The 53,583-nt window shown below is 61.0% G+C and carries 66 protein-coding genes, 1 tRNA gene and 2 pseudogenes (1 of these 69 only partly in view); 55 read left to right on the top strand and 14 right to left on the bottom strand.

Features of this window, described 5'->3' with window-relative positions; genetic code table 11:
• The first annotated feature begins 160 nt into the window (after positions 1-160).
• From rpsJ to bfr, 30 genes are all read left to right on the top strand, one after another.
• The gene (rpsJ, locus tag PM2_RS13120; RefSeq protein ID WP_003186070.1) at positions 161-472 is read left to right on the top strand and encodes a 30S ribosomal protein S10; all 312 of its coding nucleotides are present in this window, start codon (positions 161-163) and stop codon (positions 470-472) included.
• 80 nt (positions 473-552) lie between these two features.
• Positions 553-1,188 carry a 50S ribosomal protein L3 gene (rplC, locus tag PM2_RS13125; protein WP_003257089.1) on the top strand — a complete coding sequence of 212 codons (636 nt, stop codon included), beginning with the start codon at positions 553-555 and terminating at the stop codon, positions 1,186-1,188.
• A gap of 12 nt (positions 1,189-1,200) precedes the next feature.
• A complete protein-coding gene (gene rplD, locus PM2_RS13130) occupies positions 1,201-1,803 on the top strand; it encodes a 50S ribosomal protein L4 (protein WP_003255485.1) in 603 nt (200 codons plus the stop codon).
• Positions 1,800-2,099: a 50S ribosomal protein L23 gene (gene rplW, locus PM2_RS13135; protein ID WP_003255484.1), complete on the top strand. Its 300-nt coding sequence runs from the start codon at positions 1,800-1,802 to the stop codon at positions 2,097-2,099. The genes rplD and rplW overlap by 4 nt, the downstream gene beginning before the upstream one ends.
• Positions 2,100-2,113: 14 nt before the next feature.
• A complete protein-coding gene (rplB, locus tag PM2_RS13140; RefSeq protein ID WP_003255483.1) occupies positions 2,114-2,938 on the top strand; it encodes a 50S ribosomal protein L2 in 825 nt (274 codons plus the stop codon).
• 16 nt (positions 2,939-2,954) lie between these two features.
• On the top strand, positions 2,955-3,230 hold the full coding sequence (rpsS, locus tag PM2_RS13145; RefSeq protein WP_003255482.1) for a 30S ribosomal protein S19: 276 nt from the start codon (positions 2,955-2,957) through the stop codon (positions 3,228-3,230).
• Between the two features lie 11 nt (positions 3,231-3,241).
• Complete coding sequence (rplV, locus tag PM2_RS13150; protein ID WP_003103908.1) at positions 3,242-3,574, top strand: 50S ribosomal protein L22; 333 nt, start codon at positions 3,242-3,244, stop codon at positions 3,572-3,574.
• 13 nt (positions 3,575-3,587) lie between these two features.
• Positions 3,588-4,274: a 30S ribosomal protein S3 gene (gene rpsC, locus PM2_RS13155; protein ID WP_003255481.1), complete on the top strand. Its 687-nt coding sequence runs from the start codon at positions 3,588-3,590 to the stop codon at positions 4,272-4,274.
• 12 nt (positions 4,275-4,286) lie between these two features.
• Positions 4,287-4,700 carry a 50S ribosomal protein L16 gene (rplP, locus tag PM2_RS13160; RefSeq protein ID WP_003255479.1) on the top strand — a complete coding sequence of 138 codons (414 nt, stop codon included), beginning with the start codon at positions 4,287-4,289 and terminating at the stop codon, positions 4,698-4,700.
• Positions 4,700-4,891, top strand: a complete 192-nt coding sequence (gene rpmC, locus PM2_RS13165) for a 50S ribosomal protein L29 (protein ID WP_002555481.1) — start codon at positions 4,700-4,702, stop codon at positions 4,889-4,891. Before rplP ends, rpmC begins: the two co-directional genes overlap by 1 nt.
• A 2-nt stretch (positions 4,892-4,893) precedes the next feature.
• Positions 4,894-5,160 (top strand): 30S ribosomal protein S17, encoded by a 267-nt coding sequence (rpsQ, locus tag PM2_RS13170; RefSeq protein ID WP_003255478.1) that lies wholly within the window; start codon positions 4,894-4,896, stop codon positions 5,158-5,160.
• A 23-nt stretch (positions 5,161-5,183) separates the two neighbouring features.
• A complete protein-coding gene (gene rplN, locus PM2_RS13175) occupies positions 5,184-5,552 on the top strand; it encodes a 50S ribosomal protein L14 (RefSeq protein WP_002555479.1) in 369 nt (122 codons plus the stop codon).
• Positions 5,553-5,563: 11 nt separating this feature from the next.
• Positions 5,564-5,878, top strand: coding sequence for a 50S ribosomal protein L24 (gene rplX / locus PM2_RS13180; protein ID WP_016715319.1), 315 nt, complete (start codon positions 5,564-5,566; stop codon positions 5,876-5,878).
• A gap of 20 nt (positions 5,879-5,898) precedes the next feature.
• Positions 5,899-6,438 (top strand): 50S ribosomal protein L5, encoded by a 540-nt coding sequence (gene rplE, locus PM2_RS13185; protein ID WP_003255474.1) that lies wholly within the window; start codon positions 5,899-5,901, stop codon positions 6,436-6,438.
• Positions 6,439-6,451: 13 nt separating this feature from the next.
• Positions 6,452-6,757, top strand: a complete 306-nt coding sequence (gene rpsN, locus PM2_RS13190; RefSeq protein WP_009681970.1) for a 30S ribosomal protein S14 — start codon at positions 6,452-6,454, stop codon at positions 6,755-6,757.
• 209 nt (positions 6,758-6,966) lie between these two features.
• A complete protein-coding gene (rpsH, locus tag PM2_RS13195) occupies positions 6,967-7,359 on the top strand; it encodes a 30S ribosomal protein S8 (protein ID WP_009681971.1) in 393 nt (130 codons plus the stop codon).
• 12 nt (positions 7,360-7,371) lie between these two features.
• The gene (rplF, locus tag PM2_RS13200; RefSeq protein WP_009681972.1) at positions 7,372-7,905 is read left to right on the top strand and encodes a 50S ribosomal protein L6; all 534 of its coding nucleotides are present in this window, start codon (positions 7,372-7,374) and stop codon (positions 7,903-7,905) included.
• A 10-nt stretch (positions 7,906-7,915) separates the two neighbouring features.
• Complete coding sequence (rplR, locus tag PM2_RS13205; RefSeq protein WP_009681973.1) at positions 7,916-8,266, top strand: 50S ribosomal protein L18; 351 nt, start codon at positions 7,916-7,918, stop codon at positions 8,264-8,266.
• A 3-nt stretch (positions 8,267-8,269) separates the two neighbouring features.
• Positions 8,270-8,770: a 30S ribosomal protein S5 gene (gene rpsE, locus PM2_RS13210; RefSeq protein ID WP_003255465.1), complete on the top strand. Its 501-nt coding sequence runs from the start codon at positions 8,270-8,272 to the stop codon at positions 8,768-8,770.
• Between the two features lie 2 nt (positions 8,771-8,772).
• Positions 8,773-8,949: a 50S ribosomal protein L30 gene (rpmD, locus tag PM2_RS13215; protein WP_003255463.1), complete on the top strand. Its 177-nt coding sequence runs from the start codon at positions 8,773-8,775 to the stop codon at positions 8,947-8,949.
• Positions 8,950-8,952: 3 nt separating this feature from the next.
• Positions 8,953-9,387: a 50S ribosomal protein L15 gene (gene rplO, locus PM2_RS13220; protein WP_003255461.1), complete on the top strand. Its 435-nt coding sequence runs from the start codon at positions 8,953-8,955 to the stop codon at positions 9,385-9,387.
• Positions 9,388-10,719, top strand: a complete 1,332-nt coding sequence (secY, locus tag PM2_RS13225) for a preprotein translocase subunit SecY (protein WP_003257108.1) — start codon at positions 9,388-9,390, stop codon at positions 10,717-10,719.
• 28 nt (positions 10,720-10,747) lie between these two features.
• Positions 10,748-10,864, top strand: coding sequence for a 50S ribosomal protein L36 (rpmJ, locus tag PM2_RS13230; RefSeq protein WP_002555468.1), 117 nt, complete (start codon positions 10,748-10,750; stop codon positions 10,862-10,864).
• Positions 10,865-10,995: 131 nt separating this feature from the next.
• Entirely contained in the window at positions 10,996-11,352 is a 357-nt protein-coding gene (gene rpsM, locus PM2_RS13235) for a 30S ribosomal protein S13 (protein ID WP_003255457.1), read from the top strand.
• An 18-nt stretch (positions 11,353-11,370) separates the two neighbouring features.
• Entirely contained in the window at positions 11,371-11,760 is a 390-nt protein-coding gene (gene rpsK, locus PM2_RS13240) for a 30S ribosomal protein S11 (protein ID WP_003255454.1), read from the top strand.
• 15 nt (positions 11,761-11,775) lie between these two features.
• Positions 11,776-12,396 (top strand): 30S ribosomal protein S4, encoded by a 621-nt coding sequence (gene rpsD / locus PM2_RS13245; RefSeq protein WP_009681977.1) that lies wholly within the window; start codon positions 11,776-11,778, stop codon positions 12,394-12,396.
• A gap of 22 nt (positions 12,397-12,418) precedes the next feature.
• Complete coding sequence (locus PM2_RS13250) at positions 12,419-13,420, top strand: DNA-directed RNA polymerase subunit alpha (protein ID WP_003255452.1); 1,002 nt, start codon at positions 12,419-12,421, stop codon at positions 13,418-13,420.
• A gap of 42 nt (positions 13,421-13,462) precedes the next feature.
• The gene (rplQ, locus tag PM2_RS13255) at positions 13,463-13,849 is read left to right on the top strand and encodes a 50S ribosomal protein L17 (protein WP_003255451.1); all 387 of its coding nucleotides are present in this window, start codon (positions 13,463-13,465) and stop codon (positions 13,847-13,849) included.
• 172 nt (positions 13,850-14,021) lie between these two features.
• Positions 14,022-15,461, top strand: a complete 1,440-nt coding sequence (locus PM2_RS13260; RefSeq protein WP_016715321.1) for a catalase — start codon at positions 14,022-14,024, stop codon at positions 15,459-15,461.
• Between the two features lie 163 nt (positions 15,462-15,624).
• The gene (gene bfr, locus PM2_RS13265; RefSeq protein WP_016715322.1) at positions 15,625-16,089 is read left to right on the top strand and encodes a bacterioferritin; all 465 of its coding nucleotides are present in this window, start codon (positions 15,625-15,627) and stop codon (positions 16,087-16,089) included.
• A 69-nt stretch (positions 16,090-16,158) separates the two neighbouring features.
• On the opposite strand, the gene uvrA is transcribed toward bfr, so the two are convergent.
• Positions 16,159-18,993: an excinuclease ABC subunit UvrA gene (gene uvrA, locus PM2_RS13270; protein WP_028699112.1), complete on the bottom strand. Its 2,835-nt coding sequence runs from the start codon at positions 18,991-18,993 to the stop codon at positions 16,159-16,161.
• Positions 18,994-19,122: 129 nt separating this feature from the next.
• On the opposite strand from uvrA, the gene PM2_RS13275 reads away from it, so the two are divergent.
• Together PM2_RS13275 and PM2_RS13280 are read left to right on the top strand one after the other, a co-directional pair.
• On the top strand, positions 19,123-20,517 hold the full coding sequence (locus PM2_RS13275) for an MFS transporter (RefSeq protein WP_016715324.1): 1,395 nt from the start codon (positions 19,123-19,125) through the stop codon (positions 20,515-20,517).
• A 9-nt stretch (positions 20,518-20,526) separates the two neighbouring features.
• Positions 20,527-21,072 carry a single-stranded DNA-binding protein gene (locus PM2_RS13280; RefSeq protein ID WP_025754600.1) on the top strand — a complete coding sequence of 182 codons (546 nt, stop codon included), beginning with the start codon at positions 20,527-20,529 and terminating at the stop codon, positions 21,070-21,072.
• A 97-nt stretch (positions 21,073-21,169) separates the two neighbouring features.
• Here PM2_RS13280 and PM2_RS13285 read toward each other — a convergent pair whose 3' ends face one another.
• Positions 21,170-22,552 carry an aminotransferase-like domain-containing protein gene (locus PM2_RS13285; protein ID WP_028699113.1) on the bottom strand — a complete coding sequence of 461 codons (1,383 nt, stop codon included), beginning with the start codon at positions 22,550-22,552 and terminating at the stop codon, positions 21,170-21,172.
• A gap of 199 nt (positions 22,553-22,751) precedes the next feature.
• Between PM2_RS13285 and PM2_RS13290 the strand changes: the two genes are divergently transcribed.
• The 9 genes and pseudogenes from PM2_RS13290 to PM2_RS13335 all read left to right on the top strand — a co-directional run bounded on the left by PM2_RS13290 (position 22,752) and on the right by PM2_RS13335 (position 33,671).
• Complete coding sequence (locus PM2_RS13290; protein ID WP_027615782.1) at positions 22,752-23,537, top strand: sulfite exporter TauE/SafE family protein; 786 nt, start codon at positions 22,752-22,754, stop codon at positions 23,535-23,537.
• Between the two features lie 21 nt (positions 23,538-23,558).
• Positions 23,559-24,332, top strand: a complete 774-nt coding sequence (locus PM2_RS13295) for an SDR family NAD(P)-dependent oxidoreductase (protein WP_028699114.1) — start codon at positions 23,559-23,561, stop codon at positions 24,330-24,332.
• A gap of 135 nt (positions 24,333-24,467) precedes the next feature.
• Positions 24,468-27,536, top strand: a complete 3,069-nt coding sequence (gene fdnG, locus PM2_RS13305) for a formate dehydrogenase-N subunit alpha (protein WP_141745097.1) — start codon at positions 24,468-24,470, stop codon at positions 27,534-27,536.
• Entirely contained in the window at positions 27,536-28,486 is a 951-nt protein-coding gene (gene fdxH / locus PM2_RS13310; protein ID WP_019096689.1) for a formate dehydrogenase subunit beta, read from the top strand. Before fdnG ends, fdxH begins: the two co-directional genes overlap by 1 nt.
• Positions 28,483-29,139 (top strand): formate dehydrogenase subunit gamma, encoded by a 657-nt coding sequence (locus PM2_RS13315; protein ID WP_016715333.1) that lies wholly within the window; start codon positions 28,483-28,485, stop codon positions 29,137-29,139. The genes fdxH and PM2_RS13315 overlap by 4 nt, the downstream gene beginning before the upstream one ends.
• Positions 29,140-29,143: 4 nt before the next feature.
• A complete protein-coding gene (gene fdhE / locus PM2_RS13320; protein WP_028699115.1) occupies positions 29,144-30,064 on the top strand; it encodes a formate dehydrogenase accessory protein FdhE in 921 nt (306 codons plus the stop codon).
• Positions 30,065-30,223: 159 nt separating this feature from the next.
• Positions 30,224-31,651, top strand: coding sequence for an L-seryl-tRNA(Sec) selenium transferase (selA, locus tag PM2_RS13325; protein ID WP_016715335.1), 1,428 nt, complete (start codon positions 30,224-30,226; stop codon positions 31,649-31,651).
• A pseudogene (gene selB / locus PM2_RS13330) lies at positions 31,648-33,569 on the top strand (selenocysteine-specific translation elongation factor). The gene selA and the pseudogene selB overlap by 4 nt, the downstream one beginning before the upstream one ends.
• Positions 33,570-33,575: 6 nt before the next feature.
• Positions 33,576-33,671 (top strand) — tRNA-Sec (locus tag PM2_RS13335).
• 15 nt (positions 33,672-33,686) lie between these two features.
• On the opposite strand, the gene PM2_RS13340 is transcribed toward PM2_RS13335, so the two are convergent.
• Together PM2_RS13340 and PM2_RS13345 are read right to left on the bottom strand one after the other, a co-directional pair.
• Positions 33,687-34,685 (bottom strand): asparaginase, encoded by a 999-nt coding sequence (locus PM2_RS13340; protein WP_016715337.1) that lies wholly within the window; start codon positions 34,683-34,685, stop codon positions 33,687-33,689.
• Positions 34,686-34,748: 63 nt separating this feature from the next.
• Positions 34,749-36,191 (bottom strand): alanine/glycine:cation symporter family protein, encoded by a 1,443-nt coding sequence (locus tag PM2_RS13345; protein ID WP_016715338.1) that lies wholly within the window; start codon positions 36,189-36,191, stop codon positions 34,749-34,751.
• Positions 36,192-36,369: 178 nt separating this feature from the next.
• Here PM2_RS13345 and PM2_RS13350 point away from each other — a divergent pair, with 178 nt between their 5' ends.
• Positions 36,370-37,179 carry a helix-turn-helix domain-containing protein gene (locus PM2_RS13350; RefSeq protein ID WP_016715339.1) on the top strand — a complete coding sequence of 270 codons (810 nt, stop codon included), beginning with the start codon at positions 36,370-36,372 and terminating at the stop codon, positions 37,177-37,179.
• Positions 37,180-37,276: 97 nt separating this feature from the next.
• Here the strand turns inward: PM2_RS13350 and PM2_RS13355 are convergent, their stop codons facing one another.
• Together PM2_RS13355 and PM2_RS29525 are read right to left on the bottom strand one after the other, a co-directional pair.
• Entirely contained in the window at positions 37,277-38,062 is a 786-nt protein-coding gene (locus PM2_RS13355; protein ID WP_016715340.1) for a TSUP family transporter, read from the bottom strand.
• A 61-nt stretch (positions 38,063-38,123) separates the two neighbouring features.
• The gene (locus PM2_RS29525) at positions 38,124-38,525 is read right to left on the bottom strand and encodes a hypothetical protein (protein ID WP_141745098.1); all 402 of its coding nucleotides are present in this window, start codon (positions 38,523-38,525) and stop codon (positions 38,124-38,126) included.
• Positions 38,526-38,858: 333 nt separating this feature from the next.
• Between PM2_RS29525 and PM2_RS13365 the strand changes: the two genes are divergently transcribed.
• The 3 genes and pseudogenes from PM2_RS13365 to PM2_RS31545 all read left to right on the top strand — a co-directional run.
• On the top strand, positions 38,859-39,743 hold the full coding sequence (locus PM2_RS13365; RefSeq protein ID WP_016715343.1) for a sugar nucleotide-binding protein: 885 nt from the start codon (positions 38,859-38,861) through the stop codon (positions 39,741-39,743).
• A complete protein-coding gene (locus tag PM2_RS13370) occupies positions 39,736-40,668 on the top strand; it encodes an NAD-dependent epimerase/dehydratase family protein (RefSeq protein WP_016715344.1) in 933 nt (310 codons plus the stop codon). The genes PM2_RS13365 and PM2_RS13370 overlap by 8 nt, the downstream gene beginning before the upstream one ends.
• A gap of 31 nt (positions 40,669-40,699) precedes the next feature.
• A pseudogene (locus PM2_RS31545) lies at positions 40,700-40,966 on the top strand (MFS transporter); the annotation flags it as partial.
• Here PM2_RS31545 and PM2_RS13380 read toward each other — a convergent pair.
• From PM2_RS13380 to PM2_RS13400, 5 genes are all read right to left on the bottom strand, one after another.
• Positions 40,954-41,637 carry an OmpW/AlkL family protein gene (locus tag PM2_RS13380; RefSeq protein WP_014589498.1) on the bottom strand — a complete coding sequence of 228 codons (684 nt, stop codon included), beginning with the start codon at positions 41,635-41,637 and terminating at the stop codon, positions 40,954-40,956. The pseudogene PM2_RS31545 and the gene PM2_RS13380 overlap by 13 nt on opposite strands.
• A gap of 109 nt (positions 41,638-41,746) precedes the next feature.
• The gene (locus PM2_RS13385; RefSeq protein ID WP_028699117.1) at positions 41,747-42,259 is read right to left on the bottom strand and encodes a DUF3299 domain-containing protein; all 513 of its coding nucleotides are present in this window, start codon (positions 42,257-42,259) and stop codon (positions 41,747-41,749) included.
• Between the two features lie 63 nt (positions 42,260-42,322).
• Positions 42,323-43,588: an ABC transporter permease gene (locus tag PM2_RS13390; protein WP_016715347.1), complete on the bottom strand. Its 1,266-nt coding sequence runs from the start codon at positions 43,586-43,588 to the stop codon at positions 42,323-42,325.
• The gene (locus PM2_RS13395) at positions 43,588-44,298 is read right to left on the bottom strand and encodes an ABC transporter ATP-binding protein (protein WP_016715348.1); all 711 of its coding nucleotides are present in this window, start codon (positions 44,296-44,298) and stop codon (positions 43,588-43,590) included. Before PM2_RS13395 ends, PM2_RS13390 begins: the two co-directional genes overlap by 1 nt.
• Positions 44,299-44,874: a DUF2796 domain-containing protein gene (locus tag PM2_RS13400; RefSeq protein ID WP_028699118.1), complete on the bottom strand. Its 576-nt coding sequence runs from the start codon at positions 44,872-44,874 to the stop codon at positions 44,299-44,301.
• Between the two features lie 130 nt (positions 44,875-45,004).
• Here PM2_RS13400 and PM2_RS13405 point away from each other — a divergent pair, with 130 nt between their 5' ends.
• On the top strand, positions 45,005-45,349 hold the full coding sequence (locus PM2_RS13405) for a hypothetical protein (RefSeq protein WP_016715350.1): 345 nt from the start codon (positions 45,005-45,007) through the stop codon (positions 45,347-45,349).
• A 42-nt stretch (positions 45,350-45,391) separates the two neighbouring features.
• Here the strand turns inward: PM2_RS13405 and trxA are convergent, their stop codons facing one another.
• The 3 genes from trxA to PM2_RS13420 are packed head-to-tail and all read right to left on the bottom strand — an operon-like array spanning position 45,392 to position 47,408.
• Entirely contained in the window at positions 45,392-46,264 is an 873-nt protein-coding gene (trxA, locus tag PM2_RS13410; RefSeq protein ID WP_016715351.1) for a thioredoxin, read from the bottom strand.
• 31 nt (positions 46,265-46,295) lie between these two features.
• On the bottom strand, positions 46,296-46,955 hold the full coding sequence (locus PM2_RS13415) for a class I SAM-dependent methyltransferase (protein WP_016715352.1): 660 nt from the start codon (positions 46,953-46,955) through the stop codon (positions 46,296-46,298).
• On the bottom strand, positions 46,956-47,408 hold the full coding sequence (locus tag PM2_RS13420; protein ID WP_016715353.1) for a YbaY family lipoprotein: 453 nt from the start codon (positions 47,406-47,408) through the stop codon (positions 46,956-46,958).
• Between the two features lie 106 nt (positions 47,409-47,514).
• On the opposite strand from PM2_RS13420, the gene nrdR reads away from it, so the two are divergent.
• From nrdR to PM2_RS13465, 9 genes are all read left to right on the top strand, one after another.
• The gene (nrdR, locus tag PM2_RS13425) at positions 47,515-47,979 is read left to right on the top strand and encodes a transcriptional regulator NrdR (RefSeq protein ID WP_009685710.1); all 465 of its coding nucleotides are present in this window, start codon (positions 47,515-47,517) and stop codon (positions 47,977-47,979) included.
• Positions 47,980-47,981: 2 nt separating this feature from the next.
• Complete coding sequence (gene ribD / locus PM2_RS13430; RefSeq protein ID WP_016715355.1) at positions 47,982-49,112, top strand: bifunctional diaminohydroxyphosphoribosylaminopyrimidine deaminase/5-amino-6-(5-phosphoribosylamino)uracil reductase RibD; 1,131 nt, start codon at positions 47,982-47,984, stop codon at positions 49,110-49,112.
• Positions 49,113-49,154: 42 nt separating this feature from the next.
• Positions 49,155-49,820 carry a riboflavin synthase gene (locus tag PM2_RS13435; RefSeq protein ID WP_028699119.1) on the top strand — a complete coding sequence of 222 codons (666 nt, stop codon included), beginning with the start codon at positions 49,155-49,157 and terminating at the stop codon, positions 49,818-49,820.
• 18 nt (positions 49,821-49,838) lie between these two features.
• Entirely contained in the window at positions 49,839-50,930 is a 1,092-nt protein-coding gene (gene ribBA / locus PM2_RS13440; protein WP_016484697.1) for a bifunctional 3,4-dihydroxy-2-butanone-4-phosphate synthase/GTP cyclohydrolase II, read from the top strand.
• Positions 50,931-51,022: 92 nt separating this feature from the next.
• Positions 51,023-51,499 (top strand): 6,7-dimethyl-8-ribityllumazine synthase, encoded by a 477-nt coding sequence (ribH, locus tag PM2_RS13445; RefSeq protein ID WP_003255395.1) that lies wholly within the window; start codon positions 51,023-51,025, stop codon positions 51,497-51,499.
• Positions 51,496-51,996, top strand: a complete 501-nt coding sequence (gene nusB, locus PM2_RS13450; protein WP_003255393.1) for a transcription antitermination factor NusB — start codon at positions 51,496-51,498, stop codon at positions 51,994-51,996. Before ribH ends, nusB begins: the two co-directional genes overlap by 4 nt.
• A gap of 18 nt (positions 51,997-52,014) precedes the next feature.
• Positions 52,015-52,983 carry a thiamine-phosphate kinase gene (gene thiL, locus PM2_RS13455; protein ID WP_028699120.1) on the top strand — a complete coding sequence of 323 codons (969 nt, stop codon included), beginning with the start codon at positions 52,015-52,017 and terminating at the stop codon, positions 52,981-52,983.
• A complete protein-coding gene (locus tag PM2_RS13460) occupies positions 52,980-53,483 on the top strand; it encodes a phosphatidylglycerophosphatase A family protein (protein WP_028699121.1) in 504 nt (167 codons plus the stop codon). Before thiL ends, PM2_RS13460 begins: the two co-directional genes overlap by 4 nt.
• 16 nt (positions 53,484-53,499) lie before the next feature.
• Positions 53,500-53,583, top strand: partial view of a substrate-binding periplasmic protein gene (locus PM2_RS13465; protein WP_028699122.1) — the 5' end (the start) only. The gene runs 660 nt beyond the window's last position; the window shows 84 of its 744 coding nt (coding positions 1-84); the start codon lies at positions 53,500-53,502; its stop codon lies off the right edge, out of view.

A 53,583-nucleotide genomic window follows, 5' to 3' on the forward strand; every position in this document is an offset into this window, starting at 1 on the left:
GGCCAAAATCATCGAGTAATCACTCGACCGATTGAAAAAACCCCCGCTCAGCGGGGGTTTTTTTTATTGGGTTGACACTAAATTGGGGCGTCTATAGAATCACGCCTCCTTTTAGCGGGCGTAGTGCGTCCGTTGGGAACAGCCTGGAGTCTGAAATCCAATGCAAAATCAGCAAATCCGTATCAGGTTGAAGGCTTTCGACCATCGCCTGATCGACCAATCCACCCAGGAAATCGTGGAAACCGCGAAACGTACTGGTGCACAAGTGCGTGGTCCAATTCCACTGCCTACCCGCAAAGAGCGTTTCACCGTTCTGGTCTCCCCGCACGTCAACAAAGACGCGCGTGACCAGTACGAGATTCGCACTCATAAGCGTGTTCTGGACATCGTCCAGCCAACGGATAAAACCGTTGACGCGCTGATGAAGCTTGATCTGGCGGCAGGTGTGGAAGTACAGATCAGCCTCGGCTAAGACTTCGGTCTAGTCGTGTAACGCTCTGAAATGGGCGGCCATAGCGGGTGAAAGCCCCGTACACTCATGAGGTTTACAACATGACTATTGGTGTAATCGGTCGCAAGTGCGGTATGACCCGCATTTTCACCGAAGAAGGTGTCTCCATTCCGGTCACGGTCATTGAGATCGAGCCGAATCGTGTCACCCAGTTCAAAACTGAAGAAACCGATGGCTACCGTGCAGTGCAAGTCACTGTCGGCGAGCGTCGTGCTTCGCGTGTGACTGCCGCTCAGGCAGGTCACTTCGCCAAGGCTAACGTTGCCGCTGGTCGCGGTGTCTGGGAGTTCCGTCTTGAAGAAGGCGATTTCCAGGCTGGCGATCTGATCAAAGCTGAACTCTTCACTGCAGGCCAGCTGGTAGACGTTACTGGTCAGTCCAAAGGTAAAGGCTTCGCCGGTACCATCAAGCGCTGGAACTTCCGTGGTCAGGACAACACCCACGGTAACTCCGTGTCGCACCGTGTTCCTGGTTCCATCGGCCAGTGCCAGACTCCTGGTCGTGTGTTCAAGGGCAAGAAAATGTCCGGTCACATGGGCGCCGAGCGCGTGACTGTTCAGTCCCTGGAAGTAGTTCGCGTAGACGCTGAACGCAACCTGCTGCTGGTCAAGGGTGCCGTTCCTGGCGCTACTGGCGGCGACGTGGTTGTACGTCCAGCTGTCAAGGCTCGCGGTTAAGGGGAAACTGACATGCAACTCAATGTAAATGACGCTCAGGCGATCGAAGTTTCCGAACTGACTTTCGGTGGCGAATTCAACGAGACGCTGGTACACCAAGCAGTCGTGGCCTACATGGCCGGCGGCCGTCAGGGCACCAAGCAGCAAAAGACCCGTTCCGACGTGGCTGGTGGCGGTAAGCGCCCATGGCGTCAGAAGGGTACTGGCCGTGCTCGTGCTGGTACCACTCGTGGTCCGATCTGGCGTGGCGGTGGTGTAACCTTCGCAGCTCGCCCTCAAGATCACTCGCAGAAGCTCAACAAGAAGATGTACCGCGCTGCCCTGCGCTCCATCCTCGCTGAGCTGGTGCGTAGCGACCGTCTGGTCGTGGTTCAGGACTTCGCTGTCGAAGCACCGAAAACCAAAGATCTGCTGAACAAGCTGAACGGCATGGGTCTGAGCGATGTATTGATCGTTTCCGACGCTGTTGATCAGAACCTGTACCTGGCTGCTCGCAACCTGCCGCACGTCGACGTACGTGACGTTCAAGGTTCCGACCCGGTCAGTCTGATCGCATACGAGAAAGTGTTGATCACTGTCTCGGCCGTGAAGAAATTCGAGGAGCTGCTGGGATGAACCAGGAACGCGTATTCAAAGTCCTCCTTGGCCCGCACGTTTCCGAGAAGGCTACCGTTCTGGCTGAGAAAAAAGGCCAGTTCGTATTCAAGGTTGCTACTGACGCAACCAAGCTGGAAATCAAGAAAGCTGTCGAAGGCCTGTTCAACGTAAAAGTTGAAAACGTGTCGACTGTTAACGTTCTGGGTAAAACCAAGCGTACCGCACGTGGTCTGGGCAAGCGTAATGACTGGAAGAAGGCGATCGTCTCCCTTCAGCCAGGCCAAGATCTCGATTTCAGCAGCAGTGCTGAGTAAGGAAGGGGTGCATCATGGCAATCGTTAAATGCAAACCGACTTCCCCTGGCCGCCGTTTCGTGGTCAAGGTGGTCAACAAGGAGCTGCACAAAGGCGCTCCTCACGCACCGCTGATCGAGAAAAAATCGAAGTCTGGTGGTCGTAACAACAATGGCCGCATTACCACTCGTCACGTTGGTGGTGGTCATAAGCAGCATTACCGTCTGGTCGACTTCCGTCGCAACGACAAAGATGGCATCCCAGCCACTGTCGAGCGTATCGAATACGACCCGAACCGTACTGCTCACATCGCCCTGCTGTGCTACGCAGACGGTGAGCGTCGCTACATCATCGCCCCTAAAGGCGTGAGCGCTGGCGACCAGCTGATCGCAGGTGCCCTGGCCCCAATCAAGGCCGGTAACTCCCTGCAGCTGCGCAACATTCCAGTAGGTTCCACCATTCACGGCATCGAACTGAAGCCGGGTAAAGGTGCTCAGATCGCTCGTTCCGCTGGTGCTTCGGCTCAGCTGATCGCTCGCGAAGGTGTCTACGTGACCCTGCGTCTGCGCTCTGGTGAAATGCGTAAAGTCCTGGCTGAGTGCCGTGCGACCCTGGGCGAAGTCTCGAACTCCGAGCACAGCCTGCGTTCGCTGGGTAAAGCTGGTGCCAAACGCTGGCGCGGCGTTCGCCCAACCGTTCGTGGTGTTGCCATGAACCCGGTTGACCACCCACACGGTGGTGGTGAAGGTCGTACCTCCGGTGGTCGTCATCCGGTATCGCCATGGGGCTTCCCAACCAAGGGTGCTAAAACCCGTGGTAATAAGCGTACCGACAACATGATCGTCCGTCGTCGCAAGTAACTAGAGGGATACGACAGTGCCACGTTCTCTGAAAAAAGGTCCTTTTATCGATCTTCACCTGCTGAAGAAGGTCGAAGTGGCGGTGGAGAAGAACGATCGCAAGCCAGTTAAAACCTGGTCGCGCCGTTCGATGATCCTGCCACAAATGGTCGGTCTGACCATCGCGGTACACAACGGTCGTCAACATGTCCCAGTTCTGGTGAACGAAGACATGGTCGGCCACAAACTGGGCGAGTTCGCCGGTACCCGCACCTATCGCGGGCACGTGGCTGACAAGAAAGCCAAGCGTTAAGGGGTAAGGAAATGGAAGTAGCCGCTAAGTTGTCGGGCGCTCGAATCTCCGCCCAGAAAGCCCGCTTGGTCGCCGACCAGATCCGCGGGAAGAAGGTGGGCGAAGCGCTCAACCTGTTGGCCTTCAGCAGCAAAAAAGCCGCTGAAATCATGAAGAAAGTCCTCGAGTCGGCCGTAGCCAACGCCGAACACAACGAAGGCGCAGACGTTGATGACCTGAAGGTCTCCACCGTCTTCGTCAACGAAGGGCGTTCGCTGAAGCGCATCATGCCACGTGCCAAAGGCCGTGCTGATCGCATCGTCAAGCGGTCTTGCCATATCACTGTCAAGGTTGCGGACAAGTAACGGAGTCGATCAGATGGGTCAGAAAGTACATCCCACTGGCATTCGCCTGGGAATCGTCAAGGAGCACACCTCCGTCTGGTACGCAGACGGTGCTACTTACGCAGATTACCTGTTGAAGGATCTGAAAACGCGTGAGTACCTCCAAGACAAACTAAAAAGCGCGTCCGTAAGCCGTATCGATATTCATCGTCCGGCTCAAACTGCACGCATCACCATCCACACCGCTCGTCCAGGTATCGTTATCGGGAAGAAAGGTGAAGATGTCGAGAAGCTGCGTCAGGACCTGACCAAGCAGATGGGTGTGCCTGTGCACATCAACATCGAAGAGATCCGCAAGCCGGAACTCGACGCTATGCTGGTTGCGCAGAGCGTAGCTCAGCAGCTGGAACGCCGCGTAATGTTCCGTCGCGCCATGAAGCGCGCCGTACAGAACGCCATGCGTATTGGTGCCAAGGGCATCAAGATCCAGGTGAGCGGTCGTCTCGGCGGTGCTGAGATTGCTCGTACCGAGTGGTATCGCGAAGGTCGTGTGCCGCTGCACACCCTGCGTGCCGATATCGACTACAACACCTACGAAGCTCACACCACTTACGGTGTGATCGGTGTGAAGGTTTGGATCTTCAAAGGCGAAGTTATTGGTGGTCGCCAAGAAGAACTGAAACCACAAGCACCAGCGCCTCGTAAAAAAGCTGCTAAGTAAGGGGTACGCCAAATGTTGCAACCAAAGCGTACAAAATTCCGCAAGCAGATGACTGGCCACAACCGTGGTCTGGCACTGCGCGGTAGCAAAGTCAGCTTCGGCGAGTTCGCCCTGAAAGCTGTTGCTCGCGGTCGCCTCACCGCTCGCCAGATCGAGTCCGCACGTCGTGCGCTGACCCGTCACGTTAAACGTGGCGGTAAGATCTGGATCCGTGTGTTCCCGGACAAGCCGATCTCCAAGAAACCTCTTGAGGTTCGTATGGGTAAAGGTAAGGGTTCCGTGGAATACTGGGTTGCCCAGATCCAGCCAGGTAAAGTCCTGTACGAGATCGAGGGTGTTTCTGAAGAGCTGGCGCGCGAAGCATTCGCCCTGGCTGCTGCAAAGCTGCCTCTCGCCACCTCCTTTGTTAAGCGGACGGTGATGTGATGAAAGCGAATGAACTTCGTGAAAAATCGGCACAGCAACTGAACGAGCAACTGCTCGGCTTGCTGCGCGACCAGTTCAATCTGCGTATGCAGAAAGCAACTGGCCAGTTGGGGCAGTCGCACCTGCTCTCGCAAGTTAAGCGTGACATCGCTCGCGTGAAAACTGTGCTCAACCAGCAGGCAGGTAAGTGATCATGGCTGAAGCTGAAAAAACCGTCCGTACGCTGACTGGCCGTGTCGTCAGCGACAAAATGGACAAGACCATCACCGTTCTGATCGAGCGTCGCGTAAAGCACCCGATCTACGGTAAATACGTTAAGCGTTCGACTAAGCTGCACGCGCACGACGAAGCCAACCAGTGCAAGATCGGCGACAAGGTTTCCATCCGTGAAACCCGTCCGCTGGCCAAGACCAAGTCCTGGGCACTGGTTGAAGTCCTCGAACGCGCTGTTGAAGTCTAAGGGCTAGGGGTCGGAGAAATTTTATGATTCAGACTCAATCCATGCTCGATGTGGCCGATAACAGCGGCGCTCGTCGCGTCATGTGCATCAAGGTGCTCGGCGGTTCGCACCGTCGTTACGCCGGCATCGGTGACATCATCAAGGTTACCGTCAAGGAAGCAATTCCACGCGGTAAGGTCAAAAAAGGCCAAGTGATGACTGCTGTTGTCGTGCGCACCCGTCACGGTGTTCGTCGCGCTGACGGTTCCATCATTCGTTTCGACGGCAACGCTGCTGTTCTGCTGAACAACAAGCAAGAGCCGATCGGCACTCGCATCTTCGGGCCAGTGACCCGTGAACTTCGTACTGAGAAGTTCATGAAGATCGTCTCGCTCGCCCCTGAAGTGCTGTAAGGAGATCCGACATGCAAAAGATTCGTCGTGACGACGAGATCATCGTGATCGCCGGCAAAGACAAAGGTAAGCGCGGTAAGGTGCTGAAGGTTCTGGCTGACGACCGTCTGGTCGTTGGTGGTGTGAACCTGGTCAAGCGTCATACCAAGCCTAACCCGATGGCGGGCGTACAGGGCGGTATCGTCGAGAAAGAAGCGCCTCTGCACGCTTCCAACGTTGCCATCTTCAACGGCGAAACCAACAAGGCTGACCGCGTTGGTTTCAAAGTAGAAGACGGTAAAAAAATTCGTGTCTTCAAGTCGACCCAAAAAGCGGTTGATGCTTGAACACTGCTAGGTAGAAGACCATGGCACGACTGAAAGAGATTTACCGGAACGAAATCGCTCCTAAGCTTAAGGAAGAACTTAAGCTGTCGAACGTGATGGAAGTTCCGCGCGTTACCAAAATCACCCTGAACATGGGTCTGGGCGAAGCGATCGGCGACAAGAAAGTCATCGAGCACGCTGTTGCCGACCTGGAAAAGATCACCGGTCAAAAGCCGGTTGTGACTTTCGCTCGCAAATCCATCGCTGGCTTCAAAGTCCGCGAAGGCTGGCCGATCGGTGTCAAGGTGACTCTGCGTAGCGACAAGATGTACGAATTCCTGGACCGCCTGCTGGCGATCTCCCTGCCTCGGGTTCGCGACTTCCGCGGCCTGAATGCCAAGTCCTTTGATGGTCGTGGCAACTACAGCATGGGCGTGAAAGAGCAGATCATCTTCCCGGAAATCGACTACGACAAGATCGATGCTCTGCGCGGTTTGGACATCACCCTGACCACCACTGCTCGTTCGGACGACGAAGGCCGCGCTCTGCTGCGTGCTTTCAAGTTCCCGTTCCGCAACTGATTGGAGTAGGAAAATGGCCAAGAAGAGCATGAAAAACCGCGAGCTGAAGCGTCAGCTCACGGTAGCCAAGTTCGCTAAGAAGCGTGCTGAGCTGAAAGCGACCATCGTCAACGTTAACGCCTCTCCAGAAGAGCGTTTCGCTGCCGTTGTCGCTCTGCAGAAGCAGCCACGTGATGCTAGCGCCTCGCGCCTGCGCAACCGTTGCCGCCTGACCGGTCGTCCTCACGGTGTATACCGTAAGTTCGGCCTGGGCCGTAACATGCTGCGTCAAGCTGCAATGCGCGGTGACGTACCAGGTCTGGTCAAGGCCTCCTGGTAATCGCTGCAGGCTGGATCCTGGCGCAAGGGGAGCAATCTTCCGACCGCCGGTGACCTTGCCAACAAACAAGCCCCTATATGGGGCTTGTTTCGTTTCTGCCTTGTGTCTAGAATGACCGGCTCACCTGAGCCTGGGTTTTTTGCCCTGCCTGCTTGGGTGGTTGTGATAGCCGCAAGGCTAATAATTCTTGTATCAGGAGCATCTAGCCCATGAGTATGCAGGACCCGTTAGCGGACATGCTAACTCGCATCCGTAATGCCCAGATGGCTGAAAAGTCCGTCGTAAGCATGCCTTCCTCCACCCTGAAGGTCGCGGTTGCCAAAGTTCTGAAAGACGAAGGTTACATCGCTGGCTACCAGGTTACTGGTGAGGCCAAGCCTTCCCTGTCGATCGAGCTGAAGTACTTCGAAGGCCGTCCGGTCATCGAGGAACTGAAGCGTTCCAGCCGTCCTGGCCTGCGCCAGTACAAGTCCGTCGCAGAACTGCCGAAAGTACGTGGCGGCCTGGGCGTGTCTATCGTCTCCACCAACAAAGGTGTGATGACTGATCGCGCTGCGCGCGCTGCCGGTGTCGGCGGCGAAGTTCTGTGCACAGTGTTCTAAGGGGAGATAGGCATGTCTCGCGTCGCTAAGAACCCCGTTAAGCTGCCAGCAGGCGTCGAAGTCAAATTCGCCGGCCAGCAGCTTTCGGTGAAGGGTGCCAAAGGCACTCTCGAACTGAACGTTCACTCGTCTGTTGAAGTTACCGAAGAGTCTGGCGAGCTGCGTTTCGTCGCTCGCAACGGTGACCAGCAAGCTCGCGCCATGGCCGGTACCACCCGCGCTCTGGTGAACAACATGGTCCAAGGCGTAAGCCAAGGCTTCGAGCGTAAGCTCCAGCTGGTCGGTGTTGGTTACAAGGCACAGGCTAAAGGCACCGTTCTGAACCTGGCTCTGGGCTTCTCGCACCCAGTGGACTACGAACTGCCAGCCGGTATCACCGCTGAAACCCCAAGCCAGACCGACATCCTGATCAAGGGTATCGACAAGCAGCTGGTGGGTCAGGTGGCCGCTGAAATCCGCGACTTCCGTCCGCCAGAGCCTTACAAAGGCAAGGGTGTGCGTTACGCGGACGAAGTAGTCCGTCGTAAAGAAGCCAAGAAGAAGTAGGGCCTAGCAAATGACCGACAAAAAAGTTATCCGACTGCGTCGCGCTCGCAAAGCACGTCTCAAGATGCACGAACTCGAAGTCGTGCGCCTGTGCGTGTTCCGCTCCTCGCAGCACATCTACGCCCAGGTCATTTCGGCCGACGGCAGCAAGGTTCTGGCAAGCGCCTCGACCTTGGACAAAGAACTGCGTGATGGCGCCACTGGCAACATCGACGCGGCCACTAAGGTTGGCAAGCTGGTAGCTGAGCGTGCGAAAGCCGCCGGTGTATCTCAAGTTGCCTTTGACCGTTCCGGCTTCAAGTACCATGGCCGCGTCAAAGCGCTGGCTGATGCTGCTCGTGAAGGCGGGCTGGAGTTCTAAGTTATGGCAAATAACGATCAAAAGCGCGACGAAGGCTACATCGAGAAGCTGGTTCAAGTTAACCGCGTTGCCAAAACCGTAAAAGGCGGCCGTATCTTCACCTTCACCGCGCTGACCGTGGTAGGTGATGGTAAAGGTCGTGTTGGCTTCGGCCGTGGCAAATCGCGCGAAGTACCAGCCGCGATCCAGAAAGCCATGGAAGCTGCTCGCCGCAACATGATCCAGGTTGACCTGAAGGGCACCACCCTGCAGTACGCCACCAAGGCTGCCCACGGCGCCTCGAAGGTTTACATGCAGCCTGCCTCGGAAGGTACCGGTATCATTGCCGGTGGCGCAATGCGTGCTGTCCTGGAAGTTGCTGGTGTTCAGAACGTTCTGGCCAAGTGCTACGGTTCGACCAACCCAGTGAACGTGGTTTACGCCACTTTCAAGGGTCTGAAAGCCATGCAATCTCCTGAATCCATTGCTGCCAAGCGCGGCAAGAGCGTCGAGGAGATCTTCTGATCATGGCAACCGTAAAAGTAACGCTGATCAAGAGCGTCTCGGGCCGTCTGCCTAACCACAAGCTGTGCGTTAAAGGCCTGGGTCTGCGTCGCATCGGTCACACTGTAGAAGTCCAGGATACTCCCGAGAACCGCGGGATGATCAACAAGGCTTACTACATGCTGAAGGTCGAGGGTTAATCGATGAAACTCAATGATCTGAGTCCAGCGCCGGGTTCCCGTCGCGAGAAGCATCGTCCAGGTCGTGGTATCGGTAGCGGTCTGGGTAAGACCGGCGGCCGTGGCCACAAAGGTCAGACTTCCCGTTCGGGTGGTTCGATCGCTCCTGGCTTCGAAGGCGGTCAACAGCCGCTGCACCGTCGTCTGCCGAAGTTCGGCTTCGTTTCCCTGAAAGCCATGGACCGCGCCGAAGTGCGTCTGTCCGAGCTGGCCAAAGTGGAAGGCGACGTGATCTCCGTGCAATCCCTGAAGGATGCCAACGTGATCAACCAGCACATTCAGCGTGTGAAAATCATGCTGTCTGGCGAAGTTACTCGCGCAGTCACCATCAAGGGCATCGCAGCCACCAAGGGTGCGCGTGCGGCTATCGAAGCAGCTGGCGGCAAATTCGAGGAATAAATGGCTAAGCAAGGTGCTCTCTCTTCGCTCGGTAAGGGCGGGATGTCGGAACTCTGGGCTCGTCTGCGCTTTCTGTTCATGGCGATCATCGTCTATCGGATAGGTGCGCATATCCCGGTTCCCGGCATCAATCCGGACCGTCTGGCGGATCTGTTTCGGCAGAATGAGGGGACCATTCTTAGCTTGTTCAACATGTTTTCCGGTGGCGCGCTTGAGCGCATGAGCATCTTTGCACTGGGGATCATGCCGTACATCTCGGCATCGATCATCATGCAGCTGATGACGGCGGTCAGCCCGCAACTGGAGCAGTTGAAGAAGGAAGGTGAAGCTGGCCGTCGCAAGATCAGCCAGTACACCCGCTACGGCACCGTTATCCTGGCACTGGTTCAAGCCATTGGCATGTCCATTGGCCTGGCCAACCAGGGCGTGGCGTTTTCTGTAGGCCTGGGCTTCCATGTCGTTGCCGTCTCCACCTTCGTGGCGGGCGCGATGTTCATGATGTGGCTGGGCGAGCAGATCACCGAGCGCGGTGTGGGCAACGGTATCTCGATGTTGATCTTCGCAGGTATCGTTGCCGGTCTTCCGAGAGCAATCGGGCAGTCTTTCGAGTCTGCACGCACAGGCGATATCAACATTTTCGCCCTGGTCGCTATCGGTTTGCTGGCAGTAGCGATTATCGGTTTCGTGGTGTTCATTGAGCGTGGTCAGCGTCGTATCGCTGTTCACTACGCCAAGCGTCAGCAGGGCCGCAAGGTCTTTGCTGCGCAGACCAGCCACTTGCCGTTGAAAGTGAACATGGCGGGGGTTATCCCGGCCATTTTCGCGAGCAGCATTTTGCTGTTCCCGGCTTCGCTGGGTGCCTGGTTCGGTCAGTCCGAAGGTATGGGCTGGCTGCAGGACATCTCGCAGTCGATCGCTCCTGGTCAGCCGTTGAACATTCTGCTGTTTAGTGCAGGGATCATTTTCTTCTGCTTCTTCTACACAGCGTTGATGTTCAACCCGAAAGACGTAGCGGAAAACCTGAAGAAGTCCGGTGCCTTTATTCCGGGTATCCGTCCTGGTGAGCAGTCGGCACGCTACATTGATGGCGTTCTGACTCGTCTGACCATGTTCGGTGCTCTTTACATGATGGCCGTCTGCCTTCTGCCCCAGTTCCTGGTGGTGGCAGCAAATGTGCCGTTCTACCTTGGCGGGACCTCGTTGCTGATTGTGGTAGTGGTTGTGATGGACTTCATGTCCCAAGTACAATCGCACCTCGTTTCGCACCAGTACGAATCCCTGATGAAGAAAGCCAACCTGAAAGGCTACGGTGGCAGCGGTCTGCTGCGCTGATACGCCCCTAAGGTTCGAGGAGTCGGTAATGAAAGTTCGTGCATCGGTGAAAAAGCTGTGCCGTAACTGCAAGATCATCCGTCGCGAAGGCGTCGTACGAGTGATCTGCAGCGCGGAACCGCGTCACAAACAGCGCCAAGGCTGAGTGTGATCTGCGCTTCAAACCCAGCAGCTAGTGTGCTGCTGGGTTGATTATTCGTTTCTACAGCGATATTATCTCGCGCCCTATTTCTTGGCTTCCGGGGCGTAGGTAGCTGTCAATTGGAGTCCCACTGAATGGCCCGTATTGCAGGCGTCAACATTCCAGATAACAAGCATACTGTTATCTCGCTGACCTACATCTATGGTGTCGGTCGCACAACTGCACAGAAGATCTGTGCAGACGCTGGTGTAAATCCAGCCGCTAAGATCAAGGATCTGAGCGACGAGCAAATCGAAACCCTGCGTGGCGAAGTCGCGAAGTTCACCACCGAAGGTGACCTGCGTCGTGACATCAACATGAAGATCAAGCGCTTGATGGACCTGGGTTGCTACCGCGGCCTGCGTCATCGTAAAGGTCTGCCGGTTCGCGGTCAGCGCACCAAGACCAACGCACGCACCCGTAAGGGCCCGCGTAAGCCGATCCGCAAGTAATCGCCCAGGAATATAGACATGGCAAAACCTGCTGCTCGTCCTCGTAAGAAAGTCAAAAAGACAGTGGTTGATGGCATCGCCCACATCCATGCCTCTTTCAACAACACCATCGTGACCATCACCGACCGTCAGGGCAATGCTTTGTCCTGGGCGACCTCCGGTGGTTCGGGTTTCCGTGGTTCGCGCAAATCCACCCCGTTCGCAGCTCAGATCGCTGCTGAGCGTGCTGGTCAAGCTGCGCTGGAATACGGTCTGAAGAACCTCGACGTTAACGTCAAGGGTCCAGGTCCAGGTCGTGAGTCCGCCGTTCGTGCATTGAACAGCTGCGGCTACAAGATCGCCAGCATCACCGACGTGACGCCAATCCCGCACAACGGGTGCCGTCCGCCGAAGAAGCGTCGCGTGTAATCAGGAGACAGAAGAATGGCACGTTACATTGGTCCAAAATGCAAACTGTCTCGTCGTGAAGGCACTGACCTGTTCCTGAAGAGCGGCGTTCGCGCTCTGGAATCGAAGTGCAACATCGAAGCAGCCCCAGGTATCCACGGCCAGCGCCGTGGCCGTCAGTCTGACTACGGCACCCAGCTGCGTGAGAAACAAAAAGTCCGTCGTATCTACGGTGTTCTGGAGCGTCAGTTCCGCGGTTACTACCAAGCTGCTGCCTCGAAAAAAGGCGCAACCGGTGAGAACCTGCTGCAACTGCTCGAGTGCCGTCTGGATAACGTCGTCTACCGTATGGGCTTCGGCTCGACTCGTTCCGAGTCGCGTCAGCTGGTTTCGCACAAAGCGATCAGCGTCAACGGTAAGACTGTAAACATTCCATCCTACCAAGTTCGTCCGGGTGACGTGGTCGCGGTTCGCGAGAAATCGCTGAGCCAGCTGCGCATTGTTCAAGCCCTTGAACTGTGCGCCCAGCGTGGCCGCGTTGAGTGGGTTGACGTGGATGCTGCTAAAAAGTCGGGCGTTTTCAAGAACGTTCCTGCTCGCAGCGACCTGTCTGCCGACATCAACGAGAACCTGATTGTCGAGCTCTACTCCAAGTAAGGGCTAGAAAATAGGTGCATCCATGCAGATTTCGGTAAATGAGTTCCTGACTCCCCGCCACATTGATGTGCAGGTAGTCAGTCCGACCCGCGCCAAGATTACGCTCGAGCCTCTCGAGCGTGGTTTCGGCCATACCCTGGGCAACGCGCTGCGCCGCATCCTGTTGTCCTCCATGCCTGGCTGTGCAGTAGTCGAGGCCGAGATCGATGGCGTACTCCACGAGTACTCCGCGATCGAAGGTGTTCAGGAAGACGTCATTGAAATCCTGTTGAACCTGAAAGGCCTGGCTATCAAACTGCACGGTCGTGACGAAGTTACGCTGACCTTGTCGAAAAAGGGTTCGGGGGTGGTTACCGCTGCCGATATTCAGCTGGATCACGATGTCGAGATCGTCAACCCCGATCACGTAATCGCGAACCTGGCGTCGAACGGCGCCCTGAACATGAAGCTCACTGTAGCTCGTGGTCGTGGTTACGAGCCGGCTGACTCCCGTCAAACCGACGAAGACGAAAGCCGTAGCATTGGCCGTCTGCAGTTGGACGCTTCGTTCAGCCCGGTGCGTCGTATCGCCTATGTGGTCGAGAACGCCCGTGTTGAGCAGCGTACCAACCTGGACAAACTGGTCATTGATCTGGAAACCAACGGCACCCTGGACCCTGAAGAGGCAATCCGCCGCGCTGCGACCATCCTGCAACAGCAGTTGGCCGCGTTCGTCGACCTCAAAGGTGACAGCGAGCCTGTCGTAGTCGAGCAGGAAGACGAGATCGATCCGATCCTGCTGCGTCCGGTTGACGACCTGGAACTGACTGTACGTTCGGCCAACTGCCTCAAGGCGGAGAACATCTACTACATCGGCGACCTGATTCAGCGTACCGAAGTAGAGCTGTTGAAGACTCCTAACCTGGGCAAGAAGTCCCTGACTGAAATCAAGGACGTCCTGGCCTCTCGTGGTCTGTCTCTCGGCATGCGCCTCGACAACTGGCCGCCTGCAAGTCTTAAGAAAGACGACAAGGCGACCGCCTGATCGTCGTAATCACCGAACGTAGTGTTTGGTAAGGAATGAATCATGCGTCATCGTAAAAGTGGACGTCACCTGAGCCGTACCAGCTCTCACCGCAAGGCTATGTTCCAGAACATGGCAGTGTCGCTGATCGAGCACGAGCTGATCAAAACCACCCTGCCGAAAGCCAAGGAACTGCGCCGCGTTGCCGAGCCGCTGATCACCCTGGCCAAGGAAGACAGCGTTGCTAACCGTCGTCTGGCCTTCGACCGTACCCGTTCGAAGTCCGCTGTTGGCAAACTGTTCAACGACCTGGGCAAGCGTTACGCCACCCGTCAGGGCGGCTACCTGCGCATCCTGAAGTGCGGTTTCCGCGCTGGCGACAACGCCCCTATGGCGTACGTTGAGCTGGTTGATCGTCCGGTCGGCGGTGCTGTAGAAGCTGCTGAGTAAGACGTTCTGTCTGCTACAAAAAACCGGGCCTAGTGCCCGGTTTTTTGTTGCTGATGGTATTGTTAATTTCTATTGATGTAAGTCAGTTAATGAATTTGTCCCTGTAGCCTTGCTCGTCAATACTCTCTCCATAGCCGATTAGCCGGCGCTTCAAGACCGATAAGGAGAGCCCATGAGCAAGATTCTCACCACCGCCAGCGGTGCACCTGTAGCCGACAACCAGAACTCCCGCTCCGCCGGCCCACGCGGCCCGCTGCTGCTCGACGACTTCCACCTGATCGAGAAGCTCGCCCATTTCAACCGTGAGAACATCCCCGAGCGCCGGGTACACGCGAAGGGTTCGGGCGCCTATGGCACTTTTACCGTAACCCGCGACATCACCGGTTACACCAGCGCCAAACTGTTCGAGCAGGTTGGCAAGCAGACCGAGACATTTCTGCGCTTCTCTACCGTGGGTGGCGAACGTGGTTCTGCGGACACAGAGCGCGACCCCCGCGGTTTTGCCGTCAAGTTCTACACCGAGGAAGGTAACTGGGACATCGTGGGTAACAACACGCCAGTGTTCTTCATTCGTGATCCGCTCAAGTTCCCAGACTTTATCCACACCCAGAAACGTCACCCGCAGTCCAACCTGAAAAACGCCCAGATGATGTGGGATTTCTGGTCGCACTCGCCCGAGGCGCTGCACCAGGTCACCATCCTGTTCTCTGACCGTGGCATTCCGGACGGCTACCGCCACATGCACGGCTTTGGCAGCCACACCTACAGCCTGATCAATGCCCAGGGTGAGCGTACTTGGGTCAAATGGCACTTCAAGACCCAGCAGGGCATCAAGAACCTTGCCCCGGCAGATGCCGCACGTTTGGCAGGTACTGACCCAGACTACGCCCAGCGCGACCTGTTCGAAGCCATTGAGCGAGGCGATTACCCACGCTGGACTGTCTGCATCCAGGTGATGAGCGAAGCCGAGGCCGCGAGCCGCGACGAGAACCCGTTCGACGTGACCAAAACCTGGTCGCAAAAGGACTACCCGTTAATCGAAGTGGGCGTGCTTGAGCTTAACCGTAACCCGCTCAACTACTTCGCCGAAGTCGAGCAGGCTGCCTTCGGGCCAAGCAACATGGTGCCGGGGGTCGGCCTGTCACCAGACCGCATGCTGCAGGGCCGCGTATTCGCCTACGCGGACGCACACCGCTACCGTGTGGGTACCAACCACCAACAGTTGCCGGTGAATGCGCCACGCTGCCCGGTCAACAGCTACCAGCGCGACGGCTCCATGGCCACTGGTAGCTATGGCAGTGCGCCTAACTACGAACCAAACAGCTACGCTGCGGCACCGAAGCAGTCGCCACGTCACGCAGAGCCCGCATTGGCCCTGAATGGTTCGGCCGACCGTTACGATCACCGCGAGGACACTGACTACTACAGCCACGCCGGCGCGCTGTTCCGCCTGATGAGTGATGAGCAAAAGGCCCTGCTGATCAGCAACATCGCTGGAACCATGGCGGGTGTCAGCGAAGACGTCATCCAACGCCAGTTGCAGTACTTCTTCAAGGCCGACCCAGCCTACGGAGAAGGGATCGCCAAGGCCCTGGGCATCAATCTCGCCTAAGTCGAAGTGATAAGAAGAACCGCCCTCATTTGGGCGGTTTTTCAATGAATATCACTACTGTTTAACCGATTTTTTGCTTCTTATTGCGCGTTTTTCAGTGACCGCAGGCAAAAGCTGGTTCACACTATGTGCCATAGACGTTTTCATATGGAGAAGCAGGGCGATGCAAGGCCACCCGGACGTAATCAACTACCTTGTCACGTTGCTGAAGGGCGAATTGGCGGCACGCGACCAGTACTTCATTCATTCGCGCATGTACGAAGACTGGGGCCTGACCAAGCTCTACGAGCGTATCAACCACGAGATGGAAGAAGAGACGCAGCACGCGGATGCCCTGATGCGTCGCATCCTGATGCTCGAAGGTACCCCTGACATGCGTGCAGACGACCTGGAAGTCGGCAGCACCGTGCCGGAAATGATCGAGGCCGACCTCAAGCTTGAGTACAAGGTGCGCGGTGCGCTGTGCAAAGGCATCGAGCTGTGCGAGCTGCACAAGGACTACATCAGCCGTGACATCCTGCGTGCGCAGCTGGCGGATACCGAAGAAGATCACACCTACTGGCTGGAGAAGCAGCAGGGCCTGATCAAGGCCATTGGCCTGGAGAACTACCTGCAGTCGCAGATGTAAGTTATCCACACACTCAAGAAAAAGCCCCTGGCACCAACGGTACCAGGGGCTTTTTCATTGCAGCGGCACTTAGGCCCGGTCCCGCTCCAGCAGCGGTTTCAGGTAATGCCCGGTATACGACTGCTTCATCTCGCTCAGCTCTTCCGGGGTACCGCAGGCAATGATCTGCCCACCTTTGGAACCACCTTCCGGTCCCAGGTCCACCAGCCAGTCAGCAGTCTTGATCACATCCAGGTTGTGCTCGATCACCACCACGGTATTGCCGTGATCGCGCAGGCGATGCAGCACGTCCAGCAACTGCTGAATATCGGCAAAGTGCAGGCCCGTGGTTGGCTCATCCAGGATATACAGGGTTTTGCCGGTATCGCGCTTGGACAACTCGCGAGACAGCTTCACGCGCTGCGCCTCGCCGCCAGACAAGGTGGTCGCCGACTGGCCCAGCTTGATGTACGACAGGCCAACATCCATCAGCGTTTGCAGCTTGCGCGCCAGCGCTGGCACCGCATCGAAGAACTCGCGGGCATCCTCGATGGTCATTTCCAGCACCTCGTGGATATTCTTGCCCTTGTACTTGATCTCCAGTGTTTCGCGGTTGTAGCGCTTGCTCTTGCACACGTCGCACGGCACGTAGATGTCTGGCAGGAAGTGCATCTCGACCTTGATCAGGCCATCGCCTTGGCAGGCCTCGCAACGGCCACCCTTGACGTTGAACGAGAAACGTCCCGGGCCATAGCCGCGTGAGCGCGACTCCGGTACCCCGGAGAACAGCTCGCGGATAGGGGTGAAAATACCGGTATACGTTGCCGGGTTCGAGCGCGGAGTGCGGCCGATCGGGCTCTGGTCGATATCCACCACCTTATCCAGGTGCTGCAGGCCATCCATGCTGCTGTGCGGTGCGGCTTCCAGGCTGCTTGCGCCATTGAGGGCCGTAGCGGCCAAGGGGAACAGGGTGTTGTTGATCAGCGTCGATTTGCCCGAGCCGGATACCCCCGTCACGCAGGTCAGCAGGCCGATGGGGACTTCGAGGTCGACGTTCTGCAGGTTGTTGCCACGCGCACCCTTGAGCTTGAGTTGCAGCTTCTTGTTGCGCGGCGTGCGCTTGGCTGGCACGACGATCTTCTTGCGCCCGGACAAGTACTTGCCGGTTAACGAGTCAGGGTGGTCCATGACCTCCTGTGGCGAGCCCTCGGCGACGATCTGTCCACCATGCACGCCGGCCCCTGGGCCGATATCGACCACGTAGTCGGCCAAGCGAATGGCGTCCTCGTCGTGCTCCACCACGATAACCGTGTTGCCCAAATCACGCAGGTGGTTGAGGGTGGCCAGCAGGCGGTCGTTGTCGCGTTGATGAAGGCCGATGGACGGTTCATCGAGGATGTACATCACTCCGACCAGGCCGGCGCCAATCTGGCTGGCCAGGCGGATACGCTGCGCTTCACCACCAGACAGGGTGTCGGCGCTACGGTCGAGGGTGAGGTAGTCAAGGCCGACGTTGACCAGGAACTGCAAGCGCTCGCAGATTTCCTTGAGGATCTTGGCGGCAATCTCGCCACGGCGGCCAGTCAGGGTCAGCTCGCCGAAGTAGCTGCTGGCTTCACCGATCGGAAGGTTGGTGACCGCCGGCAGCGTTTTTTCGCCCACCCACACATGGCGTGCTTCGCGGCGCAGGCGGGTACCACGGCAATCCGGGCAGGGCTGGGTGCCGAGGAACTTGGCCAGTTCTTCACGCACGGTGGCCGATTCGGTCTCGCGGTAGCGGCGCTCGAGGTTCGGCACGATGCCTTCGAACGGGTGCGAGCGCTTGACGATATCGCCACGGTCGTTGAGGTACTTGAAGTCGACACTCTGCTTGCCACTGCCTTGCAAGATCACCTTCTGGTGTTCGGCCGACAGCTCGCCGAACGGCTCCTCCAGGCTGAACCCGTAATGCGCGGCCAGCGAACCGAGCATCTGGAAGTAGTACACATTGCGCCGGTCCCAGCCGCGGATTGCGCCTTCGGCCAAGGTGAGTTCGGCATTGACCAGGCGCTTGGTGTCGAAGAACTGCTTCACGCCCAGGCCATCGCATGTCGGGCACGCACCGGCAGGGTTGTTGAATGAGAAAAGCTTCGGCTCCAGTTCACTGATGGCATGGCCGCAGACCGGGCAGGCGAAGCGCGCGGAGAAAATCATCTCTTCGCCTGGCTCGTCGTCCATCGGTACCACCAAGGCGATACCGTCGGCCAGCTTGAGCGCGGTCTCGAACGATTCGGCCAGGCGCTGTTGCAGGTCGGCGCGCACTTTGAAGCGGTCCACCACGACATCAATGCTGTGCTTTTTCTGCTTGTCGAGCTTGGGCAGTTCGTCCAGCTCGTAGAGCTTGCCGTTGACCCGGGCACGTACAAAGCCCTGGGCACGCAGTTCGTCGAACACCGCCAGGTGCTCACCTTTGCGCTCGCGCACCACTGGCGCCAGCAGCATCAGCTTGCTGCCTTCCGGGCGCTCCAGCACCAGGTCGACCATCTGGCTGATCGTTTGCGCCTCTAGCGGGATATCGTGGTCCGGGCAGCGCGGCGTACCCACGCGGGCATACAGCAGGCGCAGGTAGTCGTAGATTTCGGTGATGGTGCCGACCGTGGAACGTGGGTTGTGCGAGGTCGACTTCTGCTCGATGGAAATGGCCGGCGACAGGCCTTCGATGGTGTCGACGTCAGGCTTTTCCATCATCGACAGGAACTGCCGGGCGTAGGCCGACAGCGATTCCACGTAGCGGCGCTGGCCTTCAGCGTAGAGGGTGTCGAACGCCAGGGACGACTTGCCGGAACCGGACAGGCCGGTGATCACGATCAGCTTGTCCCGGGGCAGGGTCAGGTCGATGTTCTTCAGGTTGTGGGTACGTGCCCCACGAATCAGGATCTTGTCCACTGCGGCCTCGCTTGGCGGGCATAAACAAGGAAGTATACGGCGCGCCAGTATGGCGCGGCAAAGCGTCGCGTAGATGCCGTTACGCTGTCGGACTGATAGAATCGCCGCCGGTTCACACGAGGTTAATCCATGCACGACACCCACAACGAGCGCATGAGTGGCGGCGAAACCCGCGCCGCTGGCGGCCTTGCCCTGGTCTTTGCCTTTCGTATGCTGGGCATGTTCATGGTCTTGCCGGTACTGGCCACCTACGGCATGGACCTGGCCGGTGCCACCCCTGCGCTGATCGGCCTGGCCATTGGCGCCTATGGCCTGACCCAGGCGGTATTGCAGATCCCGTTCGGGATGATTTCCGACCGCATCGGCCGCCGGCCGGTGATTTACCTGGGGCTGGTGATTTTCGCCCTGGGCAGTGTGCTGGCGGCCCAGGCCGACTCCATCTGGGGTGTGATCGCCGGGCGTGTTTTGCAGGGCTCCGGTGCGATTTCTGCCGCCGTCATGGCGCTGCTGTCCGACCTCACCCGCGAGCAACACCGGACCAAGGCCATGGCCATGATCGGCATGAGTATCGGCCTGTCGTTTGCCGTCGCCATGGTCGTCGGCCCCTTGCTGACAAGTGCCTTTGGCTTGTCAGGATTGTTCCTGACCACGGCAGGGCTCGCCCTGGTAGGCATCTTGCTGATTGCCGTTGTCGTGCCCAACACGCATAGCATCCTGCAGCACCGCGAATCGGGCGTGGCGCGCCAGGCACTCGGCCCAACCCTGCGTCATCCGGACCTTCTGCGCCTGGACGTAAGCATCTTCGTCCTCCATGCCATTCTCATGGCCAGCTTCGTCGCGCTGCCGCTGGCCTTCGTCGAGCGCGGTGGGCTGCCCAAGGAGGAACACTGGTGGGTATACCTGACCGCATTGTTCATCTCATTTTTTGCAATGGTCCCGTTCATCATCTACGGCGAAAAAAAGCGCAAGATGAAACGCGTGTTGGCCGGCGCTGTCAGTGTCCTGCTGCTGACAGAGATATACTTCTGGGAGTGGGCTGACGGTTTGCGCGGACTGGTGATTGGCACCGTGGTATTCTTTACCGCATTCAACCTGCTGGAGGCATCGCTGCCTTCGCTGGTGAGCAAGGTGTCGCCTGCCGGTGGCAAGGGGACGGCGATGGGGGTGTATTCCACCAGCCAGTTCCTCGGTGCGGCGCTGGGCGGGATCCTTGGTGGCTGGTTGTTCCAGCACGGTGGGCTGGACACGGTGTTCCTCGGTTGCGCGGTGCTGTGTGCCATCTGGCTGGTCGTCGCCTTGCGCATGAACGAGCCGCCTTATGTGACCAGCCTGCGCATGCCGCTGACGCCTGAGGCAGTCCGGGAAGCCGGCCTGACAGAGCGCCTGATGGCCGTGCCGGGTGTGACCGACGCTGTGGTGGTGGCTGAAGAAGCCGCTATCTATATCAAACTGGATACGAAAATTTTGGACCGTGCGACCCTCGAGCGACTGGTGAACCCAGCCTCTTCGGCGTGCGAAGCCTAGGAGAACGTTATGGCCCGTGGGGTTAACAAAGTCATTCTGGTCGGCACCTGTGGCCAGGATCCCGAAGTCCGCTACCTGCCCAACGGTAACGCCGTGACCAACCTGAGCCTGGCTACCAGCGAGCAGTGGACCGACAAGCAGTCGGGCCAGAAGGTAGAGCGTACCGAGTGGCACCGTGTGTCGCTGTTCGGCAAGGTTGCCGAGATCGCCGGCGAGTACCTGCGCAAAGGTTCGCAGTGCTACATCGAAGGCAAACTGCAGACCCGTGAGTGGGAAAAAGACGGTATCAAGCGCTACACCACCGAGATCATCGTCGACATCAACGGCACCATGCAGCTGCTGGGCGGTCGTCCGCAGGGCCAGCAGGGCGGTGACCCGTACAACCAGGGTGGCGGCAACTACAACCAAGGTGGTCAGCAGCAACAGTACAACCAGGCCCCGCCGCGCCAGCAGGCCCAGCGCCCGCAACAGGCCCCTCAGCGCCCGGCGCCGCAGCAGCCAGCGCCACAGCCGGCGGCTGACTTTGACAGCTTTGATGACGATATTCCGTTCTGATCAGAACGTGTAGACGTCTAGCAAGACCAGAAACCCAGGGCAGTTGTCCTGGGTTTTTTTGTGGCCAGCCATCCTGCTTTACAAATCAGTCGGCACTTCAGTAGAACAACCGCGGCTCTGGCGAATCCAGCAGGCTTGCCAACTTGGTCAGGGCAAAGCCCAGCTCCTGGCGGCTGGGTGCCATCAGGGCGATGCGCACGCCGCAGGTGGCGTGGCTGCGTTCTGGCAAAAACTGGCTGCCGCTGACCACTGTAACGCCGTTGTTACGCGCCAGATTGGCAAACTCGTCGCTGGTCCAAGGCTCTGGCAACTCCAGCCAGATATGGAAGCTGTGGGGCTGAGTACGAATGTTGTATCGGCCGAGAATCTCCCGGGCCATCTGCTGGCGCGCGGCCGCCTCGTCCTGCTGGACCCGTAGCAACTGGTCGGCCATGCCGCTGTTGATCAGGTTACTCGCCAATTGCGCCATTAATGGCGAAGGCATCCACACGCTGCTGCGTACCATCGACGATAACCGTGACAGGGTTTGCGGCGGAGCGTACAGGTAGCCGATGCGCAGCGCCGGCAGCACGCTCTTGGACAGGCTGGTGAGGTACACCGAGCGTTCAGGTGCATACGCGGCCAGTGGCTTGTAATCCGGGGCGGGCTCGAGAAAACCGTAGATGTCGTCATCGACGATGAACAGGTCGAACTCGCGAGCGATCTCGGCGATGGCCTGGCGCCGTGCGTGGGGCATGATCGAGTTGGTCGGGTTCTGGTGCGTGGTGACGCATATCAGCAGGGAAGGGCGGTGCTCCAGGCAGGCCGCGCGCAATGCATCAGGAATAATGCCGTGCTCGTCCATGGCCACACCATGCAGACGGCGGCCCATGCTGTGGGCGAGGGAGATGATGCCCGGGTAGCACAGCGACTCGCACAGCACCACATCGTCATTCTTCGACAGGCTGCTGATGGCCACCAGCAGCCCATGCTGCGCGCCAGAGGTCAGTACAACCTGTTGCCAGCGTGCATCTGGCAGCCAGCGCTGAATCCAGGCCGCACCGGCTTGCTTGTGTGAGGTGTGGCCACCCTCGGTCACGTAATCGAGTACTTGCCCCAAGTCCGAAGAAGCGGCCAGTTCGACGATGGCCGTGCCTAGCCACTCGCTCATGTGAGCGTCGTTGGGTTTGATGATCGAGAGATCGATCTGGCTGCTTTCGCCGGCAAGGGGGGCGGGCGCCGACGGGATAGGCAATGGCTGTCGCTGCTGTTTCACAAATGTGCCACGCCCGACTTCGCCAACCACCAGGCCACGCTTGGCTGCCTCGTCGTAGGCCCTGCCGACAGTGCCGGGCGTCACATTCAGTGCTTCGGCAAGGTCCTTGAGGGTGGGTAAGCGATCACCTGCTGCAAGCCGACCACTTTCGATGTCCTGTTCAAGGGCATTAGCGATCATCAGGTAAACCGGCTGGGTTTGATCGCCGTAATGAGGGACCCACATGGAAAACGCACCAGATTCTGCAAGAGCGCGCAGCCTAGCATGAAAGCTCAGATGCAGGTAATGATGGTAATCGTGAGAATTGAGTCGAATAAATTTCTGATTGAATCGATTCAATCTTCGTAATTACAATCATCGCATCAATCAGGGCAGGCTCACTCACGTCGGCCTTGGCAAAACACGCCATTGGATGGGCTTTGCTATGGAAATTCTGGGTGCTTACTGGGCGGAACACTGGTTGCTGGCAATCCTCATGCTCGGCGCGATCGCCTTCGTTGCAGGCTTCGTCGACAGTATTGCCGGTGGTGGCGGTCTGTTTCTGGTACCGGGCTTTTTGCTGGTTGGCATGCCGCCGCAGGTGGCACTGGGCCAGGAAAAACTGGTCAGTACCCTTGGCACGCTGGCGGCCATTCGCAACTTCCTGGCCAACAGCAAGATGGTCTGGCAGGTGGCGTTGGTCGGGGTGCCGTTCTCACTGCTGGGTGCTTACCTGGGGGCGCACTTGATCGTGTCGATCTCGCAAGAGACTGTAGGCAAGATCATCCTGGCGCTGATCCCGTTCGGGATCCTCATCTTCCTCACCCCCAAGGACCGCCCGGTAGCGGAGCGAGAGCTGTCTTCTCGCATGCTCTACACCGTGGTGCCGTTGACCTGCTTGGCCATCGGCTTCTATGACGGCTTCTTCGGCCCCGGCACAGGCAGCATGTTCATCATCGCCTTCCATTACCTGCTGCGCATGGACCTGGTCTCCAGCTCGGCCAACTCCAAAACCTTCAACTTCGCTTCCAACATCGGCGCCTTGGTCGCCTTCGTCATCGCCGGGAAGGTCGTCTACCTGCTGGCATTGCCGCTGGTGGCCTGCAACATCCTGGGTAACCACCTGGGCAGTGCCCTGGCGCTGCGCAAAGGCAACGAAGTGGTACGCAAGGCGCTGGTGTTCTCGATGCTTTGCCTGTTCACCAGCCTGGGCGTGAAGTACCTGGCCTGACCTACTGATAGGAGAAAACTGATGAAAACCGCATTCGTGACTGGCGCCTCCTCGGGTTTTGGCCGTGCCATCTGCTGCACGCTGATCGGCAAAGGCTACCGCGTGATCGGTGGCGCCCGGCGCATGGACAAACTGAAAGCGCTGGAGGCCGAGTTGGGCGTCAATTTCATTGCGCTGGCGCTGGATGTCACCGACCCGGTGTCGCTGGAGACGGCGATCGAGCACATTCGGGATGCATCGCTGCAGATCGACCTGCTGGTCAACAACGCCGGGCTGGCGTTGGGCGTGGACCGTGCTCAGGCCAGCAGCGCCGAAAACTGGCAGCGGATGATCGACACCAACATCACCGGGCTAGCCATGGTTACCCACAAGATTCTGCCGCAAATGGTGAAAGCCGACAGTGGCATGATCATCAACATTGGCTCTATCGCTGGCACTTACCCCTACCCGGGCGGCAATGTGTATGGCGCCAGCAAGGCCTTCGTCCGCCAGTTCAGCCTCAACTTGCGTGCCGACCTTGCGGGCACCCGAGTACGGGTGAGCAACATCGAGCCGGGGCTATGCTCGGGCACTGACTTCTCGGTGGTACGTCTGAATGGCGACCTGGATGCGGTGCAGGCGTTGTATCGGGATGTCGAGGCCATCCTGCCGGAGGATATCGCGGCTACGGTAGCCTGGATTGCCGAGCAGCCGGCGCACGTGAACATCAATACCGTCGAGATCATGCCGGTGGCGCAGAGCAGCGCGGCCCTGAATGTGGTGCGCAACCTGCCGCGTGCCTGCCCCGGGCCTTGACACTGACCCATGTCATCGCACCTTCCCGATTCTTGACTAGTCTTAACCATTGGCGGCCATCCATTGGCCGCCACCGTGACTACCAAGAGGCGCCGGCCATGTTCCGCGCGTCCACCACCTGATCAGGAGTGCACGATGGACCTGAACCGTCGGCAATTCTTCAAGGTCGCCGCCGTCGGCCTTGGAGGCTCGAGCCTGGCGGCGTTGGGCATGGCCCCGACGCCGGCCTTCGCCGAGCAGGTGCGTCACTTCAAGCTGGCGCATACCAAAGAAACCCGCAACACCTGCCCTTACTGCTCGGTCGGCTGTGGCCTGATCCTGTACAGCCAGGGCGACGCGGGTAAAAACGTCAAACAGAACATCATCCACATCGAAGGTGACGCCGACCATCCGGTCAACCGTGGCACCCTCTGCCCTAAAGGCGCCGGCCTGCTGGACTTTATCCACAGCCCGAGCCGCTTGCAGTACCCCGAGGTGCGCAAGCCGGGTAGCAAAGAATGGACGCGGGTCAGCTGGGACGAGGCGCTCGACCGCGTCGCCGACCTGATGAAACAGGACCGAGACGCTAACTTCATCGAGAAGAACGCCCAGGGGCAAACCGTAAACCGCTGGCTCACCACCGGTTTTCTGGCTGCCTCCGCCGCCTCCAGCGAGGCAGGCTACCTGACCCACAAAGTCGTCCGCGCAACAGGCATGCTGGGGTTCGATAACCAGGCACGTGTCTGACATGGCCCGACGGTGGCAAGTCTTGCCCCGACGTACGGCCGTGGCGCCATGACCAACCACTGGTCCGATATCGCCAACGCGAATCTGGTCCTGGTGATGGGTGGCAACGCAGCAGAAGCGCATCCGTGCGGCTTCAAATGGGTGACCGAGGCCAAGGCGCACAACAAGGCGCGGCTGATCGTGGTCGATCCGCGTTTTACCCGTACCGCTTCGGTGGCGGACTACTACGCGCCGATCCGTACCGGTACCGATATCGCTTTCATGGGCGGGCTGATCAACTACCTGCTGAGCAACGACAAGATCCAGCACGAGTACGTGCGTAACTACACCGATGTGTCGTTCATCGTCAAAGAGACCTATGGCTTCGAGGACGGGCTGTTCAGCGGCTACGACGAGGCCAAGCGTGTGTATGCCGACAAATCCGGCTGGGGTTACGAGCTGGGTGAGGACGGTTATGCGAAGGTCGATCCGACCCTGCAGCACCCGCGCTGCGTGTTCCAGCTGATGAAACAGCATTACAGCCGCTACACCCCGGAACTGGCGAGCATGACCTGTGGCATGCCGCAGGACGCCATGATGAAAGTCTGGGAAGAGATCGCCACCTGCTCGGCACCGGGCAAGACCATGACGATTCTCTACGCGCTCGGCTGGACGCAGCACTCGATCGGTGCGCAGATCATCCGCAGTGCGGCCATGGTCCAGCTGCTGCTGGGCAACGTCGGCATGCCCGGTGGTGGGGTCAACGCGTTGCGCGGGCACTCCAATATCCAGGGTCTGACCGACCTCGGCCTGCTGTCCAACTCGTTGCCGGGCTACCTGACCCTGGCCGGTGATGCCGAGCAGGACTACGCGGCCTACATCGACAAGCGCGCCTCCAAACCCTTGCGCCCAGGGCAGCTGTCGTACTGGCAGAACTACGGCAAGTTCCACGTCAGCCTGATGAAGGCCTGGTACGGCGCCAACGCCACGGCGGAAAACAACTGGGGCTATGACTGGCTGCCCAAGCTCGATGTCCCGGCCTACGACGTGCTGCGCATGTTCGAGATGATGGGCCAGGGCAAGGTCAACGGCTACATATGCCAGGGCTTCAACCCGATTGCCGCGCTACCGGACAAGAACCGCGTCACCGCAGCGCTGGGCAAGCTCAAGTGGCTGGTGATCATGGACCCGCTGGCCACCGAGACCTCGGAGTTCTGGCGTAACGCCGGGCCGTTCAACGACGTCGACACCGCCAATATCCAGACCGAAGTGATCCGCCTGCCCACCACCTGCTTCGCCGAGGAGGACGGCTCGCTGGTCAATAGCAGCCGTTGGCTGCAATGGCATTGGAAGGGTGCCGATGGCCCGGGTGAGACCCGTACCGATGTGCAGATCATGAGCGAACTGTTCCTGCGCCTGCGTCAACGCTACCAGGCCGAGGGCGGCGCCTACCCTGATGCGATAATGAACATCAGCTGGCCGTACAAGGTCCCTGATGAGCCATCCCCGGAGGAGCTGGCCAAAGAGATGAACGGTTGGGCGGTCACCGACCTTACCGACGCCACCGGTACCACACTGAAGGCTGGTCAGCAGCTGTCGGGCTTTGCCCAGCTCAAGGACGATGGCAGCACGGCGGCTGGTTGCTGGATCTTCGCTGGCAGCTGGACCGAGCAGGGCAACCAGATGGCCCGCCGTGACAACAGCGACCCGTTTGGCATGCACCAGGTGCAGAACTGGGCCTGGGCCTGGCCGGCCAACCGTCGCATCCTCTACAACCGTGCCTCCAGCGACCCGCAAGGCAAGCCGTGGGACCCAGAGAAGAAGCGCTTGGTATGGTGGAACGGCAAGGCCTGGACCGGTACCGATGTGCCGGACTTCAAGGCCGACTCGCCGCCCGAGGCCGGGATGAACCCGTTCATCATGAACCCCGAAGGCGTGGCGCGTTTCTTCGCCATCGACAAGATGGCCGAAGGCCCGTTCCCCGAGCACTACGAGCCGTTCGAAACGCCGATCGGTATCAACCCGCTGCACCCGCAGAACAAGAAGGTGGTCAGCAACCCGGCTGGCCGCATCTTCGACTCGGTGTGGGACACGCTCGGCACGCATGACGAGTTCCCCTACGCGGCGACCACCTATCGGCTGACCGAGCACTTCCACTTCTGGAGCAAGCATTGCCGGCTCAACGCCATCGCCCAGCCCGAGCAGTTCGTCGAAATCGGCGAGGTGCTGGCCAACGAGAAAGGCATCAAGGCCGGCGACCGGGTGCGGGTGTCGAGCAAGCGCGGGCATATCGATGCGGTGGCGGTGGTGACCAAGCGGATTCGCCCACTCCAGGTCAACAACCAGACCGTGCACCAGATCGGCATTCCGTTGCACTGGGGTTTCACCGGCGCTACCCGGCATGGCTACCTGACCAACACCCTGGTGCCATTCCTCGGTGACGGCAACACCCAGACGCCAGAGTCCAAGTCGTTCCTCGTCAAAGTGGAGAAACTCTGATGGCCAGCCAAGACATCATCGCCCGCTCGGCCACCACCACCGTACCGCCTTCGGTACGCCAGCAGCAGGAAGTCGCCAAGCTGATCGACACCACCAAGTGCATCGGCTGCAAGGCCTGCCAGGTGGCGTGCTCGGAATGGAACGAACTGCGTGACGAGGTCGGCCACAACCACGGCACCTACGACAACCCCCAGGACCTCACCGCCGAAACCTGGACCCTGATGCGCTTCACCGAGCACGAGCGCGACGACGGCAACCTGGAGTGGCTGATCCGCAAGGATGGCTGCATGCACTGTGCCGAACCGGGTTGCCTGAAGGCTTGCCCGAGCCCGGGGGCGATCATCAAGCACGCCAACGGCATCGTCGACTTCAACCAGGACCACTGCATCGGCTGCGGGTACTGCATCACCGGCTGCCCGTTCAACATCCCGCGTATCTCGCAGAAGGACCACAAGGCGTACAAGTGCACCCTGTGTTCCGACCGCGTGACCGTGGGCCTGGAGCCCGCCTGCGTGAAAACCTGCCCGACCGGGGCGATCGTGTTCGGCAGCAAGGACGAGATGAAAGTGCATGCCGCCGAGCGCATTGTCGACCTGAAGTCGCGGGGCTACGACAAGGCCGGGTTGTACGACCCGGATGGCGTCGGCGGCACCCATGTGATGTATGTGCTGCACCATGCCGACACGCCGAAGCTCTACGCCGGCCTGCCGGACCAGCCGGTGATCAGCCCTTTGGTGGGGTTGTGGAAGGGCTTCACCAAGCCGCTGGCGCTGCTGGCCATGGGCGCGGCGGTATTGGCCGGGTTCTTCCATTATGTGCGGGTTGGCCCCCAGCGGGTCGAAGAGGAGGAGCACCCCACGCCGGCGGATGACAACGTGCATCAGGTGGATCCTGCGGTCCATGTCTACGACCCGACCAAGCCCGGTGGGCAAGGGGAGCAGCGGCCATGAACGACAACAAACCCATCCTGCGCTACAACGCCAATGAGCGGACAAACCACTGGATTGTGGCAATCCTGTTCATCCTGGCGGGGCTGTCGGGGCTGGCGCTGTTTCATCCGGCGCTGTTCTGGCTCAGCCACCTGTTTGGCGGCGGGCCGTGGACACGCATCCTGCACCCCTTCATCGGGGTGGCGATGTTCGTGTTCTTCCTCGGCCTGGTGTTCCGTTTCTGGCGCGCCAACTTCATCACCGCCAACGACCGCCTGTGGCTACGTCGCATCGATCGGGTGATGGTCAATCGAGAGGATGGTGTGCCGCCCATCGGCAAGTACAACGCCGGACAGAAGCTGCTGTTCTGGACCTTGCTGGCGTGCATGCTGGTGCTGCTGGTGAGTGGGGTGGTGATCTGGCGAGCGTACTTCAGCCACTGGTTCGGCATCGATACCATTCGCTTGTCTGCGCTGCTGCACGCGCTGGCGGCGTTCGTGCTGATCCTCAGCATCATCGTGCACATCTATGCCGGCATCTGGATCAAGGGCTCGATCGGCGCCATGCTGCATGGCTGGGTCAGCCGCGCCTGGGCACGCAAGCACCATGAGTTGTGGTACCGCGAAGTGACCGGCGACAAGACGCCGGGCAATCACGGACGAAAAGAAGGATGAATGCTTGAGCACGATACTCGAACCCGGGCAGATCGAAGCGTCGGCGGTGATGCCGCCGTTTCTGCACCTGCCGCCCGCCAACCTGTTTGACGTGCGCGCTGCACGTCTGGATCAGCTGGCCGAGGGCAACGCACTTGGCGACTACCTGAGGCTGGTGGCGCGGTTGTGCCGTGTCCAGCAGCAGCTTGTGGATAACCCGCCCGCTGGCGTGCCGGTGGCCGAGGAACGTCAGCGCCTGTGCATAAGTCATGGTTTACCGCCGCTGGCGGCGGACAGCCTGGTGCGCGAAGGGCCTTGGCTGGTTTGGTTACAGGCCCTCCTTGAGCACTTCAACGGTGAAAACAGTGGCCCGCTGGGTGAGGCCTTGCAGGTGCTGCGTGGCAGTGATGAAAACCAGCGCAAAGGCTGGGGCATCGCTTTGCTGGCAGGGCAGTATGACGCGGTGCCAGCGGCAGTGGTGCCGTTCCTCGGAGCTGCGTTGCAGGCGGCCTGGTCCAGCTGGCTGCTGGCGTTGCCAACGCCGGAGCTGAAACCTGCTGGCAGCTTGGCCCAGTGCCCGGCTTGCGGTTCGCCGGCAATGGCCGGGGTGGTGCGCAACCGTGGCAAGCACAATGGCCTGCGTTACCTGGCCTGCTCGTTGTGTGCCTGTGAATGGCATGTGGTGCGGGTGAAGTGCGTGTATTGCGAGTCGAGCAAGGACTTGCGCTATACCAGCCTTGAGGATGATCGCCATGCGCCGGGCAAGGCGCCATTGCGTGCCGAGTGCTGCCCGGGGTGCGAAAGCTACCTGAAGCAGAACTATCTGGAGAACGATGCGGCGGCCGAGCCTTTGGCCGACGACCTGGCCAGCCTGGCGCTGGACATGCGCCTGGACGAAGAGGGATTTCATCGCCTGGCGCCCAACCTGATGCTTGCGCCCGGTTAGTGGGTGAGTGTCTACACTGAAAGACCGAGTTGCCTTCTTCGCGGGCACGCCCGCTCCCACATGGACTGCGCAAGCCTCAAATACAGCGCGGACACTGTGGGAGAGGGCGTGCCCGCGAAGAGGCCAGTACAGACACCGGATAACCCAAGGTAGTACCGCATGTCTTCAAGCCTAGCCAGCGACACCCCACGCCTCCCATCCATCGACACCCTTCTGCGCCACCCGGCCTGCCTCCCGCTGATCGACCGTCACGGCCGCGATGCAGTGTTGGCTACCTTGCGCCAACTGCTCGACGACCTGCGTGACCCTGCCCGCAACGGTGAGCTCAGCGCCGCCGAACTGGCCGCCGAAGTGCTGCTGGGCCGTACCGGTGAACGCCTTGCCGCGCAACAGCGCAGCCAGGTCCGCCGTGTGTTCAACCTCACTGGCACCGTGCTGCACACCAACCTCGGCCGCGCCCTGCTGCCCGAAGAAGCCATCGAGGCCATGCAGACTGCCGCCCGCTATCCGCTCAACCTGGAGTTCGACCTGGCCACCGGCAAACGTGGCGACCGCGATGACCTGATCGAAGGCCTGATCCGCGAACTGACCGGCGCCGAAGCCGTCACCGTAGTCAACAACAACGCCGCCGCCGTGCTGCTGGCGCTCAATAGCCTGGGCGCACGCAAGGAGGGCATCATCTCCCGTGGTGAGCTGATCGAGATCGGCGGTGCCTTCCGCATTCCCGACATCATGGCCCGGGCCGGCGTGAAACTGCACGAAATCGGTACCACCAACCGCACCCACGCCCGCGACTATGAGGCCGCCATCGGCCCGCGCACGGGCCTGCTGATGCGCGTGCATTGCAGCAACTACAGCATTCAGGGCTTCACCACACAGGTGCCCACTGCCGAGCTGGCGCGGATCGCCCATCAACATGAACTGCCGCTACTCGAAGACCTCGGCAGCGGCAGCCTGCTCGACCTTACCCGCTGGGGCCTGCCCGCCGAACCTACGGTGCGCCAGGCCCTGGCTGATGGCGCCGATATCGTCACCTTCAGCGGCGACAAACTGCTGGGCGGGCCTCAGGCAGGGATCATCGTTGGCCGCAAGGACCTGATCGCCAGGATCAAGAAAAACCCGCTCAAGCGAGCCTTGCGCGTCGACAAGATCACCCTCGCAGCCCTTGAAGCGGTGCTGGCACTGTACCGCAACCCCGACCGCCTGGCCGAACGCCTGCCCAGCCTGCGCCTGCTGACCCGCAGCCAGGCCGAGATCCAGGCTCAGGCCGAGCGCCTGTCGCCTGAACTCAAGGCGCGCCTCGGCGAGCAATGGGCCGTCAGCGTCGAACCTGCACTGGGCATGATTGGCAGTGGCAGCCAGCCGGTGGCGCGCCTGCCCAGTGCCGCGCTGTGCCTGCGTCCGCAAGTGTCGAAGAAACTGCGCGGGCGCAGCTTGCATGTACTGGAGAGGGCCCTGCGTGATCTGCCTGTGCCGGTGCTGGGCCGCATCGATGACGATGCCTTATGGCTGGACCTGCGCCAACTGGATGACGAAGCCCAGTGGCTGGCCCAGTTGCCCGCCCTGCAACTGGGGGCTGTGCAGTGATCGTTGGTACCGCCGGGCACATCGACCACGGCAAGACCGCACTGCTGCAGGCGCTGACTGGCCAGGCCGGCGACCAGCGGCAGGAAGAGCGCGCCCGCGGCATGACCATCGACCTTGGCTACCGCTATGCGGCACTGAGCGAAGGCGCGCCGCTGACGGGCTTCATCGATGTGCCTGGCCACGAGCGTTTTATCCACAACATGCTGGCCGGTGCCCATGGCATCGACCTGGTGCTATTGGTGGTGGCTGCTGACGACGGGGTCATGCCGCAGACGCGCGAGCACCTGGCGATCATCGAGCTGCTGGGCATTCCCCAGGCCCTGGTGGCGATCAGCAAATGCGACCGGGTCGAGCCGGCCCGGCTGGCCGATGTGCAGGTGCAAGTCAGTGAACTGCTGGCGCCAGGGCCGTATGCCGGTGCGCGGCAGTTCCCATTGTCGAGCATCAGCGGGGAAGGCGTGGACGCGCTGCGTCAAGCCCTGCTGGAGGCTGAGGCCAATGTACGGGCACGCGCTGTGCGCGGTGGTTTTCGTCTGGCCGTGGACCGCGCTTTCGCGGTTAGCGGCGCTGGCGTGGTGGTCACCGGCACGGCGCTGGCCGGGCGGGTCAGTGCCGGCGATACCTTGTTGCTGGGCAAGGCCGGCAAAGCGGTACGCGTGCGTGGCCTGCATGCACAGAACCAGGCCTCGTTGGTGGCAGAAGCGGGCCAGCGGGTAGCGCTGAACATCGCTGCCGAGCGACTGGCATTGGAGCAGGTACACCGGGGTGACTGGCTGGTGCCTGAGTGGCTGCATGCGCCTGGCGTACGGGTGGATATCGAGCTGAGCCTGTTACCGGGAGAGACACGTACGTTCGAACATTTCAGCGCGGTGCATGTACACCTGGGGACTCAGGATGTGACGGCCCGGGTCGCCTTGCTTGAAGGCGAAAGCCTGGCGGCCGGCCAGCGCATGTTTGCCCAGTTGTTGCTCAATGCGCCGCTGCAGGCGGTGCATGGCGACCGTTTGGTGCTGCGCGACCAGCGTGCCCAGCGCACCTTGGGCGGTGGCAAGGTGCTGGACCCGTTCGCGCCAAGCCGCCAACGCCGCAGCGATGAGCGCCTGCGCCAGTTGCAGGTGCTGCGCGATACCGAAGAACTGGAGCAGGCGCTGCCGGCGCTGCTTGCCAGTGCACCGGGCGGTATCGACCCCCAGCGGCTTGAGCGGCAGTTCAATCGCCTGCGAGAAACCTGGCAGTTGCCGGAAGAAGTTTTGGTGGTGGCCACGCGGCAGGGCCAACTGCTGTTCGCCACTGCCAAGTGGCACGTGCTGAAGCAGCAGGTGATGGAGCAGTTGGCACGGTTCCACGAACAAGAGCCCGACCAGCTCGGCCCGGACCGTGATCGCCTGCGCCGTTTTGCAGCCCTGCCCCTGGAGCGACCGGCCTTCGTCAGCCTGCTGGATGAGTTGCTTGAGGACGGCAGCATCGCCAGCAGCGGGCCTTGGCTGCTTTGCCCGATCATAAGGTGCAATTGAGCGAAGCCGACAGTGAGTTGTGGGCGCGCCTGGAGCCGAGGTTGCTGGCGGGGCAATACGACCCGCCCTGGGTCAGGACGCTGGCAAGTGAAGAGAACTGCGCCGAAGCTGATGTGCGCCTGTTGTTGCGCAAGCTTGCACGGCTGGGCCTGGTGCACCAGGTGGTGCGTGACCTGTTCTACCCGGAGTCGACCTTACAGCGCATGGCAGCGTTGCTGCTGGGGCAGGCCAGTGAGACGCCGATAGTGCAGGTTGCCGCGTTTCGCGATATGTTGGGGATCGGTCGCAAGCGCAGTGTGCAGATTCTCGAGTACTTCGACCGCATCGGCCTGACCCGGAGGGTGGCCGACCAGCGTCACATCCGCGCCGACAGCGCCCTGGCCCAGCAGCAGACCAGGCACTGAGTTCAAGGAAGGCAATCGCGCCCGGTGGCGCGGCCGGGCTTCAAACCCGGTTGGGGACGGCAGCCGTTCCCGGGCAGGTTCGACTCCCGCTGCCTTCCGCCATTTTCTTTCGCCTGTTCAGGCCCGTTCGCCGCACAGGTCCAGAGCAAACCACTGCTCTGCTGCATCCACATTCAAGCCCGCCCCCAACAGCGCAACCATCTTGCCCAGCGCTGCCTCACGGGTCATGCCGCCACCACTGACCAATCCGGCCCCGCGCAAGCGGTTACCTGCCGCATAGGTGTCGAATACCACCGAACCTTCAGGACACTGGCTGATAGCCGCCAGCATCACACCGCGCTGGCGCGCCGCGCTCAGAGCATTCAGCAATGCCTGGTCATCCGATGGCCCAGTACCGCTGCCGTAGCATTCCAGCAGCAACCCCTGCACACCGCTGTCGATCAAGCCCTGCAAGTGCCCGGCCTGCAGCCCCGGGAACACTGGCACGACCGCCAGGTTGACCGGCTTGCGCGGCTGCTTGTAGCCCAGCTCGGCAGGGATCATGTCGGCATGCTCACCATCACGATGGCGCGGCAGCGCCGCAAAGGCATCGAACGCCTCGCTGCGCAGCTTCGAGGCCCGGCAGCCATGCAGCAGTTGGCCATGGAAGTAGAGCTGCACGCCATCTTCCAGGCCATGTTCGAACTGGCGCAGCGCACCACACAGGTTGGCCCACGCATCGCTGTCAGCGGCACCCGCCGGCAGCATCGAGCCGGTCAGCAGCACCGGAACCGGCAGCCCCAGCAGCAGGAACGACAATGCCGCAGCGCTGTACGCCATGCTGTCGGTGCCGTGCAGCACCAGCACGCCGTCATGGCCCGCCACATCTACCGCATCGACAATGGCATCGCGCATCGCCAGCCAGTTGTGCTGTTGCATGTTGGCGCTGTCGAGCAGCGGGTTCAGTTCCTGCAGGGTCCATTGCAGCTGGGGCGCATCGGCCATGTGCGCGAAGTGCTCGCGCATCCGTGCTTCAAAACCGCCGGCTGGCGCCAGGCCTTCCGGGGTTTCGAGCATACCGATGGTGCCACCGGTATAGAGAACGAGAAGATTCTTTACGGCACGCATGGAGAACATCCGTAGCGGTGAGCGGAGAAAGAAAAGCCGCCCGCAGAAGGGGCGGCTGGGCAGGGCAGCGTATCAGCGCTGAGGCTGCGCTTGGGCGACTGTTTTGTCAGTGGCTGTTTCCGCCTGCGGATTGGCAGGCCAGGCATTGCGGTCCAGGTCCAGGTCGGCGAACTTGGTCGAATCGAACACCGGCTGCTGGATACCCGCCTTGCGCTGCTCGTCATAGTCGCGCATCACACGCAGGCCGACTTTGAACAGCAGGGCCAGGGCCACCAGGTTGACGAAGGCCAGGCAGGTCATGGTGATGTCGGCGAAGGCGAACACGGTCGACAGGTCTTGCATCGAGCCCCAGACCACCAGTGCCAGCACCAGACCACGGAATACCATCAGTACCACGCGGTTACGGGTGAGGAACTGCAGGCTGTTCTCGCCCAGGTAGTAGTTGTAGAGGATGCAGGTGAACACGAACAGCGACAGTGCAACGCTGACGAACACACGGCCCCAGTCACCGACCACGGCGGCCAGCGAGTTCTGGGTCAGGACAATGCCGTCACCCTCGAAGCCCGGAGTATAGAAGCCCGACAGCAGGATCAGCAGCGCGGTACAGGTGCAGATCACGAAGGTGTCGAGGAACACGCTGAAGGCCTGGACCACGCCCTGGGCGCCCGGGTGTTTCACCGCAGCCACGGCAGCGACGTTTGGCGCACTGCCAAGGCCCGCTTCGTTGGCGAACACGCCACGCTTCACGCCCATGACGATGGCGCTGCCGAGCAGGCCGCCGAAGGCTGGGTCGAGGCCGAAGGCGCTCTTGAAGATGGTTTCCAGCATGGCTGGCACGTGTTCGATCTGGGTGCCGATCACGTACAGGGTCACGCCGATGTAGGCCAGGGTCTTGACCGGTACCAGCAGGTCCGACACCGCAGCGATGCGCTTGATGCCGCCGATGAAGGTGATTGCCAGCAGCACGGCCAGGACAATACCGGTTTGGCTCGGGGCAAAGTTGAAGGCGTTCTGCAGCGAGTGGGTCACGGTGTACGACTGCAGGCCGATGAAGGCGAAGCCGTAGGTGACCAGCAGCAGGATCGAGAACACGATGGCCATGCCTTTGCGGTTCAGGCCATGCTGGATGTAGTAGGCCGGGCCGCCACGGTACAGGCCGTCACCATCGGCGCGCTTGTACACCTGGGCCAGGGTACATTCGAAGAAGCTGCTGGACATGCCCACCAATGCGGTGACCCACATCCAGAACACGGCACCTGGGCCACCCAGGGTCACGGCAATACCGACACCGGCAATGTTACCGGCGCCAACGCGGCCGGCGAGGCTCAGCATCAGGGCCTGGAAGGAGCTCAGCTGGCCTGCCTGGCCACGCAGCGATTCCTTGAACACGGCGAACATGTGGCCGAAATGGCGGAACTGAACGAATCGGGAGCGGATGGTGAAGTAGCTACCCAGCCCTACGATCAGCACGATGAGGAGTTTCCCCGAGAGGAAATCGTTGAGTACTTCGAGCATTGGAGAATGACCTCGATTCTTATTCTTCGTGTGGAAAGACCAGCGGACGGCAGGCGCACCGCTATTCGTTGGGGCGCATGGTTGGCCATGACAAGAGTGGTTACAATTTCGCGGGTTGGTCTCAGTTGGCGCGACTTGATGCTACAATGGCGTCATTCGCGTCACCTGGGTCCCGCACATGAGCGATCATTTCGCTACCAACCTCAAGCTGGCTTGCAGCCACTACCGCTCTATTTCCGAAGTTTGCCGACAGCTGTCGATCAACCGGGCACAGTTCAACAAGTACCTGAGCGGGCAGAGCCGTCCGACGGCTTACAACCTCAAGCGCATCGGTGACTTCTTCGGCGTCGAGGATTACGAACTGAATTTGCCGGCCGAGCAGTTCGCCAGGCTCATCGGCGCACGGGTGTCGACGCTGGCCGACCAGCCCAGCGACCCGATCAGCGAACTGTTCCGTCCGCTGCACGACCACGCCGGCAACCTGTCGCGTTATTGCGGTTACTACTTCGAGTATTCCAACTGCATGTCGGTGCCGGGCACCATCCTGGTGTCGCTGGTGCACCTGTGGGAGGAGCGCGGCCGCTTCCTGTTCGAGCGCCAGGAACGCCAGGAACGCTCCAGCACCACCGACCAGCACGCCGAGGTACGCTGCCGCTACTTGGGGGCTGCGTTCCAGTTGCAGGACCGGCTGTTCCTGATCGACTACGAGTCGCTCACGTACAACGAAATGAGCCAGACCATCCTCATCCCCAGCTTCAAAAGCCGCATCACCCGCCTGAATGGCCTGAAGGCTGGAGTGTCCAGCGGCGACCGACGCAACCCGGCCTGTACCCGGGTGGTGTGGGAGTATCTGGGGGAAGAGATCAATCGCATCAATGCCTATCGGCAGGTAAAACTGTACCGGCCGGATGATCCACGTATAGATGACGATGTACGTGAACGGTTGAGTGTGGGGCCATTGCGCAACAGTTTGTTTGAGATTGAATAGATGTAGCGCTTGCATTGAACCAATTGCTGGTCAGGCTATGCCGGGGCCACACAGTCGTAAAAGCGCGGGCCCCGCTCAAAATACATTCAACCATCACTCAAAATTGCCGTAACCATTCTCCAACTGCGTGCCCATCATTGAACAACAACCTCAAGGACATCAGGCAGCAGACAGTGATGAGCAATGGTCTGATCAGCCGTGGCCCAAAGTAAAGCGCACACCGTGCGCCGAGTTGGGCGCCAAGAATGGCGCAAAATGCCATTACTAAGGCTAAGGGCCATATAATTGCGCCACTGAAGGCAAAGACTGACAGGGCACCAAGGTTGCAAGATGCGTTAAGCAGTTTGCTATTGCATATTGCCTGCATCAGTTGCTGACCCAGCAGCAAGGAAAAGGCCACCATGAAGAATGAACCGGTGCCTGGACCAAAAATGCCGTCGTAAAAACCAATGATTGGGATAATCACCAGCGTAAAGCTTAAGGACGACATGCGCTGCTTACGATCCCGTGCATCAAGCTTGGGACTGAATGCAAAATAGCTTGCAACTGCAATTAGCAAGATTGGAACGGTTAATTCCAGGATGGCTTTGTCGAGCATACTGATCGACAAGGCACCTGCAACACCACCTGTGAATGACAGAATGGCCATTGGCCGGCCTACCTTCCACTGGATCATTCGCTTACGGGCGAACGCCCACACCGCTGAAACACTGGCGGATGAAGCCTGAAATTTGTTGGTAGCCATAGCAGACAATGGATCGATACCTGCAATGAAAAAGGCCGGTAACGTCAGTAAACCCCCGCCTCCTGCAATTGCATCGAAAAAGCCAGCGAGCAATGCGACTGACGCCAGCACCAAGAGTATTGAGACTTCAATTTCCATTTTGCTCCTACCTTACCCGCGTACGATCAGGGGGTCTTGTTGCAGCATCACAGGTTGGGCATCAGGCGAGTAGCCGAATAGCCGAACCAGCAACCTCCGGTTGTCCGTGGGAACTCATTTCGGCTTGATGATGTTTGGATTCATTGCGTAGCAGCCATTTACCGCCCCCTTTGAAATTACCGACTAGGCGTACTTGCATTCCGCAATTGTCAATATCGAATGCGAATGAGCGGTAGTCTACAAGGCTTAAAAGAATTTGGTTTCGTGAGGCCATGTTGATGATAACGGGGTCGTCGTTCATGGTGTCAATGTTTGCCAGGCTCTCTGGCACAGGATCGAAGAGCGGAGGCAGCATTGCAGCGAACTCCAGTGCTGCTGCTTTTCCGGAGGCAAACATTTTTAATAGGTCGAGTTGCTCAACATTTAGTGACCGTTTTATAACTTGTGCTTGGTAGCTTGACATTGCAGCAGCCCCAGCGGCATCCGGGCCTCCAATAGCGGCAGTTTGCTGAATGTTAGGCGAAGAACCTCAGGTGTTGCCTTGGTGTTTACCCCTGTCATTGTTATTTTCCTTGTCTGTAGGGAAAGGTGAAACTTTTTGTTAGAACGCTGAGCATTTAGCCAGATATTTTTTACTGATGATGTAGGGCTGCCCCTCTCTGGCTTGTAGGGAAACTCTATGGTCGTGGTAGGAATCGTCCGTGGTGCTGCTGTCAGCCTCAGGGTTGGACTTCCCCGCCCGGAAACCGCAAAATGACCCCTTTCCTTTATCAACCTCTCCGGATCTGCTGACTCTATGCGTATGCGCCTAATGCTGTTGGGTGGTGGCAATGCCCTCGGGCAAGCGCTGATTCGTCTTGGGGCCGAGGAGGACATCGCATTCCTGGCGCCGCGCCCGCCCGAAAACGGCTGGACGCCGGCCAGCCTCACCCAGTTGCTCGACGATCACCGCCCCGACGCCGTGGTCAACCTGGCCTATTACTTCGACTGGTTCCAGGCCGAGTCGGTCAGCGAACAGCGCCTGGCTCAACAGGAGCGGGCAGTAGAGCGGCTCGCAGAGCTGTGCCAGCACCACCAGATCACCCTGGTACAGCCTTCCAGCTACCGCGTGTTCGACGGTTCGCGGGCCACGGCCTACAGCGAAAAGGACGAGCCAGTGCCGTTGGGCCTGCGTGGCCAGGCGTTGTGGCGCATCGAACAGAGCGTGCGTGCGGCCTGCCCGCAGCATGTGCTACTGCGCTTTGGCTGGTTGCTCGACGAAAGCATCGACGGGTCGCTGGGCCGCTTCCTGACCCGTGCCGAGCAACCGCAAGAGCTGCTGCTGGCCGATGACCGGCGTGGTAACCCGACACCGGTCGACGATGCTGCGCGGGTGATCCTGTCGGTGCTCAAGCAGCTCGATTGCACTGCGCCGCTGTGGGGCACCTACCATTACGCCGGCAACGAGGCGACCACGCCGCTGGCGCTAGGCCAGGCGATCCTTGCCGAAGCGGGCCAGTACCGCCAGCTCGCGGTTCAGGCGCCAACGCCACAGGCTCATGCCGCACGGCCGGATGCCAGCGAAGAGCCGCAGCATGCGGTACTGGCCTGCAAGAAAATCCTTCATACCTTCGGCATCAAGCCGCGTGCCTGGCGCGCCGGCCTGCCGCCTCTACTGGACCGGTTCTACCGCCATGGCTGACGCCCCCATCCTGATCACCGGCGGTGCCGGCTTCATTGGCTCCCACCTGTGCGATGCGTTGTTGGACAAAGGCTACGCCGTACGCATTCTCGATGACTTTTCCACTGGCCGGCGCAGTAACCTGCAGGTCGACCACCCACGGCTGGAACTGATCGAAGGCGATGTTGCCGATGCCGGGCTGGTCACCCAGGCCGCAGCCGGCTGCAGTGCCGTGGTGCACCTGGCGGCAGTGGCCTCGGTGCAGGCCTCGGTCGAAGACCCGGTGCGCACACACCAGAGCAATTTCATCGGCACCCTTAACGTGTGCGAAGCGATGCGCGTGCATGGCCTGCGCCGGGTGCTGTTTGCTTCAAGTGCAGCGGTGTACGGCAACAATGGCGAGGGCGAGTCGATTGCCGAAGACACGCCCAAGGCGCCGCTGACCCCCTACGCCGTGGACAAACTGGCCAGTGAGCAATACCTGGACTTCTACCGTCGTCAGCATGGCCTGGAGCCGGTGGTGTTCCGCTTCTTCAATATCTTCGGGCCACGCCAAGACCCGTCTTCGCCGTATTCCGGGGTAATCAGCATCTTCTGCGAGCGCGCGGTGCAGGGCTTGCCGATCACCGTCTTCGGTGATGGCGAACAGACCCGCGACTTTCTTTACGTGGGTGACCTGGTGCAGGTGATGGTGCAGGCGCTGGAACAGCCGCAGGTGGAGGAGGGCGCGGTGAACATCGGCCTCAACCAGGCCACTTCGCTGAACCAGTTGCTGGCGGCGCTGGAGAAGGTGGTGGGGAGCTTGCCGGCGATTAGCTATGTGGCGGCGCGTTCGGGTGACATTCGCCATTCGCGGGCGGATAACCAGCGCTTGCTGGCGCGGTTCGATTTCCCGCAGGCGACGCCGATGGTCGAAGGCCTGGCGCGGCTTCTGGGTAAAAGCTGAAAACGCTGGGGCCGCTAAGCGGCCCCAGAATCAGGCAGTGCATGTCACCAACCAGAGCGTGTTGCTGGCAGGGCGTGGCGCGATGGCTAGCCGATTGATTGGTGCTTATATGTGCTGCTACTCGGTCGGTAGCGGCTTGGGTGCGGTGCTGGCGAGCGGCGTGTATGCCCGATGGGGGTGGCCTGCGGTGTGTGGGCTTGGCATGGCCATCAGTGCGGTTGCGCTGGGGTACTGGCTGTGGCTGCAACGAGAAAGGGCGGCCGAAGCCGCCCTGCCGTGTTCCGGTCAGAACTTGTAGCCAAGGCCGACCATGTACACCCACGGGTCGACGTCTACGTCGACCTTGGTCTTGCTGTAGCCCAGTGCGGTCGGGCCATTGACGCTGGCCTTGGTGTCGATGTCGACATACCAGACCGAGGCGTTGACCAGCAGGTTGTCGGTGAGCATGTAGTCCATGCCCAGCTGGCCGGCAATACCGACCGAGTCTTGCAGCTTGAGGTTGCTGAAGCCTTGTTGCTTGCGTGCGCTGCTCAAGTCTTCGTCAAAGAACAGGGTGTAGTTGATGCCCACGCCGGCGTACGGCTGGAAGCGCGAGTTCGGCTCCATTGGGTAGTACTGCAGCGACAGGGTCGGTGGCAGTTGCTTGATGTCTGCCAGCTTGCCGTCCAGCCCGCCGCCCAGGCCTTTTACGCCCACGGTGTGCTTGAACGGGGTGGCTGCCAGCAGCTCCAGGCCGATGTGGTCGGTGAGCATGTAGGCAAAGGTCAGGCCCAGCTGGGTATCGCTGTCCAGGGTCGCCTTGGTGCCCGACACCTTGTTGCCGTCGAACTTCAGGTCGCCGCTGCTCTCGTTCGGGGCAGTGGTAATGGCGCCTGCGCGCAAAATCATGTCCCCTGCCTGGTAGGCGTGGGCGGCAGGGGCGGCGAGCGCAAGGGCCACAAGCGAGGCGCCGAGCAAGGACTTGTTCATGGAAGCTCCCAAAGGACGTTATTAATCGAGTAGTCCAATGGTACGGAGCTGGTTAAACAGAAAGTTTGACCCAGCTCAAAGAAGCGTCTTCATGAATTCGAAACAGTTCTCATCTCAGCTCATATGCGTAGATTTTCTCGGCCTCCATCTGGTAACCGGCATCGGCCAGTTCGCTGCTGGAGGCTCTAACCTGCATTTTTCCCTCGATCCAGTAGGGCTGGTAGAGGTCTTCGACGCGTACGCCCATTTCGCTGAAAATATGCACGATCTGGTTTGACGGTGGCGGGGGCACGTGGATGCACGCGCCGTAGTACGGCACCAGCAGGAACTCGGTGGTGCGGCCTTCTTCGCTGACCTCAAGCGGCACGATGTAGCCGGGCAGTTTGATTTGCTGGCCGTCAAGGCTTTTCACCACGGGCGCGTCGGGGGCTTGCTGGCGCGCGGGTGGGGCGGACTCGGCAGACAGGGCGTTGCTGAGCTGTGACATGTCATGCAGCGGCGCCAGTTGTGGCGGGATGACCGGGGCGCCTTCGGGGATCAGGGCGGGCCAGTCCAGCTCCTTGGGTTCGGCGGCCCACAGAGGCATCGCTATCAGCAATAGCAGGGCCAGCAACATGAGCATTGCAGGCCTTTTCGCGGGCGTGCCCGCGAAGCAGGCGATGAGGTTTCTGATCATTGCAGGCTCTTAAAGATGAATGGACAGGCCATCAGCCAGCGACTGCCTGTAGGCTCGCCAAGCCGGCACGCTACCCATCAGCAACGCAGCCCCCAGGATGATAGCCAGCAAGGTCCATTCATGGGTACTCGGCAGGGCCAGTGGCAGATACAAACCATAGTTGGCCTGCACATACCCTTGTGCCAAGGCGATACCCGCATACAGCAGGCCCAGCCCGGCCACGATCCCGACCGCCGCCAGTGACAGTGCCTCCAGCACCAGCAGCCCCGCGATATGCCACGGCCTGGCCCCGACCGACCGCAAGATTGCCATTTCTCGCCGGCGCTCGTTGAGGCTGGTAAGAATCGCCGTGAGCATGCCGATCAAGCCGGTCAGCACCACGAACAGCGACACCACGAACAACGCCTGTTCCGCCGTGCCCATCAGGCTCCACAACTCTTGCAGGGCCACCCCAGGCAGGATCGCCAGCAGCGGCTCGCTGCGATATTCGTTGATTTCCCGCTGTAGGCTGAACGTCGCGATCTTGTTGTTCAGGCCCAGCATGAACGCGGTGATGGCGGCAGGTTGCAGGTCCATCGTGCGTGCCTGCTCTGCACTGATGCGCCCGGCGCCACGGGCCGGTACGCCGTTGTGCCAGTCGATATGGATAGCCTCCATGCCGCCCAGGCTGATATGCAGTGTGCGGTCGACCGGTGTGCCGGTGCGCTTGAGCACGCCAACCACGGTGAACGGCTTGTCGTCATGCTTGACCAGGCTGATCGCTGCCACGCCATGGGCCAGCACCAGCTTGTCACCCAGCTTGTAGTGCAATGCCTCGGCGACTTCGGCACCGAGTACCACCTCGAACGGGTCGCTGGCGAACTCACGCCCCTGGCTCAATTCCAGGTGCTGACGGCGGCCGTATTGGTAATGCTCGAAGTAATCCGTCGTGGTGCCCATCACCCGGTAGCCGCGATGCGAGTCGCCCAGCGAGATAGGGATCGCCCACTTCACCCGCGGGTCCTGCGCATAGTGCTGGAAGCTGTCCCAGCGGATGTTGTTGGTCGCGTTGCCAATGCGGAATACCGAATACAGCAGCAGGTTCACCGAGCCGGAGCGGGCGCCGACAATCAGGTCGGTACCGCTGATGGTGCTGGCGAAGCTGGCGCGGGCCTCGGTGCGAACGCGCTCCACGGCCAGCAGCAGGCACACCGACAGGGCGATGGCAAACGCGGTGAGGAAGGCGGTGAAACGGCGGTTGGCCAGGCTGGCCAAGGCAAGGCGGAGCAGGTACATCAGGCCTCCCGGGGCTTGGCGGCGCGGTTGAGGTCGGCCAGGGAAAGGTGGCGGTCGAACAGTGGCGCCAGGCTCTGGTCGTGGCTGACGAACAGCAGGCTGGCACCGGCGGCGCGGCATTCTTCGAACAGCAGGCGGATGAACGCTTCACGGGTATCGGCGTCCAGCGCCGAGGTCGGTTCGTCGGCGATCACCAACTCGGGCTGGCCGATCAGTGCGCGGGCGGCGGCCACCCGTTGTTGCTGGCCGATCGACAGGCTGTCGGCGCGGCGGGCGAGCAGGCCGGAGTCATCCAGCCCCAGGTGGGCCAGCAACGTGCTGGCTGCCTGGTCGACACTGCCATGGCGCTGCTCGGCGCGGGCCTTGCGGCTGCTTGAGAAGCGGCAGGGCAGTTCGACGTTTTCGCGTACCGACAGGAACGGCAGCAGGTTGAACTGTTGGAAGATATAACCCGTGTGGTCGACGCGGAAGCGGTCACGCGCACCCTGGCCCAGGCTGCCAAGGTCCTGGCCAAGCAACTGGATGCGGCCCTGAGCCGGTACGTTCACGCCGCCCAGCAGGCCCAGCAAGGTTGTCTTGCCACTGCCGCTGGGGCCTTTGAGGAACAGGGCTTCACCCGTGTCCAGGTGGAAGGCCGGAATATCCAGCAGCGGCGGCTGACCTGGCCAGGCGTAAACCAGGTCGTGCAGTTCGATCAGCGACTGGCTCATTCAGAAAGCGACCGCTGCCTTGGCCGGCGTGGCTTCCACACCTTTCTGGCCATTCGGGCCGATCAGTTGCACGTTGATCTTCTGAGTGGCCGGGAAGGCCTTGAACAGCGGCGCGAGGTCCACTTGCGCCAGTTTGTCGGGGTTGGCGCAGGTCAGCTGGTAGTGGGCGCCGATGTCGCTGTGCTGGTGGCCGTGCTCATGTTCGTCGCCATCTTCGTCGGCTTTCGGGGCGTCACCGAACAGCGGGCTTTCCAGTTCTTGCTGATCCTCTTTGCAGCCAGCGGCAGCAGAAAGGCCGAACAGCTTCAGGGGTTGTTCGAGCTGCTGGCGCACGGCGGCGACCTTGGCCTTGTCGGCACCGCTGTTGGCGGCATGTTCGAAGCCGACCAGGTTCATTGCCGGGCTGTCCAGTTCCAGCTCCAGGGTATTGCCATCGAGCACGGCGTTGAGCTTGGCGACGCCATGCTCGTGGGCGCCGAGGGTGCCATGGGCGTGGTCGTGATCATGGTCATCGTGGGCATGGGCCACGGCCAGTGGCAGCAAGGCGAAGGGCAGGGCAAGCAGCAGGCGACGCATGGACGGCTCCGGGGAGGGCTGAATGATTGAGTTATGTTATAACAACTTTTCTGCGCGCCGCCAGCCTGCGTGGCGCAGGTTTCATGTTGCGGTAGCATGGGTGCATTGACCTGGGTTCAAGGAATGCATCATGAGAATTCGTGGACAGATTGGTAACTGGCCGGTGGACCTGACCATCGAGTTGGCGCCTGAGGAGTGGGCGCAGTTGGGGCGGCAGGTTGAGGTGCCAGTGGTGGCGCAGGCCGCAGCAACGCAAACCGTGGCGGCATCGAGACAGGATGATGGGCAATGGACTGCCGCACGTGAGGTGTTGCGCCTGGCGGGGCAGATGAGCGGGCCGGAATTGTTGGACAGGCTGGAGGGACTGGCGGGGAGTGCGGCGGCGGGCAAGCGGCTGCTGGTGCGCTTGCGGCACAGCAGTGAAGTGAAAGTGGAAAGTGGCGTGGATGCGCCGGTTTATCACTGGGTGGGGTAAAAGGGTCAGAATTTTGGGGCCGCAAAGCGGCCCCCGGCATTCTCAGAACATCGCCGCCGACAGCTTGCGGCGATACACGCCAACCAGCGGGTGATCGCCGCCGAGCAACTCGAACACCTGCAGCAACGCCTTCTGCGGCAGCCCGTTCTCATAGCCACGGTTACGCTGGAACAGCTTCAGCAACCCCTCCAGCGCCGCCTCATACTGCTGACGCGCCAGCTGCTGAATGCTCAGCTGATAAGCCGCTTCGTCATCCTGTGGGTTCTGTGCCAGGCGGCTTTTCAGGTCCGCCACTTCTGGCAGGCTGGCTGCCTGGCGCAGGAAGGTCAGCTGGGCCTTGGCGCCGGCCAGTGCAGCCTTGTGCTCATCAGTCTTGACCGCATCCAGCACCACTTGGGCCTCGCCCAGCTCACCACGCTCGGCCAGGCAGCGGGCGTACAGGATCAGCGCCTCGGCATTGCTGTTGTCCTCACCCAGCAGCGCCTGCAACAGCGCTTCGGCTTCGGCAAAGCGGCTTTCGGCGAACAGCGCCTTGGCCTGTTCCAGTGGCGAAGCTGCAGGTGCGGCAGGCATCTGCACATGCGGTTCGAGCATGGCGCGAATCGCTGATTCCGGCTGGGCACCGGCAAAGCCGTCAACCGGCTGGCCGTCCTTGAACAGCACCACGGTCGGCAGGCTGCGGATGCCGAACTGGGCAACCACCTGTTGCTCCACGTCGCAGTTGATCTTGGCCAGCAGCAACTCGCCTTGGTAACCCTCGGCGATCTTGGCCAGCAATGGCATCAGCGCCTTGCACGGCGCACACCACTCGGCCCAGAAGTCCACCAGCACCGGCTTGTGGAAGGAGTTCTCGATCACCAGTTGCTGGAAGGTGGCATCTGTAGCGTCGAAAATGTAAGGCGTGTCTTGGGTCATCGCGACTCTCGCAAACTCGTGTATGGCACCACTATAAGGTGTCGCGGCTGGCGTGGTACAGGCTGACCCTGCGGAATTCGTGTGGCTCGGCCAGGTCTGGCAGGGTCAGCGCTTCGAGCACGCCCAACTGCTGGTACAGCGGGTGGCTGAAGTCGCGTACCCGCGAGTCGGCCACCAACGCCTGGCGGCCGCGACAGAGGAAGGCATCCAGCAGCGGCAGGTTGGCGCGGTCGTACAACACATCGGCAACCAGGATCAGGTCGAAACGGTCGTCTTCGGCAAAGAAGTCGCTGCTGTAGTTCAGCTCAACCCCGTTCAGCGCGGCATTGGCGCGGCAGGCATCGAGGGCCAGCGGGTCGAGGTCGCAGGCCACCACTTCCCGCGCACCCGCGCGTGCGGCGGCAATGCCGGCGACTCCGGAGCCGGCGCCAAAGTCCAGCACGCGCTTGCCTGCCACCCATTCAGGGCGTTCGGCCAGGTAGCGGGCCATGGCCAGGCCGCTGGCCCAGCAAAAGCTCCAGTAGGGCGGCTCTTCAAGAATGCGCCGGGTTTCTTCGCTGCTGAAGGCGCGGTCCATGTTCTGGTCGTCGATCAGCCACAGCTTCAGGTCGCAGCCGGGTAGCTCGCTGACCACCAGACGCGCTTCGCCGATCAGGCCACTGAGGGCCTGTTGCAGGGCCAGCGGAGCCACTTACGGCGCCTTCTCGAAACGCAGCGGGCCGGTGCCCTGTGTCTGGGCTTGGGTAATGCGCACCGGTGGCAGGTGCATGATCAGCTGGCCGGAGCTGCTGGCCCGGCCACGCAGCTCGACCCGCGCACCGGCCGGGAAGGCCTCGGGGTTGAAGCGCAGGTGGTAGGGCAGGGCCTGGCCGGTACCGGTCAGGTTACTGCTGGCCAGCAGGCGTTGCGGGCGGTCGCGTTCGTCGATGACCAGCAAGGCAAGCTCCACGTCGGCACCGGCCGGGATTTCCAGCAAGGTGCCACTCAGTTCGCGCTGGTAGGCCGGCAACGGGCCGAGTACTTCGGCCTGTTTGGCCGCGCGGGCTGGCGTGGGCGCCGCAGGTGTATCGGTTTTGGGCCTGTCGCTGCCGCAAGCGGCGAGCAGGGCGGCGCAGCACAGCACGACGAGCGCTCGGTAGTGCATGGGGTAGTCCTTCGCGGGCAGAATTCCCATGGATGTTAACCCCTTTGGCTTGTCTTGCCAGTGCAATGCGCTACCATGGCCCTCCCTTTTTTTGTTGCCTGCCACCATGCACTGTCCCTTTTGCGGTGCCAACGACACCAAGGTCATCGACTCTCGCCTCGTCGCCGAGGGCGAGCAGGTGCGCCGCCGCCGCGAATGCGTGGCCTGTGGCGAGCGTTTCACCACCTTCGAAACCGCCGAGCTGGTGCTGCCCCGGCTGATCAAGCAGGACGGCACACGCCAGCCCTTCGACGAAGACAAGCTGCGTGCCGGCATGCAACGGGCCCTGGAGAAGCGCCCGGTCAGCGTCGAGCGCCTGGAAGCGGCCCTGGCGCACATCAAGAGCCGGCTGCGCGCCACTGGCGAGCGCGAGGTGAAATCGCTGGTGGTGGGTGAAATGGTCATGGCCGAGCTGCGCAAGCTCGACGAAGTGGCCTACATCCGCTTTGCCTCGGTGTACCGGCGCTTCCAGGACCTGGACGAGTTCCGCGAAGAAATCGACCGCCTGGCCCGTGAGCCAGCTAAAGAGTGAACATGCCCAGCCAAGCCGCCATCCTTGACGCCCATTACATGGCCCGCGCGCTGGAGCTGGCGCGCAAAGGCCTGTACACCACCCACCCGAACCCGCGTGTAGGCTGCGTGATCGTGCGCGACGGCGAAGTGGTCGGCGAAGGCTGGCACGTGCGCGCCGGCGAGCCGCATGCCGAAGTGCATGCCCTGCGCCAGGCCGGTGAGCGTGCCCGTGGTGCCTGCGCCTACGTCACCCTGGAGCCGTGCAGCCACCATGGCCGCACGCCGCCCTGTGCCGAAGCGCTGGTCAAGGCCGGTGTGGCGCGTGTGGTGGCCGCCATGCAGGACCCTAACCCGCAAGTGGCGGGGCAAGGCCTGCGGCGTTTGGCCGAGGCGGGTATCGTAGTGGCCAGCGGCGTGCTCGAAGCCGATGCCCGCGCACTCAACCCGGGCTTTCTCAAGCGCATGGAACATGGCCTGCCGTTCGTGCGCGCCAAGCTGGCCATGAGCCTGGATGGCCGCACCGCCATGGCCAGTGGCGAAAGCCAGTGGATCACCGGCCCGGCTGCCCGTTCCGCAGTGCAGCGCCTACGCGCCCGTTCCAGCGTGGTGCTGACCAGCGCTGCCAGTGTGCTGGCCGACAACGCCCGCATGACCGTGCGCGGTGACGAGTTGGGCCTGGACCCCGAAACCACCGCCCTGGCGCTCAGCCGCACACCGCTGCGCGTGCTGGTCGATGGCCGCCTGCGCCTGCCACTGGATGCACCGTTCTTCCAGGCCGGCCCGGTGCTGGTGGTGACGGCTGTCGCAGATGACCCGCGCTATGCCGCTGCCGGCCACGAGTTGCTCAGCCTGCCGGGTGACAATGGCCAGGTCGATCTGCCTGCGCTGCTGCAAGCCCTGGCGGCCCGTGGCGTCAACGAAATCCTGCTGGAAGCCGGTGCGGGCCTGGTGGGTGCTTTTGCCCGGCAAGGCCTGGTCGACGAGTTCCAGCTGTTCGTCGCCGGCACTATCCTCGGCTCCAACGCCCGCCCGTTGCTGGACTGGCCGCTGGACAAGATGAGCGAAGCACCGCGGCTGAAAATTACCGAAATGCGCGCAGTGGGCGATGACTGGCGGGTCACGGCCATCCCCCTGCCGGCGCCCGGCGTATAATGCCGGGCTTGCCCCGTGCAAACCGTTTTTGAGGAAGACCCCATGTTCACCGGCATCATCGAATCCATCGGCACCATCCGCAGCCTCAACCCCAAGGGTGGCGACGTGCGCGTCTACGTCGAAACCGGCAAGCTCGACCTGGGTGACGTCAAGCTCGGCGACAGCATCGCCGTCAACGGTGTGTGCCTGACCGCTGTCGAACTGCCGGGTGACGGCTTCTGGGCCGACGTCAGCGTCGAAACGCTCAAGCGCACCGCGTTCATCGACCTCAAGAGTGGCAGCAAGGTCAACCTGGAAAAGGCCCTGACCCCCACCACCCGCCTGGGCGGGCACCTGGTCAGCGGCCACGTCGACGGTGTTGGTGAAATCATCTCGCGCAGCGATAACGCCCGCGCCATCCAGTTCCGCGTGCGTGCCCCCAAGGAACTGGCCAAGTACATCGCCCACAAGGGTTCGATCACCGTCGACGGCACCAGCCTGACGGTCAATGAGGTCAATGGCGCCGAGTTCGAGCTGACCATTGTCCCGCACACCCTGTCCGAAACCATCATGGCCGACTACCGCGCAGGGCGTCGGGTAAACCTTGAGGTCGACCTGCTGGCCCGTTACCTGGAGCGCTTGCTGCTGGGTGACAAGGCCGCTGAACCGAGCAAGGGCAGTGGCATTACCGAAAGCTTCCTGGCCGCCAACGGCTTCTTGAAATCCTGATTGAGAAGGGGGTGCCGCGTGGCGCTCAACAGCATCGAAGAACTGGTCGAAGACATCCGCCAGGGCAAAATGGTCATCCTCATGGATGACGAAGACCGCGAAAACGAAGGCGACATCATCATGGCAGCCGAGTGCTGCCTGCCCGAGCACATCAACTTCATGGCCAAGCACGCCCGTGGCCTGATCTGCATGCCGATGACCCGCGAGCGTTGCGAAACGCTGAAGCTGCCGCTGATGGCGCCGCGCAACGGCTCGGGCTTCGGCACCAAGTTCACCGTGTCGATCGAAGCCGCCGAAGGCGTCACCACCGGCATTTCCGCCGCTGACCGCGCCCGCACCGTGCAGGCTGCCGCCGCCAAGGATGCCAAGGCCGAAGACATTGTCAGCCCAGGCCACATCTTCCCGCTGATGGCCCAGCCTGGCGGTACCCTGGCGCGCGCCGGCCACACCGAAGCCGCCTGCGACCTGGCGCGCATGGCCGGTTTCGAGCCAAGCGGCGTCATCTGCGAAGTGATGAACGACGACGGCACCATGTCGCGCCGCGCGGAGCTGGAAGTGTTCGCCGCCGAGCACGGCCTGAAGATCGGCACCATCGCCGACCTCATTCACTACCGCATGATCCACGAACGCACTGTGCAGCGCGTTTCCGAACAGCCGGTGGAAAGCGAGCTGGGTGAGTTCAACCTGGTCACCTACCGCGACGCGGTGGAAGGCGACGTGCACATGGCCCTGACCCTGGGCAAGATCTGCGCTGAAGAGCCGACCCTGGTGCGCGTGCACAACATGGACCCGCTGCGCGACCTGCTGCTGGTCAAGCAGCCGGGCCGCTGGAGCCTGCGTGCGGCCATGGCTGCCGTGGCCGAGGCCGGCAGCGGCGTGGTGCTGCTGCTGGGCCACCCGCTGGACGGCGACGTGCTGCTGGCGCACATCCGCGAAAGCGCGGGCGATGCGCCGGCCAAGGCACCGACCACCTACAGCACCGTGGGTGCCGGTTCGCAGATCCTGCGGGACCTCGGTGTGCGCAAGATGCGCCTGATGAGTTCGCCGATGAAGTTCAATGCGATATCCGGATTCGATCTGGAAGTTGTAGAATACGTGCCCTCCGAGTGACTTGAGGCGGCAGTGACGCCCTCCAGCTCGAGTCCATACCCCTGTCGAGGCCGCCAGCATGCGGCCTCGCTCTTGAAGATGAGAATATCGGAATGACCCTGAAGACCATCGAAGGTACCTTCATCGCCCCCAAAGGTCGCTATGCTTTGGTGGTTGGCCGCTTCAACAGCTTCGTCGTCGAAAGCCTGGTAAGCGGTGCCGTTGATGCCCTGGTACGCCACGGTGTCAGCGAAAGCGACATCACCATCATCCGTGCCCCGGGTGCATTCGAAATCCCGCTGGTGGCACAGAAGGTCGCCCAGCAAGGCGCCTACGACGCGATCATTGCCCTGGGCGCCGTGATCCGTGGTGGTACCCCGCACTTCGAATACGTGGCGGGCGAATGCACCAAGGGCCTGGCCCAGGTGTCCATGGAGTTCGGTGTTCCGGTGGCCTTCGGCGTACTGACCGTCGACTCCATCGAGCAAGCCATCGAGCGTTCCGGCACCAAGGCCGGCAACAAAGGTGCTGAAGCTGCCCTGTCCGCTCTGGAAATGGTCAGCCTGCTGGCGCAGTTGGAGGCCAAGTGATTAGCGACGAAAGCGATCGTTTCAACCCGCGCGATCCAAAACCTGCGGATGCCGGCAAACCCTCGAAGAGCGCCAAGCGCCGCGAAGCCCGCAAGCTCGCGACCCAGGCCCTCTACCAGTGGCACATGGCCCAGCATTCGCTGAACGAGATCGAAGCGCAGTTCCGGGTGGATAACGATTTCACCGATGTCGACGGTGCCTATTTCCGCGAGATCCTGCATGGGGTCCCGGCAATCAAGGGCGAAATCGACAAGGCGCTGGTGCCTTGCATGACTATCGCACTGGAAGAGCTCGACCCGGTCGAACTGGCCGTGCTGCGTCTGTCCACCTGGGAACTGATCAAGCGCGTCGATGTGCCTTACCGCGTCGTGATCAACGAAGGTGTCGAGCTGGCCAAGGTCTTCGGTGCCACCGATGGCCACAAGTTCGTCAACGGCGTGCTGGACAAGCTCGCTCCGGCCCTGCGTGAAGCAGAAGTCAAGGCGAACAAGCGCTGATTCCGGCGCTGCCTGCCCATGGGTGAGTTCGAGCTGATCAACCATTACTTCGCCGCCGCGCCCTGTGCGCAGGGCGGCGAGGGCGTGGCACTGGGGATCGGTGACGACTGCGCCCTGCTGCAGCTTCCCCCAGGCGAGCAACTGGCGGTGTCGACCGATACCCTGGTCGCCGGGGTGCACTTTCCTGCGGCCTGCGATCCGCTTCTGCTGGGCCAGCGCTCGTTGGCCGTGGCGGCCAGTGACCTGGCGGCCATGGGCGCGACCGCAATCGGCTTCACCCTCGCCCTGACCCTGCCGGATGTTGGCCCAGACTGGCTGGCCGCCTATGCGGACGGCCTAAGCCGCATGGCCCATCGCTGCCGCATGAGCCTGATCGGGGGGGATACCACCCGGGGGCCGCTGAGCATCACCGTTACCGTGTTCGGCCGCGTGCCGGCTGGCCAGGCGTTGCGCCGCAGCGGTGCACGGCCAGGCGACTTGCTGTGCGTCGGCGGTGTGCTGGGCAAGGCCGCCGGTGCATTGCCGCTGGTGCTGGGTGAGCGCGAGGCACCCGCCGAGCTGGCTGAGCCGCTGCTTGCCCATTACTGGTCGCCGATGCCGCAGCTCACCCTGGGCACGCTCCTGCGCGGCCAGGCTACCGCTGCCCTGGACATCTCCGATGGCCTGCTCGCAGATTGTGGGCATATCGCCAAGGCGTCCGGCGTGGCGCTGGAGGTGAACCTGGCCCAGGTGCCAGTGTCTCCTGCTGTAGAGGCGTTCCTCGGCCGCGAGGCGGCAGTGCAGGCTGCGCTTGCGGGTGGCGACGATTACGTGCTCGCCTTCACGCTGCCACCTGAGGCGCTGCCGCCCTTGGCCAACCTCGGTTTCGTCGAGGTGCACACCATTGGCCGCGTGCTCGAAGGGCAGGGTGTAACCTTGCGCGACGCGCAGGGCCGGGACATCACCCCCGTTCAGCGGGGCTATCAACACTTTAGGGAGACACCGTGACCGATCACCCCAACCAGGTGCCTGCGGAGTTCGTTCCGCCTTCGGTCTGGCGCAACCCGTGGCACTTCATCGCTTTCGGCTTCGGGTCCGGCACCTTGCCCAAGGCCCCGGGCACCTGGGGTTCGCTGGTGGCCATACCGTTCATCCCGTTGTGGCAGATGCTGCCCGACTGGGGGTACTGGCTGCTGCTCGGCGTGAGCATGCTGTTTGGCTTCTGGTTGTGCGGCAGAGTCGCCAATGACTTGCGCGTACACGACCATGAAGGCATTGTCTGGGATGAGATTGTCGGCATGTGGATCACCCTCTGGCTGGTGCCGGAAGGCTGGCAGTGGCTGCTGGCAGGGTTTCTGATGTTCCGCTTCTTCGACATCCTCAAGCCGTGGCCGATCCGCTGGATCGACCGTCACGTGCACGGGGGCGTCGGCATCATGCTCGACGATATCCTGGCCGGTGTGTTCGCGTGGCTGGGCATGCAGGTTCTGGTGTGGGCGGTTGCCTGAAACAGGGAGCGCGTGAATGGCCATAAGGACTGTGCTGCTGGCAATTCTGCTGAGTGTTGCCCCGTGGGTGAACGCTGCTGACGGTGTGCCGAAGCAGATC

It is taken from the genome of Pseudomonas monteilii NBRC 103158 = DSM 14164 (assembly GCF_000730605.1).
GTDB lineage: Bacteria > Pseudomonadota > Gammaproteobacteria > Pseudomonadales > Pseudomonadaceae > Aquipseudomonas > Aquipseudomonas monteilii.

What these genes read in the sequence shown, in the direction of transcription:
- rpsJ (WP_003186070.1), top strand. Translation starts at nt 161, where the DNA reads ATGCAAAATCAGCAAATCCGTATCAGGTTGAAGGCTTTCGACCATCGC.
- rplC (WP_003257089.1), top strand. Translation starts at nt 553, where the DNA reads ATGACTATTGGTGTAATCGGTCGCAAGTGCGGTATGACCCGCATTTTC.
- rplD (WP_003255485.1), top strand. Translation starts at nt 1,201, where the DNA reads ATGCAACTCAATGTAAATGACGCTCAGGCGATCGAAGTTTCCGAACTG.
- rplW (WP_003255484.1), top strand. Translation starts at nt 1,800, where the DNA reads ATGAACCAGGAACGCGTATTCAAAGTCCTCCTTGGCCCGCACGTTTCC.
- rplB (WP_003255483.1), top strand. Translation starts at nt 2,114, where the DNA reads ATGGCAATCGTTAAATGCAAACCGACTTCCCCTGGCCGCCGTTTCGTG.
- rplV (WP_003103908.1), top strand. Translation starts at nt 3,242, where the DNA reads ATGGAAGTAGCCGCTAAGTTGTCGGGCGCTCGAATCTCCGCCCAGAAA.
- rpsC (WP_003255481.1), top strand. Translation starts at nt 3,588, where the DNA reads ATGGGTCAGAAAGTACATCCCACTGGCATTCGCCTGGGAATCGTCAAG.
- rplP (WP_003255479.1), top strand. Translation starts at nt 4,287, where the DNA reads ATGTTGCAACCAAAGCGTACAAAATTCCGCAAGCAGATGACTGGCCAC.
- rpmC (WP_002555481.1), top strand. Translation starts at nt 4,700, where the DNA reads ATGAAAGCGAATGAACTTCGTGAAAAATCGGCACAGCAACTGAACGAG.
- rpsQ (WP_003255478.1), top strand. Translation starts at nt 4,894, where the DNA reads ATGGCTGAAGCTGAAAAAACCGTCCGTACGCTGACTGGCCGTGTCGTC.
- rplN (WP_002555479.1), top strand. Translation starts at nt 5,184, where the DNA reads ATGATTCAGACTCAATCCATGCTCGATGTGGCCGATAACAGCGGCGCT.
- rplX (WP_016715319.1), top strand. Translation starts at nt 5,564, where the DNA reads ATGCAAAAGATTCGTCGTGACGACGAGATCATCGTGATCGCCGGCAAA.
- rplE (WP_003255474.1), top strand. Translation starts at nt 5,899, where the DNA reads ATGGCACGACTGAAAGAGATTTACCGGAACGAAATCGCTCCTAAGCTT.
- rpsN (WP_009681970.1), top strand. Translation starts at nt 6,452, where the DNA reads ATGGCCAAGAAGAGCATGAAAAACCGCGAGCTGAAGCGTCAGCTCACG.
- rpsH (WP_009681971.1), top strand. Translation starts at nt 6,967, where the DNA reads ATGAGTATGCAGGACCCGTTAGCGGACATGCTAACTCGCATCCGTAAT.
- rplF (WP_009681972.1), top strand. Translation starts at nt 7,372, where the DNA reads ATGTCTCGCGTCGCTAAGAACCCCGTTAAGCTGCCAGCAGGCGTCGAA.
- rplR (WP_009681973.1), top strand. Translation starts at nt 7,916, where the DNA reads ATGACCGACAAAAAAGTTATCCGACTGCGTCGCGCTCGCAAAGCACGT.
- rpsE (WP_003255465.1), top strand. Translation starts at nt 8,270, where the DNA reads ATGGCAAATAACGATCAAAAGCGCGACGAAGGCTACATCGAGAAGCTG.
- rpmD (WP_003255463.1), top strand. Translation starts at nt 8,773, where the DNA reads ATGGCAACCGTAAAAGTAACGCTGATCAAGAGCGTCTCGGGCCGTCTG.
- rplO (WP_003255461.1), top strand. Translation starts at nt 8,953, where the DNA reads ATGAAACTCAATGATCTGAGTCCAGCGCCGGGTTCCCGTCGCGAGAAG.
- secY (WP_003257108.1), top strand. Translation starts at nt 9,388, where the DNA reads ATGGCTAAGCAAGGTGCTCTCTCTTCGCTCGGTAAGGGCGGGATGTCG.
- rpmJ (WP_002555468.1), top strand. Translation starts at nt 10,748, where the DNA reads ATGAAAGTTCGTGCATCGGTGAAAAAGCTGTGCCGTAACTGCAAGATC.
- rpsM (WP_003255457.1), top strand. Translation starts at nt 10,996, where the DNA reads ATGGCCCGTATTGCAGGCGTCAACATTCCAGATAACAAGCATACTGTT.
- rpsK (WP_003255454.1), top strand. Translation starts at nt 11,371, where the DNA reads ATGGCAAAACCTGCTGCTCGTCCTCGTAAGAAAGTCAAAAAGACAGTG.
- rpsD (WP_009681977.1), top strand. Translation starts at nt 11,776, where the DNA reads ATGGCACGTTACATTGGTCCAAAATGCAAACTGTCTCGTCGTGAAGGC.
- PM2_RS13250 (WP_003255452.1), top strand. Translation starts at nt 12,419, where the DNA reads ATGCAGATTTCGGTAAATGAGTTCCTGACTCCCCGCCACATTGATGTG.
- rplQ (WP_003255451.1), top strand. Translation starts at nt 13,463, where the DNA reads ATGCGTCATCGTAAAAGTGGACGTCACCTGAGCCGTACCAGCTCTCAC.
- PM2_RS13260 (WP_016715321.1), top strand. Translation starts at nt 14,022, where the DNA reads ATGAGCAAGATTCTCACCACCGCCAGCGGTGCACCTGTAGCCGACAAC.
- bfr (WP_016715322.1), top strand. Translation starts at nt 15,625, where the DNA reads ATGCAAGGCCACCCGGACGTAATCAACTACCTTGTCACGTTGCTGAAG.
- PM2_RS13275 (WP_016715324.1), top strand. Translation starts at nt 19,123, where the DNA reads ATGCACGACACCCACAACGAGCGCATGAGTGGCGGCGAAACCCGCGCC.
- PM2_RS13280 (WP_025754600.1), top strand. Translation starts at nt 20,527, where the DNA reads ATGGCCCGTGGGGTTAACAAAGTCATTCTGGTCGGCACCTGTGGCCAG.
- PM2_RS13285 (WP_028699113.1), bottom strand. Translation starts at nt 22,552, where the DNA reads ATGTGGGTCCCTCATTACGGCGATCAAACCCAGCCGGTTTACCTGATG.
- PM2_RS13290 (WP_027615782.1), top strand. Translation starts at nt 22,752, where the DNA reads ATGGAAATTCTGGGTGCTTACTGGGCGGAACACTGGTTGCTGGCAATC.
- PM2_RS13295 (WP_028699114.1), top strand. Translation starts at nt 23,559, where the DNA reads ATGAAAACCGCATTCGTGACTGGCGCCTCCTCGGGTTTTGGCCGTGCC.
- fdxH (WP_019096689.1), top strand. Translation starts at nt 27,536, where the DNA reads ATGGCCAGCCAAGACATCATCGCCCGCTCGGCCACCACCACCGTACCG.
- PM2_RS13315 (WP_016715333.1), top strand. Translation starts at nt 28,483, where the DNA reads ATGAACGACAACAAACCCATCCTGCGCTACAACGCCAATGAGCGGACA.
- selA (WP_016715335.1), top strand. Translation starts at nt 30,224, where the DNA reads ATGTCTTCAAGCCTAGCCAGCGACACCCCACGCCTCCCATCCATCGAC.
- PM2_RS13340 (WP_016715337.1), bottom strand. Translation starts at nt 34,685, where the DNA reads ATGTTCTCCATGCGTGCCGTAAAGAATCTTCTCGTTCTCTATACCGGT.
- PM2_RS13345 (WP_016715338.1), bottom strand. Translation starts at nt 36,191, where the DNA reads ATGCTCGAAGTACTCAACGATTTCCTCTCGGGGAAACTCCTCATCGTG.
- PM2_RS13350 (WP_016715339.1), top strand. Translation starts at nt 36,370, where the DNA reads ATGAGCGATCATTTCGCTACCAACCTCAAGCTGGCTTGCAGCCACTAC.
- PM2_RS13355 (WP_016715340.1), bottom strand. Translation starts at nt 38,062, where the DNA reads ATGGAAATTGAAGTCTCAATACTCTTGGTGCTGGCGTCAGTCGCATTG.
- PM2_RS29525 (WP_141745098.1), bottom strand. Translation starts at nt 38,525, where the DNA reads ATGTCAAGCTACCAAGCACAAGTTATAAAACGGTCACTAAATGTTGAG.
- PM2_RS13365 (WP_016715343.1), top strand. Translation starts at nt 38,859, where the DNA reads ATGCGTATGCGCCTAATGCTGTTGGGTGGTGGCAATGCCCTCGGGCAA.
- PM2_RS13370 (WP_016715344.1), top strand. Translation starts at nt 39,736, where the DNA reads ATGGCTGACGCCCCCATCCTGATCACCGGCGGTGCCGGCTTCATTGGC.
- PM2_RS13380 (WP_014589498.1), bottom strand. Translation starts at nt 41,637, where the DNA reads ATGAACAAGTCCTTGCTCGGCGCCTCGCTTGTGGCCCTTGCGCTCGCC.
- PM2_RS13385 (WP_028699117.1), bottom strand. Translation starts at nt 42,259, where the DNA reads ATGCTCATGTTGCTGGCCCTGCTATTGCTGATAGCGATGCCTCTGTGG.
- PM2_RS13390 (WP_016715347.1), bottom strand. Translation starts at nt 43,588, where the DNA reads ATGTACCTGCTCCGCCTTGCCTTGGCCAGCCTGGCCAACCGCCGTTTC.
- PM2_RS13395 (WP_016715348.1), bottom strand. Translation starts at nt 44,298, where the DNA reads ATGAGCCAGTCGCTGATCGAACTGCACGACCTGGTTTACGCCTGGCCA.
- PM2_RS13400 (WP_028699118.1), bottom strand. Translation starts at nt 44,874, where the DNA reads ATGCGTCGCCTGCTGCTTGCCCTGCCCTTCGCCTTGCTGCCACTGGCC.
- PM2_RS13405 (WP_016715350.1), top strand. Translation starts at nt 45,005, where the DNA reads ATGAGAATTCGTGGACAGATTGGTAACTGGCCGGTGGACCTGACCATC.
- trxA (WP_016715351.1), bottom strand. Translation starts at nt 46,264, where the DNA reads ATGACCCAAGACACGCCTTACATTTTCGACGCTACAGATGCCACCTTC.
- PM2_RS13420 (WP_016715353.1), bottom strand. Translation starts at nt 47,408, where the DNA reads ATGCACTACCGAGCGCTCGTCGTGCTGTGCTGCGCCGCCCTGCTCGCC.
- nrdR (WP_009685710.1), top strand. Translation starts at nt 47,515, where the DNA reads ATGCACTGTCCCTTTTGCGGTGCCAACGACACCAAGGTCATCGACTCT.
- ribD (WP_016715355.1), top strand. Translation starts at nt 47,982, where the DNA reads ATGCCCAGCCAAGCCGCCATCCTTGACGCCCATTACATGGCCCGCGCG.
- PM2_RS13435 (WP_028699119.1), top strand. Translation starts at nt 49,155, where the DNA reads ATGTTCACCGGCATCATCGAATCCATCGGCACCATCCGCAGCCTCAAC.
- ribH (WP_003255395.1), top strand. Translation starts at nt 51,023, where the DNA reads ATGACCCTGAAGACCATCGAAGGTACCTTCATCGCCCCCAAAGGTCGC.
- thiL (WP_028699120.1), top strand. Translation starts at nt 52,015, where the DNA reads ATGGGTGAGTTCGAGCTGATCAACCATTACTTCGCCGCCGCGCCCTGT.